General features: G+C 34.3%; 52 protein-coding genes (1 of these 52 running past the window's edge). 21 read left to right on the top strand and 31 right to left on the bottom strand.

What is annotated here, in order from left to right:
• The 5 genes from PKC55_RS13060 to PKC55_RS13040 all read right to left on the bottom strand — a co-directional run.
• Positions 1-532, bottom strand: partial view of a 2-oxoacid:ferredoxin oxidoreductase subunit beta gene (locus tag PKC55_RS13060; protein ID WP_135104343.1) — the 5' portion only. 503 nt of this gene lie to the left of the window's left edge; only the first 532 of its 1,035 coding nucleotides appear in the window; its start codon is at positions 530-532; its stop codon lies beyond the left edge, outside the window.
• Between the two features lie 4 nt (positions 533-536).
• On the bottom strand, positions 537-2,384 hold the full coding sequence (locus PKC55_RS13055; protein ID WP_291129071.1) for a 2-oxoacid:acceptor oxidoreductase subunit alpha: 1,848 nt from the start codon (positions 2,382-2,384) through the stop codon (positions 537-539).
• A 228-nt stretch (positions 2,385-2,612) separates the two neighbouring features.
• Positions 2,613-3,266: a hypothetical protein gene (locus tag PKC55_RS13050; RefSeq protein WP_283687579.1), complete on the bottom strand. Its 654-nt coding sequence runs from the start codon at positions 3,264-3,266 to the stop codon at positions 2,613-2,615.
• Between the two features lie 95 nt (positions 3,267-3,361).
• Entirely contained in the window at positions 3,362-3,667 is a 306-nt protein-coding gene (gene glpE / locus PKC55_RS13045) for a thiosulfate sulfurtransferase GlpE (protein ID WP_291129073.1), read from the bottom strand.
• 44 nt (positions 3,668-3,711) lie between these two features.
• Positions 3,712-5,166, bottom strand: coding sequence for a sodium:solute symporter (locus PKC55_RS13040; protein ID WP_291129075.1), 1,455 nt, complete (start codon positions 5,164-5,166; stop codon positions 3,712-3,714).
• A gap of 564 nt (positions 5,167-5,730) precedes the next feature.
• Between PKC55_RS13040 and PKC55_RS13035 the strand changes: the two genes are divergently transcribed.
• Entirely contained in the window at positions 5,731-7,242 is a 1,512-nt protein-coding gene (locus tag PKC55_RS13035) for a Do family serine endopeptidase (protein ID WP_135104348.1), read from the top strand.
• Positions 7,243-7,469: 227 nt separating this feature from the next.
• Entirely contained in the window at positions 7,470-8,330 is an 861-nt protein-coding gene (locus tag PKC55_RS13030) for a sigma-70 family RNA polymerase sigma factor (protein WP_006843542.1), read from the top strand.
• 88 nt (positions 8,331-8,418) lie between these two features.
• On the opposite strand, the gene rbr is transcribed toward PKC55_RS13030, so the two are convergent.
• Positions 8,419-8,997, bottom strand: a complete 579-nt coding sequence (gene rbr, locus PKC55_RS13025; protein ID WP_006843541.1) for a rubrerythrin — start codon at positions 8,995-8,997, stop codon at positions 8,419-8,421.
• A gap of 240 nt (positions 8,998-9,237) precedes the next feature.
• On the opposite strand from rbr, the gene PKC55_RS13020 reads away from it, so the two are divergent.
• Both PKC55_RS13020 and PKC55_RS13015 read left to right on the top strand, forming a co-directional pair.
• A complete protein-coding gene (locus tag PKC55_RS13020) occupies positions 9,238-10,938 on the top strand; it encodes a SulP family inorganic anion transporter (RefSeq protein ID WP_291125003.1) in 1,701 nt (566 codons plus the stop codon).
• Between the two features lie 115 nt (positions 10,939-11,053).
• Positions 11,054-12,739: a B12-binding domain-containing radical SAM protein gene (locus PKC55_RS13015; RefSeq protein WP_291125001.1), complete on the top strand. Its 1,686-nt coding sequence runs from the start codon at positions 11,054-11,056 to the stop codon at positions 12,737-12,739.
• A 152-nt stretch (positions 12,740-12,891) separates the two neighbouring features.
• Here PKC55_RS13015 and PKC55_RS13010 read toward each other — a convergent pair whose 3' ends face one another.
• Together PKC55_RS13010 and PKC55_RS13005 are read right to left on the bottom strand one after the other, a co-directional pair.
• Positions 12,892-13,596, bottom strand: coding sequence for an SAM-dependent methyltransferase (locus PKC55_RS13010; protein ID WP_291124998.1), 705 nt, complete (start codon positions 13,594-13,596; stop codon positions 12,892-12,894).
• Between the two features lie 6 nt (positions 13,597-13,602).
• On the bottom strand, positions 13,603-15,111 hold the full coding sequence (locus PKC55_RS13005) for a hypothetical protein (protein ID WP_524536946.1): 1,509 nt from the start codon (positions 15,109-15,111) through the stop codon (positions 13,603-13,605).
• A gap of 118 nt (positions 15,112-15,229) precedes the next feature.
• Between PKC55_RS13005 and PKC55_RS13000 the strand changes: the two genes are divergently transcribed.
• Positions 15,230-16,597: a methyltransferase RsmF C-terminal domain-like protein gene (locus tag PKC55_RS13000; RefSeq protein WP_324373378.1), complete on the top strand. Its 1,368-nt coding sequence runs from the start codon at positions 15,230-15,232 to the stop codon at positions 16,595-16,597.
• On the opposite strand, the gene PKC55_RS12995 is transcribed toward PKC55_RS13000, so the two are convergent.
• The 19 genes from PKC55_RS12995 to PKC55_RS12905 all read right to left on the bottom strand — a co-directional run bounded on the left by PKC55_RS12995 (position 16,594) and on the right by PKC55_RS12905 (position 34,391).
• Positions 16,594-17,415 carry a glycosyltransferase family 2 protein gene (locus PKC55_RS12995; RefSeq protein WP_324373321.1) on the bottom strand — a complete coding sequence of 274 codons (822 nt, stop codon included), beginning with the start codon at positions 17,413-17,415 and terminating at the stop codon, positions 16,594-16,596. The two genes, PKC55_RS13000 and PKC55_RS12995, sit on opposite strands and share 4 nt — an antisense overlap.
• A gap of 3 nt (positions 17,416-17,418) precedes the next feature.
• Positions 17,419-18,300, bottom strand: a complete 882-nt coding sequence (locus tag PKC55_RS12990) for a glycosyltransferase (protein ID WP_324373319.1) — start codon at positions 18,298-18,300, stop codon at positions 17,419-17,421.
• An 87-nt stretch (positions 18,301-18,387) separates the two neighbouring features.
• Positions 18,388-19,341 (bottom strand): aspartate aminotransferase family protein, encoded by a 954-nt coding sequence (locus PKC55_RS12985; protein ID WP_324373317.1) that lies wholly within the window; start codon positions 19,339-19,341, stop codon positions 18,388-18,390.
• 62 nt (positions 19,342-19,403) lie between these two features.
• The gene (locus PKC55_RS12980) at positions 19,404-20,099 is read right to left on the bottom strand and encodes a WbqC family protein (RefSeq protein WP_291127355.1); all 696 of its coding nucleotides are present in this window, start codon (positions 20,097-20,099) and stop codon (positions 19,404-19,406) included.
• A 5-nt stretch (positions 20,100-20,104) separates the two neighbouring features.
• Positions 20,105-21,217, bottom strand: coding sequence for a DegT/DnrJ/EryC1/StrS family aminotransferase (locus PKC55_RS12975; protein WP_291127353.1), 1,113 nt, complete (start codon positions 21,215-21,217; stop codon positions 20,105-20,107).
• A 6-nt stretch (positions 21,218-21,223) separates the two neighbouring features.
• Positions 21,224-22,078, bottom strand: coding sequence for a glycosyltransferase (locus PKC55_RS12970; protein WP_291127350.1), 855 nt, complete (start codon positions 22,076-22,078; stop codon positions 21,224-21,226).
• Positions 22,079-22,143: 65 nt separating this feature from the next.
• Positions 22,144-22,989: a glycosyltransferase family 2 protein gene (locus tag PKC55_RS12965; RefSeq protein ID WP_291127346.1), complete on the bottom strand. Its 846-nt coding sequence runs from the start codon at positions 22,987-22,989 to the stop codon at positions 22,144-22,146.
• A gap of 10 nt (positions 22,990-22,999) precedes the next feature.
• Positions 23,000-23,788 carry a glycosyltransferase family 2 protein gene (locus PKC55_RS12960; protein WP_283687599.1) on the bottom strand — a complete coding sequence of 263 codons (789 nt, stop codon included), beginning with the start codon at positions 23,786-23,788 and terminating at the stop codon, positions 23,000-23,002.
• A complete protein-coding gene (locus PKC55_RS12955) occupies positions 23,785-24,690 on the bottom strand; it encodes a glycosyltransferase family 2 protein (RefSeq protein ID WP_324373312.1) in 906 nt (301 codons plus the stop codon). Before PKC55_RS12955 ends, PKC55_RS12960 begins: the two co-directional genes overlap by 4 nt.
• Before the next feature lie 2 nt (positions 24,691-24,692).
• Entirely contained in the window at positions 24,693-25,490 is a 798-nt protein-coding gene (locus PKC55_RS12950) for a glycosyltransferase (RefSeq protein ID WP_324373311.1), read from the bottom strand.
• Between the two features lie 22 nt (positions 25,491-25,512).
• Positions 25,513-26,364: a glycosyltransferase gene (locus PKC55_RS12945; protein WP_291127335.1), complete on the bottom strand. Its 852-nt coding sequence runs from the start codon at positions 26,362-26,364 to the stop codon at positions 25,513-25,515.
• A gap of 76 nt (positions 26,365-26,440) precedes the next feature.
• The gene (locus tag PKC55_RS12940; RefSeq protein ID WP_291127333.1) at positions 26,441-27,553 is read right to left on the bottom strand and encodes a glycosyltransferase family 4 protein; all 1,113 of its coding nucleotides are present in this window, start codon (positions 27,551-27,553) and stop codon (positions 26,441-26,443) included.
• 6 nt (positions 27,554-27,559) lie between these two features.
• A complete protein-coding gene (locus tag PKC55_RS12935; RefSeq protein ID WP_324373308.1) occupies positions 27,560-28,276 on the bottom strand; it encodes a class I SAM-dependent methyltransferase in 717 nt (238 codons plus the stop codon).
• A complete protein-coding gene (locus PKC55_RS12930) occupies positions 28,266-29,543 on the bottom strand; it encodes an ABC transporter ATP-binding protein (RefSeq protein ID WP_291127327.1) in 1,278 nt (425 codons plus the stop codon). The genes PKC55_RS12935 and PKC55_RS12930 overlap by 11 nt, the downstream gene beginning before the upstream one ends.
• A gap of 12 nt (positions 29,544-29,555) precedes the next feature.
• A complete protein-coding gene (locus tag PKC55_RS12925; protein WP_291127324.1) occupies positions 29,556-30,362 on the bottom strand; it encodes a glycosyltransferase in 807 nt (268 codons plus the stop codon).
• The gene (locus PKC55_RS12920) at positions 30,356-31,303 is read right to left on the bottom strand and encodes an O-fucosyltransferase family protein (RefSeq protein WP_291127321.1); all 948 of its coding nucleotides are present in this window, start codon (positions 31,301-31,303) and stop codon (positions 30,356-30,358) included. Before PKC55_RS12920 ends, PKC55_RS12925 begins: the two co-directional genes overlap by 7 nt.
• Positions 31,303-32,163, bottom strand: a complete 861-nt coding sequence (locus tag PKC55_RS12915; RefSeq protein ID WP_291127318.1) for an ABC transporter permease — start codon at positions 32,161-32,163, stop codon at positions 31,303-31,305. The genes PKC55_RS12920 and PKC55_RS12915 overlap by 1 nt, the downstream gene beginning before the upstream one ends.
• 161 nt (positions 32,164-32,324) lie before the next feature.
• Positions 32,325-32,546, bottom strand: coding sequence for a hypothetical protein (locus tag PKC55_RS12910; RefSeq protein WP_006843518.1), 222 nt, complete (start codon positions 32,544-32,546; stop codon positions 32,325-32,327).
• A gap of 177 nt (positions 32,547-32,723) precedes the next feature.
• Positions 32,724-34,391, bottom strand: coding sequence for an AMP-binding protein (locus PKC55_RS12905; RefSeq protein WP_291127317.1), 1,668 nt, complete (start codon positions 34,389-34,391; stop codon positions 32,724-32,726).
• Between the two features lie 190 nt (positions 34,392-34,581).
• Here PKC55_RS12905 and mtaB point away from each other — a divergent pair, with 190 nt between their 5' ends.
• The 4 genes from mtaB to PKC55_RS12885 all read left to right on the top strand — a co-directional run bounded on the left by mtaB (position 34,582) and on the right by PKC55_RS12885 (position 38,546).
• The gene (mtaB, locus tag PKC55_RS12900; RefSeq protein WP_324373303.1) at positions 34,582-35,892 is read left to right on the top strand and encodes a tRNA (N(6)-L-threonylcarbamoyladenosine(37)-C(2))-methylthiotransferase MtaB; all 1,311 of its coding nucleotides are present in this window, start codon (positions 34,582-34,584) and stop codon (positions 35,890-35,892) included.
• Positions 35,893-35,894: 2 nt separating this feature from the next.
• On the top strand, positions 35,895-36,809 hold the full coding sequence (locus PKC55_RS12895) for a lysophospholipid acyltransferase family protein (protein WP_291127315.1): 915 nt from the start codon (positions 35,895-35,897) through the stop codon (positions 36,807-36,809).
• Positions 36,806-37,834 carry a glycosyltransferase family 2 protein gene (locus PKC55_RS12890; RefSeq protein WP_291127312.1) on the top strand — a complete coding sequence of 343 codons (1,029 nt, stop codon included), beginning with the start codon at positions 36,806-36,808 and terminating at the stop codon, positions 37,832-37,834. The genes PKC55_RS12895 and PKC55_RS12890 overlap by 4 nt, the downstream gene beginning before the upstream one ends.
• Before the next feature lie 88 nt (positions 37,835-37,922).
• On the top strand, positions 37,923-38,546 hold the full coding sequence (locus PKC55_RS12885; protein ID WP_291127309.1) for a DUF4294 domain-containing protein: 624 nt from the start codon (positions 37,923-37,925) through the stop codon (positions 38,544-38,546).
• A gap of 85 nt (positions 38,547-38,631) precedes the next feature.
• Here the strand turns inward: PKC55_RS12885 and PKC55_RS12880 are convergent, their stop codons facing one another.
• Positions 38,632-40,281 (bottom strand): alkaline phosphatase, encoded by a 1,650-nt coding sequence (locus tag PKC55_RS12880; RefSeq protein WP_135104375.1) that lies wholly within the window; start codon positions 40,279-40,281, stop codon positions 38,632-38,634.
• A 519-nt stretch (positions 40,282-40,800) separates the two neighbouring features.
• Between PKC55_RS12880 and surE the strand changes: the two genes are divergently transcribed.
• Both surE and lpxB read left to right on the top strand, forming a co-directional pair.
• On the top strand, positions 40,801-41,574 hold the full coding sequence (gene surE, locus PKC55_RS12875; RefSeq protein WP_291127306.1) for a 5'/3'-nucleotidase SurE: 774 nt from the start codon (positions 40,801-40,803) through the stop codon (positions 41,572-41,574).
• Positions 41,575-41,600: 26 nt separating this feature from the next.
• Positions 41,601-42,743: a lipid-A-disaccharide synthase gene (lpxB, locus tag PKC55_RS12870; protein ID WP_324373298.1), complete on the top strand. Its 1,143-nt coding sequence runs from the start codon at positions 41,601-41,603 to the stop codon at positions 42,741-42,743.
• A 17-nt stretch (positions 42,744-42,760) separates the two neighbouring features.
• Here the strand turns inward: lpxB and PKC55_RS12865 are convergent, their stop codons facing one another.
• The 3 genes from PKC55_RS12865 to PKC55_RS12855 are packed head-to-tail and all read right to left on the bottom strand — an operon-like array spanning position 42,761 to position 44,611.
• On the bottom strand, positions 42,761-43,723 hold the full coding sequence (locus PKC55_RS12865; protein WP_324373296.1) for an alpha/beta hydrolase: 963 nt from the start codon (positions 43,721-43,723) through the stop codon (positions 42,761-42,763).
• Between the two features lie 14 nt (positions 43,724-43,737).
• Positions 43,738-44,358, bottom strand: a complete 621-nt coding sequence (locus PKC55_RS12860; protein WP_291128103.1) for a hypothetical protein — start codon at positions 44,356-44,358, stop codon at positions 43,738-43,740.
• Entirely contained in the window at positions 44,348-44,611 is a 264-nt protein-coding gene (locus tag PKC55_RS12855) for a DUF2089 family protein (RefSeq protein ID WP_135104380.1), read from the bottom strand. Before PKC55_RS12855 ends, PKC55_RS12860 begins: the two co-directional genes overlap by 11 nt.
• 182 nt (positions 44,612-44,793) lie before the next feature.
• Here PKC55_RS12855 and PKC55_RS12850 point away from each other — a divergent pair, with 182 nt between their 5' ends.
• The 10 genes from PKC55_RS12850 (at position 44,794) to PKC55_RS12805 (ending at position 57,484) form a co-directional block, all read left to right on the top strand.
• Complete coding sequence (locus tag PKC55_RS12850) at positions 44,794-45,867, top strand: glycosyltransferase family 4 protein (RefSeq protein ID WP_291128100.1); 1,074 nt, start codon at positions 44,794-44,796, stop codon at positions 45,865-45,867.
• Positions 45,868-46,261: 394 nt separating this feature from the next.
• Positions 46,262-47,092 carry a polysaccharide biosynthesis/export family protein gene (locus tag PKC55_RS12845; RefSeq protein ID WP_291128098.1) on the top strand — a complete coding sequence of 277 codons (831 nt, stop codon included), beginning with the start codon at positions 46,262-46,264 and terminating at the stop codon, positions 47,090-47,092.
• Positions 47,093-47,097: 5 nt separating this feature from the next.
• Complete coding sequence (locus PKC55_RS12840; RefSeq protein ID WP_324373289.1) at positions 47,098-49,440, top strand: GumC family protein; 2,343 nt, start codon at positions 47,098-47,100, stop codon at positions 49,438-49,440.
• A complete protein-coding gene (locus PKC55_RS12835) occupies positions 49,415-50,407 on the top strand; it encodes an SDR family oxidoreductase (RefSeq protein ID WP_324373287.1) in 993 nt (330 codons plus the stop codon). Before PKC55_RS12840 ends, PKC55_RS12835 begins: the two co-directional genes overlap by 26 nt.
• Before the next feature lie 5 nt (positions 50,408-50,412).
• Positions 50,413-51,648, top strand: a complete 1,236-nt coding sequence (locus tag PKC55_RS12830; protein WP_291129290.1) for a nucleotide sugar dehydrogenase — start codon at positions 50,413-50,415, stop codon at positions 51,646-51,648.
• A complete protein-coding gene (locus PKC55_RS12825) occupies positions 51,645-53,069 on the top strand; it encodes a lipopolysaccharide biosynthesis protein (protein WP_291129292.1) in 1,425 nt (474 codons plus the stop codon). Before PKC55_RS12830 ends, PKC55_RS12825 begins: the two co-directional genes overlap by 4 nt.
• A 4-nt stretch (positions 53,070-53,073) precedes the next feature.
• Positions 53,074-53,871 carry a glycosyltransferase family 2 protein gene (locus PKC55_RS12820; RefSeq protein ID WP_291129293.1) on the top strand — a complete coding sequence of 266 codons (798 nt, stop codon included), beginning with the start codon at positions 53,074-53,076 and terminating at the stop codon, positions 53,869-53,871.
• A gap of 136 nt (positions 53,872-54,007) precedes the next feature.
• Positions 54,008-55,267, top strand: coding sequence for a phenylacetate--CoA ligase family protein (locus PKC55_RS12815; RefSeq protein ID WP_291129295.1), 1,260 nt, complete (start codon positions 54,008-54,010; stop codon positions 55,265-55,267).
• Positions 55,245-56,324: a CapA family protein gene (locus tag PKC55_RS12810; protein WP_291129298.1), complete on the top strand. Its 1,080-nt coding sequence runs from the start codon at positions 55,245-55,247 to the stop codon at positions 56,322-56,324. The genes PKC55_RS12815 and PKC55_RS12810 overlap by 23 nt, the downstream gene beginning before the upstream one ends.
• A gap of 2 nt (positions 56,325-56,326) precedes the next feature.
• Complete coding sequence (locus PKC55_RS12805) at positions 56,327-57,484, top strand: O-antigen ligase family protein (protein WP_291129301.1); 1,158 nt, start codon at positions 56,327-56,329, stop codon at positions 57,482-57,484.
• The last annotated feature ends 187 nt before the right edge of the window (positions 57,485-57,671 follow it).

The following is a 57,671-nucleotide window of genomic DNA, read 5'->3' as shown; positions in this document are numbered from 1 at the left end:
GAGCAAAAAAGGTTCCACGTGCTCCCAGTGCTAATTCTACAGGGTGGAATGGATCTTCTACTGTCCCAAAAGGAGAAGACTTAGAAACAAATCCTCTGTCAGATGTTGGTGAAAATTGCCCCTTTGTTAAGCCGTAAATTTTATTGTTTAGTAGCAAAATGTTAATATCCACATTACGACGTACTGCATGTATAAAGTGGTTACCTCCAATAGCAAGACAGTCGCCATCACCGGTAGCAAGCCAAACGGATAACTCCGGTTTTGCTGTTTTTACTCCTGTCGCAATAGCAGCCCCACGTCCGTGAATGGTATGGAACCCATATGTGTTCATATAGTAAGGCAGGCGAGAAGAGCATCCAATACCTGATATAACAGCTGTTTTATGAGGCTCTATACCCAACTCAGCCATTGCTTTGTGCAAGCAATTGAGAAGAGCATGGTCTCCGCATCCCGGACACCAACGTACATACTGATCGCTTTTATAATCTTTAGCCTGATGAGAAGAGGCCATTTTTAAATTTACATCTATCATAATTTTACTCTCCTAACTTCTTTGTGAATGCTTCAATCAATTCAGAAACAGCGAATGGCTGTCCTTCCACTTTGTTGTAACGTGATACTTGCAATCCGGGGATTTTGTCCACCAAATAGCCTGCGAATTGACCGTTGTTTAACTCTGCAACAATAATATTTTTAAATTTACGGAGTATCGACTCTGTATTCTTAGGTAATGGACTAATAAATCGGAAATGAGCTAAAGCCACTTTATGTCCGAAGATATTCATTTTTTCAACTGCTTCTCGCAAATGTCCGTATGTTCCACCCCATCCGATAACCAATAACTCTGCATCTTCTCCGCCAATTAGCTCCAGTTGAGGAATTATATCCGCCACTTTATCTACTTTTTGTTGTCTGATATCAGTCATTTTTTGATGGTTAGCTGCGTCGGTAGAGATGGCTCCGGTTTTAATGTCTTTTTCAAGTCCACCAATACGGTGTGTATAACCTTCTAAGCCCGCTTCAGCCCAGTAGCGAACCATTGTTTCATCATTACGTAACGCACTATTCCATTCGTTGCCTGTGTATTGCGATATATCATGCGGAGTTATTGTCGGATATTGGTCTAAGTCTGGAATACGCCATGCCGAAGAACCGTTTGCTATATAACCATCTGTTAACAAGATCACAGGCATAACACGCTCTAATGCGATCTTAGATGCCCAATAGGCCATATCAAAGCAATCTGTAGGACTAGCTGCTGCCAGTACTACAATAGGACTTTCGCCATTGCGACCATATAGAGCTTGTCTGAGGTCGGTTTGTTCTGTTTTAGTTGGCAGGCCTGTAGATGGGCCTCCTCGTTGAACATCGATAACAATAAGTGGCAATTCAGCCATTACAGCCAATCCTATAGCTTCACCTTTGAGGGCTAAACCCGGTCCTGATGTAGATGTAACTGCTAAGTTACCTGCAAAACTGGCGCCTATAGCTGTACATACACCGGCTATTTCATCTTCTACCTGAATTGCTTTAACTCCTAGCTGTTTAAATTTAACGAGCTCTTGCAGAATATCTGTTGCCGGAGTAATTGGGTATGAGCCCAAGAACAGCGGTTTACCAGAATTTTCGGAAGCAGCAATCAATCCATATGCTGTTGCTGTATTTCCATTAATATCTATATAGTATCCTTTGTCAATATTTACAGTCTCTACCCTATATGAAGAGATAGACATATTGGTATTATGTCCGTAATTAAATCCATCGGCTAGTACTTTAAGGTTTGCTTCGACCAAAACCGGTTTCTTTGCAAATTTGTTAGAAAGTATATGGTTAGCTACATCCAATGGACGATTAAATAACCAGCATACAAGTCCTAATGCAAACATATTTTTACTTCTGACACGAGATTTCATATCCATTTCCATACCTTCGAGGCTACTCTTAGTTAGAGTTGTTATCGGTACGGAGATTATCTGCTGTGTTGTCAGTCCTAATTCTGTAAATGGATCTTCGGTAGCAAATAGAGCTTTTTCCAAATCACGTTTTCCGAAAGAGTCTGTATCGATAATTATAACAGAATCTTTTTTCAATGATTTGGCGTTTACTTTCAAAGCAGCAGGGTTCATTGCAACTAAAACATCAGACATATCGCCTGAGTTGTAAATTTGATTACCTAAATGTACTTGAAAGCCTGAAACTCCATACAGAGTACCTTGAGGTGCTCTGATTTCTGCAGGAAAATCAGGGAATGTAGCTATCTGATTTCCAAAGATAGCAGAGAGGTTTGAGAAAATGGTTCCGGTTAACTGCATACCATCTCCCGAATCGCCAGAAAAACGTACGACTATGTCTTTTACGTCCTTAATTTTTACTGTGTTTTGCATTACTTACTTTAATAACAGATAGTATTTATTTAATCTTAAACAAAGGAAAAAAGTATTCATGAATAAACAAACTTATTTATATGAAAAATATCAAAATAATACTACTTTATTGATAAAACTTTTCTATGTTCGGATAGGCTAAACTAATAGAGTTCTTATATTTAAAAATAAATTACGTTTTTCTATATTTTTTAGAGAAAAAGCATAGTTGGAATTCCTTTTTTTATGTCATTCAACAAATTGAGAACAATATTCAACAGCCTTTTTTACATCTTCAATGTTTTTGAAGTCAAGATTTAGTTCCTTTAGCTGTTCTTTTATTGTACTTTCTTGGTCTTTAAAAAGCTTGGCTAGGGAGTTGATAGAATTGAAACGCTTAAACTTTGATTCTAATTTTAGGTAATAAGAGTCATTAGGATATACAGAGTATCCACTAGAGTTTAAATTGTATTTCTTATCTTCCGCAAGTATACTGCCAATGCTCATTATTGCTGTTGTATTTGACTTTGTGCCAAATGCACCAGAAGTCCCTTCTTGTATAATGTTAGAGGATCTTCTGATATAAAAAAAGAGATCTTTAACTTTTATTTTTTCATAAAAAACATTGCCTTTTATATGCTCGAATATGCGCTTATTAAATTCAACATATTCAATATCTGAAACATCAGATAATTCCATAATTTTTTTTTCGGATAGAAAAAGTAGCTTCTCACTGACCGTGTCATAATTAAAGAACCCTTTTGATATTTTTTTGTTATCTTTATATATAATTTTTCCATCCATAAATTGATCACATAAATACCTTTTTGTCTGACCTTCTTGAGAACTCATCTCTAAAACAGAGAATAATAAAAATAAAATTACTACACCTTTAGTTTTCATAATTTATAAATGTTTTAAGTGAAAATTATAGACTACAAGAAAGAAGTTTTTATAATTAAATTAGTGATATGTTGATATTTCAGAATCAACTATTTTTATACTTGAAATGATTCCTTCCACTCTTCATATCCTCCATCAATGCTATATACATCAGAGAATCCTTGTTGCGATAAAAAATCTGCCGCTAGTTGGCTACTATTGCCATGGTAACAAATAACTAATACCGGAGTATCTTTCTCGGTCTCGGATAAAAATTTTGGTAGCGATGATTGGGTAAGGTTTATTGCTCGATTATCATGAGAAAGGCTAAAGCTTAGCTCATCTCTGATATCTACAAGTACTGCGTGATTCTCAACCAATAATGCTTTAGCTTGAGAGGGATTGATATGTTTAAATGCCATAATAGTCTACTTCTTTTAATTTTATATATACTATTATAACAAAACTATAAGGATGTTGTTTGTTTATCGTGCTTCAGGCACAATAATCCAATAGCAGTTAGCAGCCCGTTAAGTAATAATATTTCATATCCTACTGTGTAAGAAAACAACCTTAGGGAAAGAAATTCAATGAGATAGCTTAATACCGGTGCAAGTATGCATATGTATGGCACATACTTGTCTCGTATGCTAACTTTTGAGAAAAGACCGAAGAAAAATAATCCTAACAATGGTCCATAGGTATATGATGCTACTTTGTAAATAGTATCCAATACGTTTTCTTGATGAATAGAATTTATGATAAGGATTACCAGTAAAAATGCCAAACTCACAAGTTGATGTACTCTTTTTCTTATTTTCTTTGCTTGCTCTTCATTATCTCGTTTGATATTAAGGATATCTATACATACAGATGTTGTTAATGCAGTTAATGCCGAGTCTGCACTGGAGAAGGCGGCGGCAATTATACCGATCGTGAAAAATATAAGTACGGGAAAACCTAAATATTCGGTTGCCATAACAGGCAATATCTGATCGGAATGTTGTGGGAGGGTGATATTAAATTGGCTTGCAAACAATATAAGTAAGACACCCAAAGATAAAAATAACAGATTGATGGGGATAAAAGCAAATCCGTATGTTACCATGTTCTTTTGTGCATCTTTTAGACTCTTGCATGTTAAGTTCTTCTGCATCATATCCTGATCAAGCCCTGTCATTACAATTGTAATGAATACTCCGCTAAGGAATTGTTTGAAAAAGTTTTGACGGGAAGCCCAATCGTCAAAAACAAATATGCGGGAATGTTCGTTGTTGCTAATCACATTTATTGCTTGTGATATATCTAAGTCCATCTTTGATGCAACCTGCCATATTATGAGTATAACACCTAGTATCAGAGATGAAGTTTGTAGTGTGTCTGTCCATATGATGGTCTTGATGCCACTGCGGAATGTATACGCCCAGATGAGTAGGATGATACCGATAACCGTAACAAAGAATGGTATATTCCATTGATCGAAAACAAGTGTTTGCAATATTATAGCTACTAGGTATAGGCGTGCGGCAGCCCCGATGATTTTAGATAAGATAAAAAAAGAAGCTCCCGTTTTATATGAATAAAAACCAAAGCGCTTCTCTAAATAACCATATATGGTCGTGAGATTTAGCTTGTAATAGAGGGGGAGTAATACGAAGGCTACGATGAAATATCCAATGGTGAAACCAAACACCATTTGCATGTATGTCATATCAAATTTACCAACCATTCCCGGAACGGATACAAAAGTTACTCCGGAGATAGATGTGCCAACCATCGCTATGGCAACTACAAACCAAGGAGATTGCCTATTCCCTAAAAAGAATGCTTCATTATCACTGCTTTTTTTACTTACAAAATGAGAAATAACCAATAGCGTCGTAAAATAGACTGCAATAATAACAAGTATGTATATCCCCATAAGATGATTAGCTATATATTCTTTATATATTCCTGTAAAACGATTCTATGCAGACAGTATTGTTTACAAAGCCAATCTCAGTCATCTTTATATTTGCCAATGTGGAAAAATACAATTAGATGTGACAATTTGGCATAGGTTTATGTCTGGATCAATTTTTAAGTCTTACTTAAAATAATTAAGCAGGGCTAAAGGTAAGAAATAAAGAAGTTGAAAATAATTCGTTGAATATATTTTTTTTTGAAAATGACTATTTATAAACAAGTAAGTATGATAAAAGCTTATGTTATTATGTGCTGAGTATTTCCTGATTTAACCTCTTTCTCTAGACTTTCTTCAAAGTTAATGATACCGTTATATTATTTGGAATAAAAAGGCACTGTTTGATTATAAATCAGACAAAAAGTCGGCCCCAATTGTTAAAATAATAATAAAGGATTTTTACTCGGTTAAAAGTGTTAAAAAATAATCTTATCTTGTATCAAGTGTACAGTTTTTGTATTTAAATTTGAAAATAAATTGAACGACAATAATCAGTTATTAAACAATTAAAGATACTTGCATATGAAAAAGATTTGGAAAAATATTTCAACCTATGCTTTGGTTGCATTAGTGAGTATAGGTGCTACTTATGGTATGTATACCTTTATGGATCATCGTAGAGGATATAGTTCAGCCGACTTTTATAATTATGGGGGAGAGTTTAATCAGAAAGGAGTTCATTTGGCCAGTTTGACCGCCGAAGGATACCCTGATTTTACGAAGGCGGCTGAGAATTCGGTACATGCTGTAGTGCATATAAAATCAACCGTAAAATCACAGGCTCCTGCGCAGGGGCGTCAAAGGGCAATTGATCCATTCGAATACTTTTTCGGATTTGGTGATAGAGGTCAGGATTTTGGTACTCCCCAACCGAGTGTAGGCTTTGGTTCTGGTGTTATTATCTCAAAGGATGGTTACATTGTTACTAACAATCATGTTATAGACAAGGCAAATGAGATAGAGGTTACATTGAATGACAATAGAAAGTTTACGGCTAAACTAATCGGTACAGATCCGCAGACAGATATCGCCTTGCTCAAAATAGAAGGGAATGAATTTGCATATATACCATTTGGTAATTCAGATAACCTGAAAGTAGGAGAATGGGTGTTGGCAGTAGGAAATCCTTTCAATCTGACATCTACAGTAACCGCCGGGATTGTAAGTGCTAAAGGTCGTGGTGGCATTGGTGCAAATAGTGGAGACATTCAGTCGTTTATACAGACCGATGCAGCTATTAACAGAGGAAACAGTGGAGGTGCGCTTGTGAATACAAACGGAGAACTAGTCGGTATCAACACTGCCATCTATTCACAAACTGGTGACTTTGCCGGATATGGTTTTGCTGTTCCTATCTCTATCGCAGGAAAAGTTGTAGCAGACATAAAAGAATACGGAACAGTGCAACGTGCTGTGTTGGGTGTTATGATTCAAGATATCTCTGTAGCGAAAGAGGCTAATCCGGACAAGACAAAAGGTCTTAAAGCAAATGAAGGTGCTTATGTTGGTGGTTTTGCAGAAATGAGTCCGGCCAAACAAGCAGGATTAGAGGAAGGTGATGTGATTACAGCTATCAATGGCGTGAAGGTTAAGGGCGTGAGTGAACTTCAAGATCAGGTAAACAGGTTCCGTCCCGGAGATAAGGTAAAAGTAGATATAATCCGTGGAAGCTCTACTAAGACCTACGATGTTACACTCAAAAACAGTTCGGGCAATACATCTGTAGTCAAAAAAGGTGACGGTATAGCTGCTGTAGGTGCTGCGTTTAAAGAACTGTCGGCAGACAAGAAGAAAGACCTGGGCGTAAGCTATGGTGTTGAAGTTGCAGGTGTTGATAATGGAGGCAAATTCTACAAAGAAGGAATAAGCAAAGGTTTTATTATTCAGAAGATAAATAATCAACCTGTATCATCTCCAAGTCAGGTAGAAAACATTATTACATCAACAGCAGGAAGTCAGGATAAAGTATTGTTCATATCCGGGATAACCCCATCCGGTGCAAGGAAATATTATGCGGTAGATCTTAGCGAATAAGTATCATATTCGTATTAAAATATAAATAACGCTTAAGTTCAAAACAATAATGTTACTTAAGCGTTATTTATATGTATAAACTTTATAAAGTACAAAATAATTATTCTGTTTAATAAGTATTATTTAAGCCATTCAACAATAAAACCAGACTGTTGATGGTGGCTATCTAGTATTTTTTTACTATATTTGCAAACATTTTTGGGGTATTTTATTATACATATCTGTATATGAGGCAGTTAAAGATTACAAAGTCAATTACTAATCGCGAGAGCGCGTCATTAGACAAGTATTTACAAGAAATTGGTCGTGAAGATCTAATTACGGTTGAGGAGGAAGTAGAGTTAGCACAGGCTATTAAAAAAGGTGACCGTGCAGCACTCGAAAAACTTACTAGAGCCAATCTTCGATTCGTGGTATCTGTTGCAAAACAATACCAAAATCAAGGATTAAGTTTGCCCGACCTAATTAATGAGGGAAATTTGGGACTAATCAAAGCTGCGGAAAAATTCGACGAAACCAGAGGGTTTAAATTTATCAGTTATGCGGTATGGTGGATTCGCCAATCTATATTGCAAGCTTTAGCGGAACAATCGCGTATCGTACGCCTTCCGCTCAATCAGGTAGGCTCGCTGAATAAGATCAGCAAGGCATTCTCTAAGTTTGAGCAGGAAAACGAACGCAAGCCATCGGCAGAAGAGCTAGCAGAGCAATTAGATATACCGGTTGATAAAATCGCCGATTCGCTGAAAGTCTCAGGGCGACACATTTCGATGGATGCTCCTTTTGTTGAAGGAGAGGACAACAGCCTGTTAGATGTACTTGTAAATGATGACGCCCCAATTGCAGACCGTAAGTTGATAAACGAATCGCTCCAGCAGGAGATCGAACGTGCATTATCAACATTGACAGAAAGAGAAAGTGAGATTATCAAAATGTTCTTCGGTATTGGGTATCAAGAAATGACCCTTGAAGAAATTGGTGATAAGTTTCAATTGACACGTGAGCGTGTACGTCAAATCAAGGAGAAAGCAATTAAGCGTTTAAGACAAAATTCGAGAAGCAAATTATTGAAAAGTTACCTGGGCTAAAAATAAATAGTCGGGTATTAAAAATTATAAAGGGAATTAGTAAAACTAATTCCCTTTTTTTTTGTCAAACTAAATTAGAATTTCTTTTTTAGAAATTCCATTTAAGTGGCTCGAAATAAGCCTGTGGGTGAAGACAAGCAGGACAGGTCTTGGGTGCCACCTTGCTTTTGATTACAAATCCACAGTTGCGGCATTGCCAGTCGATAGCTTCTTCGCGAGAGAAAACGCCATTGCTTTGTACACGAGCCAATAGAGCTTTGTAACGGTCTTCGTGCATGTTTTCTACTTTGGCTATCATTCGGTACATTACTGCAATTTCTTTGAATCCCTCTTTCTCTGCTATTTCAGCAAATGCAGGGTAATCAATAGCCCATTCTTCATGTTCTCCGGCTGCTGCTTCAATTAAATTTTCTTCGGTAGTACCAACTTTTCCGGCAGGATACATGGCTGTTATTTCAACCATACCGCCTTCTAGAAATTTAAACATACGTTTTGCATGTTCTTTTTCCTGATCTGCTGTTTCAAGGAATATTGCTGCTATTTGCTCATATCCTTCTTTTTTAGCAGTGCTTGCAAACATTGTGTAACGCATTCTTGCCTGTGATTCTCCGGCAAAAGATTTGAGTAGGCATTTTTCTGTTTCTGTGCCTTTAATACTTTTTTCCATAACCTTGATGATAGTTTTTAAAAAATGATTTTTACAAATTTAATATTTAAAATCCTTTTCTAAGAAAGAATTCAAATCATTTTATACCTTTGTGCCCTGAAAATTGAACTTCAGGACTTGTTATTACATAATTGAAAGAAGCGAGTATAAGTGCTTCTAAATATTGTAATCTCAGAATATTAGATTTTTTATGCATTTTATAGCAAATAATAAATCACATTAATCCATTCCTAGTTTGTTATGAAAAAAGATTTCCTAAAAGACTTTACCCCTCAGTTATTTATTTCCTTAAAAACATATAGTAAAGAAAAATTTATAAACGACCTGATGTCAGGCCTTATAGTCGGGATTGTTGCCCTGCCTCTTGCTTTAGCTTTTGGTATAGCATCGGGTGTTACTCCCGAAAAGGGTATTATAACGGCCATTATTGCCGGATTTATTATATCGTTCATGGGTGGAAGCCGGGTACAGATTGGAGGTCCTACAGGAGCTTTTATCGTTATTGTATATGGAGTTGTTCAAACCCATGGTATCAAGGGGCTTATTATTGCAACTATTATCTCGGGTGTTATACTCGTACTTTTAGGTGTGTTTAAGCTCGGGAAGATTATAAAATTCATACCATATCCTATTATTGTGGGTTTTACAAGCGGTATAGCCGTTACTATATTTACAACCCAGATAGCAGATGTTTTCGGATTGAACTTTGGCGGTGAAAAACTACCCGGAGATTTTATCGGAAAATGGATAATGTATTTTAAATATTTTGGAACGATCAACTGGTGGAATACACTTATCAGTATAGCCAGTATTTTTATAATTGTGATCACTCCCCGCATTGTGAAAAAGATACCGGGGTCGCTCGTCGCAATTTTGATAATAACAGTAGTTGTATATCTATTAAGAACGTATGCCGGCATAGAAGTGATAGATACTATTGGGGATCGCTTCAGAATCAAGGCTGAGATTCCCGATGCAGAAATTCCGGTTATTAATATGGCTGCAATTATAGATTTGTTGCCCGTTGCCATCACTATAGCAATGCTTGGTGCGATAGAATCTCTTTTGTCGGCAACGGTTGCAGATGGTGTGATCGGAGGGGAGAAGCATAATTCTAATACTGAACTTATAGCACAGGGAATGGCAAATATAGTGACACCTTTATTTGGCGGTATACCTGCAACAGGAGCTATTGCTCGTACTATGACCAATATTAACAACGGAGGACGCACTCCTATTGCCGGGATCGTACATGCAGTGGTGTTGTTACTAATTTTGCTTTTGTTTATGCCGTTGGCTCAATACATTCCTATGGCTTGTCTTGCCGGAATACTTGTTATTGTATCATACAATATGAGTGAGTGGCGTACATTTAAAGCTCTTTTGAAAAATCAGAAATCCGATATTGCCGTATTATTGATTACATTCTTCTTGACGGTAATATTTGACCTTACAGTAGCGATAGAAGTTGGACTACTATTAGCTGTTGTCTTATTCTTGAAGCGAATAAATGAGGTTACGCAAGTATCTGTTATAAAAGATCAACTAGACTTGACGGATGAAAGTGAGTTTACCCAAAATGAAGAGATCTTATCATTGCCCGAGGGTGTTGAAGTATATGAAATAGATGGGCCGTTTTTCTTTGGTATAGCCAATAAGTTTGATGAGAGTATGCGCGAGATTGGCGAAAGCTCCAAAATAAGAATTATTCGGATGCGTTTAGTTCCATTTATAGATTCTACAGGATTACATAACCTGACCAGTTTGTGCAGAAAATCAATGAAAGACGGAATACAAGTTGTATTGTCTGGAGTAAGGCCGGAAGTGCATGCTATGATAGAAAAGTCGGAAATCCCGAATATGATAGGAGAGATTAATATTTGCGATAACATAAACCTGGCTATTGCGAGAGCAAAAGAGATACTCGAAAATGAAGATTAGAGCATCCAAAGCTCAACGTATCATCAGAGGTCAGAGGGTAAGCCATATTGTTTAATTGATTAAGTTACGCACGATGTATAAATGTATTATGAGTTAATCATAGTATCTTTACATAATGAAAGTATTACTGACCACGCTCAATGCTAAATATATACATACTTCGCTAGCTCTACGATGGTTGTATGTAGCCAACAAAGATAAATTCGATATCTCGTTTAAGGAATATGTAATAAAAGAAGAGATAACTACAATTGTAGACGATCTTTTATTACAGAACCCTGATGTCATTGGTCTCAGCGTATATATCTGGAATGTGGAAAAGGTGAAACTTTTGATTGATTTGATCAAAGAAAAAAGTCCACAAACCATTGTAATCGTAGGAGGCCCCGAGGTTACTTATGAGCCTGATTATTTTGTGGAAAATTGGAATGTCGATTATCTGATTAGCGGGGAAGGTGAATTTGTACTAGGTGAATTACTTACGGCTATAAGCACTAAAAGTAAGCCTATTATAGATGGTGTGTCGAAAAGAGGATCGGTAAGTAAGATTGTTGCTAAAGCTGATTTGGAGAAACTGGCATCTTTACCCTCTCCATACCAACTGGAAGAAGATAAGGAAAATATGAAAAACAGATTACTGTATTTCGAAACATCTCGAGGTTGCCCTTATCAATGTCAATACTGCTTGTCTTCACTCGAAAAAGGAGTCCGTTATTTCCCCAAGCATCATATTGTAGATAATCTGTCTTATTTTATCCAAAGTAACACCAAACAAATCAAGTTTCTTGATCGTACCTTTAATCTGAATAAGGAACATACACGATTTGTATTTGATTTTTTGATTGATCATTACCGCCCGGGGTTAAGCTGCCAGTTTGAAATATATGCCGACTTGCTGACTGATGAATCAATAAATTACCTCAATAAAAATTTACCGGAAAACTATTTCAGATTTGAGATTGGTATTCAATCTACTTACGAACCTACCAATATTGCAGTAAGACGTAAGCAGAATTTTGAATTGCTGGCAGGCAATATACAAAAGCTGATGGATGGCTGTAGAATAGATTTGCATTTAGACCTTATCGCCGGATTGCCATACGAGACTTATGAGCGATTTGTAAAGTCGTTTAATGATGTCTTTCGTTTGAAGGCGAAAGAATTGCAGCTTGGCTTTCTAAAGATGCTGAGAGGTACATCTCTTAGACGTAATGCTGATAAATATGGATACAAATACAGCCTTCTAGCTCCATACGAAATAGAGTCGAATAATGATATTACCCACGAAGAGCTGGAACGTATACATGATGCCGAGCATGCTCTCGAGAAATATTGGAATAGCGGGAAGTTTAGCCGTACCATGCAAGTGTTGACCGACATGTATTATAAAGATCGATATTTCGAGCTATTTGATGAAATAGGGCAGTATTATAATTTACATAATCTTCCGCATCATGGTTATCGGTTAGAAGATATATTTTTGTTTTTGCACAACTTCTTATTATCCCGAGGCATTGATTTGTTTACAGAGTTAAGAACAGACTATTACTGTAACTTTAAGATACGTCCGCACGGATTTTGGAACGATAAAATAGAAAAACGAGAAAGAAAGCAGCTGCTGTATCAAATAGGGAATGACAAACCATTTTTACAAAAATACGGATTGAATAGAAAAATCATAGAAAAGCAAGCCGCTATTGATATTGTAGAAAATAGTGACAATGAATATTTATTGACTGTTTTTCTTCAGAAGGATAATAGTGTAGAGCATTTGTTTCTCTCCTATACATTTAAAGAATAATATTATCTTATTGATAGATATTGTTCTTTGACATGATTATCTTTTCAGTAAGAAAAGTGACATTAAAAAAACTATATAAAAGTGTCACTTTTGTCACCTTATGTCTGTAATCTGTTGTTTGTCAGCTTGATGAAAAAGTGACATTAGTTACCTTATTTATATAAAAGGAAGATACATAGTTGTTTTGCCATATCGGGTAATTGCTTTGCCCATTGTTTTACTGAGAGAGTTCTGATATACTCATTTTCACAAGTTATATTCATAGCAATACACAGCTTTGTGGAAGGCGTACAATGCTTGATAATATCTTCAACCAGCTTCTGATTACGGTAAGGGGTTTCTATAAATATCTGTGTCTGGTGCTCGTGATGTATTAGATTTTCAAGTTGTTTGATCTTTCTGATACGTTCAGCTCCATCGATAGGCAAATAACCGTGAAATGCAAATCCTTGTCCGTTAAATCCGGATGCCATAAGCGAAAGAAGAATAGACGACGGTCCTACTAACGGGACTACTTTATAATTCTTCTTCTGGGCAATAGCTACGATGTCGCTTCCCGGGTCGGCTATCGCCGGACAGCCCGCTTCGGATATAATACCCACATGAAATCCATTTACCATAGGGTTGAGGTAATTCTCGATGTCTTCAGGTTTAGTATGCTTATTCAGCTCGTAGAAGGTAAGTTCATCTATATTGATGTTGCTCTCTACCTTTTTCAAGAAACGACGGGCAGAGCGGATATTCTCCACAATAAAGTATTTTATTTGTAAGATGATCTCTTTGTTGTATGTAGGCAATACCTGTTCGATAGAAGTTTCTCCTAGTGTGACGGGTATGAGATATAACGATGCTTGCATAGCACTTTAGTCTTTTAGTTTATATAAATAATAGGTTTTGAATTTATCTTCAATATATGTGTCTACTATCTTATAATTCTCATTCAAAGCCGGTAAGTTGAAGAAATAGTCGAAGTTGAGAGAGAATTGGGATAATATGATGAATTGGACTTTTTTATTTTCTATGTACTTCGTCTGCTCATCCCTCATTTCGGGATAGATAGAATGAGGTAGATTTGGTGAAATAAAGTATTTGACATTCGGTACAATATTCGCTTTTGTAAATACGCCACTACCGAGGTCTAAACCAAGATTGAGCAGTGTGGGGTTGCTTTCTTTCATTACAATGTTACTAAAAAGAAAGACAGGATTGTTCGGTTCTTCTTTTCTTAATAGTTCAGCTTTGGATAATGAAAAAAAGTTCTTTTCTCTTATTCCTATTCCAATAGCTAATACAAAGAAGAGGATATAAAAATACCATTTGGGTTGTAGTTTTAGGAATTTGCGAATAATATCTACTATTGCAATTCCCCCTAATAAGCTGAAAATGTAATAAGGAATAGTATAATAGTACATAAAGAGAAATGTCATAGATATCATAATATGTACAGCAAAGAAAGACAATATGATCGAGGCTTTGTATAGTGTATTACGAATATATTTTGTAGGAAAGTAAAAAGAGCCTGTATAGATAAAGAAATAAGTGAGTGGTTCAAATCTTATACGTTGATAAAATCGTACAACAATTAATTCTACCATCTCATTCGCATTAAATCTGGCATATTTACTATTCAATACAATATATGTATTCCAAGCATCAGAAAGAGCATTATTGTATAAAAAATAAACTATTATGGGCAAGAATAATATTAGTAGTCCTACAATATAGGCAAGAATATTCTGAAATAAGTTTTTATAATTTTTTCCTATGATAAGATTAATAAATACAGCTACCAATGGAAAGAACCAAAAAACAACTAAATTGATTTTTATCAGTATGGTTGCAGCACACATAATACCATGAATAAGCATGATTAGAGGTTTATGTGTTTTGCTATTGTCTTTAAAATGTGATAAAAAGAAGAAGAGACTAATCGTTGCAAATACAAGTATCATTTCTTCTGCCGAACCTCCTTCCAATATATGTGGCAAGGTGAATAAAGGATAGATAAGAGCTACGATGAATGCATATATTTTATCTTCTATATATAGCTTGGCTGTAAAATATCCGGCACATATCATAAAAGCCCACATCAGCGCTTCAATGATATACATTCCAAAGAAGGTTGTGTTAGAAATAAGATACGCTATTCCATAAATGAAAAATATTAGTGGTCCCTTATGATCAAATAATTCAGAGTAAATAATTTTTCCATTAAAAATTCCTTTTCCAATTGTAAAATATAGATTTATATCATCCCATTCATTAAAAGGGTATAACGGTGACATTTTAGAACAAAAAAACAGTAAAAGAAAGGAGTAAACGAAAAGTATAATTAGTGTTTTTTTCTCTGAAATTATTTCTTTTCTTATCATTAATTTAAATTGTTACTTTGAATCGAAAGTAAAAGTAAAGAATATTATTCAAAAGAATAAATAATTGTATTTATAATAGTTTTGCAAATTAATATAACTTTGTAGTAAATATATGATAATGGATTTATCTTCTGACTTTATTACCCGTACAAAAGCTCTTCTAGGGGAAGAATGGGATGCTTTTGTACAAGCACTAAACAGTCAATCTCCTACGAGCATTAGAATAAATAATCATAAGACCGAGAAACCGTTACTCGATAGAGTTCTGTGGTCTCAATCAGGATATTATTTGCCTCAAAGGCCTTCATTTACTTTCGATCCGTTGTTTCATGCTGGATGTTATTATGTACAAGAGGCCTCTTCAATGTTTATAGAACAAGCTTTCAGACAATATATTGCAGAGGATGATGTGCGTATCCTTGATCTTTGCGCTGCTCCCGGAGGTAAATCGACTCTGATAGCTGATATAATGGGAGAGGGTAGTCTTTTAATTTCTAATGAGGTAATCCGCACCAGAGCGAATATATTGGCTGAGAATATAACAAAGTGGGGTAATCCTAATACGGTAGTGACTAACAACGATCCGCAACACATCGGAAAATTGGAAGGCTTCTTTGATTTTATATTAGTGGATGCTCCGTGCTCAGGGGAGGGTATGTTCCGAAAAGATGAGGGTGCAACATCGGAATGGTCGATAGACAATGTCAAGCTCTGCAAAGAGCGGCAGCAACGTATTTTGGCTGATATATGGCCTGCTCTCAAAACTGACGGCTTGTTATTATACAGTACATGTACATACAATGTAGATGAAAACGAAGACAATGTACAATGGATTTGTGAAGAGCTGGGAGCAGAGGTTTTACCAATCGAAGTTAAAGAAGAGTGGGAGGTAAGCCCCTCTTTAAGAGATGGTTTTCCTGCTTACCGATTCTTTCCTCATAAGACTAAAGGAGAAGGATTCTTCTGTGCTTTACTTAGAAAGACTTCTGACGAAGGTTCTTTAAAGAGGAGGAAGGATAAAGAGAAAATATCAAAAAGTATTATTCCATTTGATTGTAAAGACTATGTGAAAGATAATGAGTTGTTTACATTCTATTCTCAAAAGAATAGATGGTTTGCTTTTCCTTCACTTCTGTATAATGACCTTACTCTGATAAAGTCGTATCTGAATGTTATTTCAGAAGGAATCTGCTTGGGAGAGGTTAAAGGCAAGGATTTTATCCCGGATCAGTCTCTAGCATTAACTACATGTTTCAATGTTGCGAATTTCACTACTTATGACGTGGACTGGAAAACCGCTATAGCTTATCTACGCAAAGAGACACTATTATTACAAGATCAGCCAAAAGGCTATATTTTAATTACCTACAAGAACAAACCATTGGGGTTTGTAAAGAATATAGGTAATCGTGCTAATAACCTTTATCCACAAGAATGGCGAATACGTTCAGCAAATATTCCTGAGGCTGAGGTGAATGTTATCTAATCAGTTTTTATAAAACCTAGAATACGACCAATTTTAGCAAATACACGGAATCCGTTGTATATCCATGTTTTAGATTTCATTATGTCGGTTACAAACCCATTCTGATCGAGATAATATAATCTTTTGAGTTTTTCTGTCAGTGAGGGGCTAAGAAGCTCATTGCATACTTGCAGCTTCTCTTTGTATATAACTTCTCCTCCTACTTGGGTACTGAATCCTTCCATATTGTAAACAACAATGAATGTATCTACATATTTTACAGGGAGATGATCTAGTGCAATTCCTTGAAAGAACAACTTCCAGTCGGACATAACTTTAAGTTCTTCACTGTATAGCCCGTATTGTTCGAAGTTCGATCTGTGTATAAAGAAGGCCTGATGACATAAGAAACCGGCAAACAAGTCATAGATAGCAAAACGCCAATCACGACCTTTGTACGATTTATCTGCCTCTAACTTTCCTCCAACTTCCATATAAAAATTTCCGCAGATAAAAGTTTCGTGGGGATCATCATTGAATATATCATGAAGGACATTCTCATTGTATAATACATCGCCAGAATTGAGAAAATATAGATATTCGCCTTTAGCCTGTCGGATACCTTTATTCATAGCATTGTAAATACCAGTATCTTTTTCACTTACCCAGTAGCTAATCTTGCTTTTATATTGATCTATTACATCGATACTGCCATCTGTAGACTGACCGTCAATAATGATAAATTCATAGTCGAAGAAAGACTGTGAAATAACACTCTTTACGGTTTTTTCAAGACCGGTTTTATCATTTAAATTGACAGTTATAATTGATAGTTTCATGATTTACTTTCGCCTCGATTTTATTAAGAAAGGATTTAAGAATACCAGCTTCTGATAAAGTGATAAGACTGTTGCCGCTTTACGCAGGCTATAACCTTTTGCGTAATATATCTGTATTTTATACATTCTCTTTATCCGCTCAATGATTGTTCTCTTATAGCTACCGTTTGTATATGTATTAAACTCATGCAATAAATAAACCATCCAGGCTGTTTGATTTAGAGGTTTTAGAGTAGAAGACATTCCTCCGAGATGTTGCCTATAGACCGCCATATAATCAGGGAGAAATTTTATCTTACCCGATAGTGACACAATCAGTTGAAGAGCGTAATCTCCATTTTTTACAGTATAGTACCAGTCCGGTGTTTTATGTGCATCTTTACGAAAAATGATAGAGGCAGTAAGTAGCCCCCAATCTTTTTGAATAATGTCTGTTGTAGTCAATACATCCCGTTCCATCTCTATATTTTCATCCAAATGTCCGCACATCAGAGTATGTACCTTATGAGAGCACATCGCAAAGTCGGGATTAGCCTCCATAAAATCGACTTGCTTTTGGAGTTTGTAAGGGTCAGTCCAAAAATCATCACCATCACACAGCGCTATATATTTTCCACGCCCGCTATTAATATTGTTTATCCAGTTGAGCATCATCCCCTGATTGGTTTCAGGTAATCTTAATCGTATAATGTCGGGATACTTCTTCTGATATTCTATACAAATAGCACGGGTATTGTCTGTACTGCAATCCTCACCGATTACCAATTCGAATGGAAAGTCGGTTTTCTGCATTACAACTCCTTCTATAGCCTCCGCTATAAACTTTTCATGATTATAAGTAATCATGGAGACAGATACGATTATGTTGTGCTCTTTGTTTATCATTGAATAATGGTGTTCAAACTCTTAAAAGGTGACAAAAGTAACAGGTTTATTATTGTTTTCTGTTGCTACTTTTATATGTATAATAGCCTAGCTATTTATCACATTTATTATTCTTTCCATATCCTCTTCATCATATCGATGATCGCAAGGTAGAGGCAGCAGGTAATTGACTATCTTATATTCGGCAGAGCCTTTTTCTACAAGTTCTAGCGTTTCCTTCCAATATGTAGATACATATATTTTGTTATCAATCAGTTTCTTTCTTAAATCACGATCTTCTGAATAGAACATATAACTCAGCGGGCACGTATCTGAGGGAAAGTTATCATATTCAAACTTATTATCTTTTCCCAAGACAGAATGTAAATAGTTAAAGTTTTTTATCTGTCTTTCTTTCAGATTTTCGTAGTCTATGTTAGATAGCAATGCAGAAGCAAGATTCGACATACGCTTTATTGGTTGACCAACGAGGCTTGCGCAGTAGTCAAGATAATCCTGATAGGCTGCACTGGCATTACCGTATTCGATCCGTTTCATCAAATGTGTCATATGCGGAATAGAGAAGTCTAGCTCAAGCTCTTCATTCAGAAAAGTATCTGTATATAGATAAGCTCCGTCCGGGAGTCCAAAAAATTTGCGTGGAGAATATATTGTGTCGATACCTTCGTAAGGTTTCGAAAAGAAAGCATGTGTATTATCAACTATCAATTGTTTTCCAAATTTTTTGACAAGCTGCAAAACGGTGCAACACTTTATGCCGTAAGTGTCGGAATAAAAAAACACTTCATCTTCTTTTAATTCTTTATAGAAAATAGGATTGAGGCGGAAATCTACAGAATAGAATTCAGATTCGATCCCTAGTTTCTTTATAGGTTCCCAGATAACTTCAGAATTCAAGTAAGGAATATATATCTTTTTATATTTCTTAGCTCTTAGTATATATTCAAGACAATTGCGAGCAGTATTTAGCTGTAATGCTCCTTTATGATAATGTTCTCCTTTGCGAAGTTGAAGTTCGAAGTATCCTCCTATCTCTTTCATGTCTTTAATATTTTCTATGAAGTATTACCATTGATTAATAAGATTTTCGCTTTTTTGTAATGTTAAATCAATTTGTACTCATTTAGCATATCTTGTGTTTCTTCCAAACTGTTGAACATCATAACGTCTATAATCGATAGCCAAGGGATGAAATCATTATTGAATTGTTTATAAGCAACAAGATTGGATGATAAGAAGCGGAGGCTTACTCCCTCTTTCTCGAAGTCCTTTGGATGGTACAGTTCTTGTCCGCCAATTGCATTATAATAATCTTTTGCTCCTAGAGTCTTACATATAGCTATTACCCTATCTTGTCCCGCAAGAGTTTGATCTACATCAATTGTTGATGAAATAATAATTTCAGTATGAATATTCAGATATTTACAAACCTCTTTTATTGAATTATAAATATATAAGAAAAGATTTTTCTCTTCGTAGTTGATAATATCCTCCACAATTGGTATCACCTGCTCAAAATAAGGAGCCTTGCGATATGATTCTCTTATCTGATTTATTAATTTTTTCTTATCAAAAGAATCGGCTACAGAACGATCTTTTATATCCAGATAATCGGAATCTTTTTCTACCGATATTGAGATTAGCGTATCCTTGTTGTTTTGTAGGATGCGATTACGGTTGATCCATCCTTTTTTTGTATATTTTGCATTATCGTATATTACATACTTATCTACGGCATTCATTAGCTGAAAATAGCCAATGTATGGCATAAAATAAGGCTGCATTATTCCTAAAATCATTTTTCTTAAGGTTTATTTTTAATTAGCTCGCATATTTTTTTTACTTCTTCAAACTCCAAGTCAGCATACATCGGTAAGCATACAATTTCTTTAGACACTTGTGCTGCAACGGGCAGGTTGCTAACACTGGCAGAAGGCAGTCCTCTATATGTCGGGAAATCACTTATAAGAGGATAGAAATAACGGCGTCCGAATATATCATACTCCTGCAATTTGAAGTACAGATCATCACGATTCATGCCATAATCGGCAGTATTTACTCGTATTGGGTAATAAGGGTAAGTATGCTCTACTCCTTCGCCGACAGTCATATAAGTGATTCCTTTTACATCTTTCAGCAGGTTGTCGTATAATTTAGCTAGCTCCAGACGTTTAGCGATATAATTATCTACATGTTTCAATTGCAGTGAGCCATAAGCTGCTTGCAATTCATTCATCTTCGCATTTATACCCGGCTCAATAACAGTTGTTTCGTTCCTGAATCCGAAGTTTTTTAATAAATCGATACGCTGTTTCGTCTTTTCATCCTGACAAACAATCGCACCTCCTTCTATTGTATTGTAAACCTTTGTTGCATGGAAACTGAGAATAGATAAATCACCCCAATTCATTACCGACTGTCCATCTTTTTTAACAGCAAAAGCATGAGCAGCATCATATATTACACGTAGCCCGTAGGTGTCTGCTATGCGTTGTATTTCTTCTACATTGCACGGATTGCCATAGACATGCACCGGCATGATGGCGGTTGTCTTTGGCGTAATGGCCGCTTCTATCTTTTCGGGATCTATATTATAGTTCTTGCTATCTATGTCTACAAAAACAGGCTTGATGTTGTTCCACCACAATGAGTGTGTTGTTGCAACAAAGCTGAATGGAGTGGTTATAACTTCACCTGTGATACGTAAAGCCTGTAATGCTGTTATTAATGCCAGTGTCCCATTGGCAAATACAGAGATATGCTTAACGCCAAGATAATCTGCCAGTTCTTTTTCAAACTGTTCATGAAACGGACCATTGTTTGTCAACCATTTATTATCCCATATTTTTTGCAGATAGGGAATAAATTCATCCAAAGGTGGAATTGCCGGTTGGGTAACCATTATTTTCTTGTTCATAATCTTTTACCTAATAAGTTTATTGTATAAGTTTCTAATCCATAAAGGAGTAAAGCTCTTTATTCTGCCTCTAAAAGATTTATCTCCGTAAAGCAAAATTTCGAGTCTCCGTTTATGTTTTGTGAAGGTTTCCGTATAGTTATAGTTTAAATACTTATCGTACTCATTAATCAGCTCGATAACCTTTGCGCACTGGTCTTTTTCGTCCATCTGCGACCATTGTCCGTTATCATGTATCCTATATGCCGAAGTTACGTCTTTGAGATATAGTAAAGGGGCAAATTGTCCCATATACATACCTAGCATCCAATCGGCTATTTCCATATCAAACAGTTTTGGGTCTAATTGCTGTATATGTTTTCCTCTGAATACGCAACAAGACAGATTACCTATGCGGTTGCCCAATGCCAACTGATCGGTAGTGATCAGTTCATAGTCTGTATCAAGATTCCAGTCAAATATTTCTTCTCTATGTTGATCTTCAAACAAGCGTATGTGCCTGTTGTAGCTCATAGAGGAGTTTGGTATCTTCTCCAGATGGTTGATATGATTCTCCAGGTGGGATGCCTTTACCCAATAGTCGTCACCTTCCATGATGGCAACATAGTCTCCTGTACATGTTGCAAAAGCCTGTTGGTAATTGCGTATATATCCTACATTTTGTTCTTTATGTAAATAATGAAAAACAAATTTTGTTTTCGATTCATACTCCTTTATAATCTCTACAGTATTGTCGGTAGAGCAATCGTCGGCAACAATAATCTCAACATTGTGAGATGTTTCCTGCATCAAAATACTCTCCAATGCCGGACGTATATAATTGCTGTGATTGTATGTGATGAGTATGATATTTATTTTCATATTTTGTAAAACTCTGTTCTTACATTCGAATATTGTCTAATGGTCTTTTCTCTGTAAAAATACAGTTATGAAAAGAGCTTTCTTAATACTTTTTGTACAAAACGGAATGGTTTGTATATCATTCTACCCAATTTGTATTCTGGGGTATGATAATGCCAGTAAAGTTCTTTATTGTATGTTTCTGCTTTAATCCGATCTCTAACAGGATTCAAATACTCAAGAAACAAAGGTATATGATTCTTAAACATTTGTAAAAGCATTGCATCATTTTTATCTGTTTCACGGAATATACGCATCGATCGTGAAACTTCTTTTATCCTATAATAATAGTGAAAGTCATTAAGTTTTATAACCCTATCATTCGGTGTAATCAACGAAAGGTAAAAATCCCAGTCCTCTATACCGTCAAACATATTCGGATTGTAACCTCCGGCTTCAAGAAAGTCAGATTTTCGGAATATGGCTGAATTGTAGATTTGGTTCTCTGTAAGCATTTTTTCAAATACAAAATCAGGATTTATCCTTTTTTCATTTACATCGCCAAATAATATTGTATCACTATATATTAGTTTTATCTCAGGGTCTTTTGTAAATGCCTTTATTGCCTCGCTAAAATAATGAGGGCCTAACTTATCGTCTCCATCCAAAGGAACTATATATTCTCCAATAGCTTGATCAACTCCATAGTTTCTGGTATTACAAACCCCGCTGTTTTCTTTCCAAAAATATTTGAACCGCTTGTCTTTTTCTATCCATAGTTTTGCAACTTCTTCTGTATTGTCAGGTGAACCATCATTAACCATAATACACTCCCAATGAGGATAATCCTGATCGAGAAGTGATTGTAGCGCCTCAGGCATATATTTAGCCTGATTATAGCACGGCATGATAACGGATATGATAGGGTTCATAATATAAAGTTTATAGTTTAAGCCATTTTAGTAAACCTAGCTTCTTTAAGTACCTTACACTTATTGATGTTTTTAATTTATATAGCTCTTGTCTTTTATCCATCCAGTCTTTATATAAGGTATTATAGATAGGATAAGAGCGAGCTATATGTTCGTTGCGCTCATCTATAAGCAATTGCTTGTTTGAAGCATTCGAACTGATTCCATCAATATAGAAAGTAGAGAAACAACCATCAATATGTCTGTATGTACATCTTAGCAGGCATATAGCATCCATAAAGAAAGCCCAGTCTGAAGTTATCTTTTTTTCTTCCGAATAATAGCCATATTTTACCAAAAGTTCTTTTTTTATAAAAGAAGCTGTGTGTGGTAGCGTGTCTTCTGCAAAATATTTAAAATCAGGATTGCTAGGATATTGTTTTATATAGCTTGTATTTGATAAACTATCGGCAATTTCCATATCAAAATATACGATATCTTCCCCTGTAATTTGGGATATAATCGATTGTAAATCACAATCCTCTTTTATTACATCTCCACTGTTTACGAACAATATATATTGCCCTGTTGCTTGCCTGATCCCTTTATTCATAGCATTATATATGCCAGAGTCAGGTTCGCTGATCCAAAAGTTTATTTTGCTTTCGTATTTTTTTATAACATCAACACTTCCATCGGTAGAGTTCCCATCAATAAGAATATATTCAATGTCATACAGATCATTAGAGATAACGCTGTTAATCGTTTTCTCTAACCCTGCGGCATTGTTATAGTTAATTGTTACAATAGATACTTTCATCTTATTATAAGTCTCGATATTAATCTTTTGAGTTCATAATAGGCAACCATCGGGCGTTTTTTTATAAACATTGATAAAATAGCTTTGTTTACAAAATCCGGGTATGAAAATTTTAATTTATATGATTGCCATTTGTAATACCAATTCTTGCTATATTCTTTATCTAACTTCAAATGTAGCCTTTTTGCTATAATTTCGGAAACTTTATAACCTTCTAATATTCCCAGTCCTCTATCTTCGGATTTGTTTGATACATTTACCGAATGTGTTCTAAAATAATTTAGATACTCTTTTACTTCAGACACCGTAACTTCTCCCTCACCGCAAAAGCTGCCCCATAATAACCAGTCACCACAGTATTTGAAATTTATAATATTGTTCCACAGATTTGCGGCGATAGCATCTTTCTTGAAAATCACCATACTGGCATTGCAAATAGGATTGCTATATAATAAGTAGTTCTCAGTGAACAGATTGATATCCATTGATAAATCGGGTAGGATAGTGGGTTGCTCCATTACTGTATTGTCCCCTTTGTCAACTATTGTCGTAAGAGCAAAGCAAAGTACTGAATTATATTTAGAAATAGAATCCATCGTTTTTTCAAGAAACGTAAGCTCTGCATAATCGTCACTTTCAGCAATCCAGATATATTCTCCTTGGGCTAACTCAATCCCTTTCTTCCACTGTTTGAATGTAGAACCGGAATTAGTCTCATTATATACAATGTGCGATATATGAGAATTACTTCTATATTCTTCAATTACATCTTTACTATTGTCTGGTGAACAATCATCCAAGATTATCAGCTCAAAGTCCTGGTATGTCTGATTTAGTATTGATTCAATACGTTGTCTCAGATATGGAGCATGATTATAATTGGGAAGAATAACTGATACCATTTTTAGCTGTTTTTAATATCTATTTTCCAGGAGTTGGAATCGCTTGCCGTTTTGAAATAATATATCTCTTCATCTGTTAGATTCTGGTCGTCAATATACCACCCCTTATGTTGTGCTGTATAATCTCCGGCTATTCTTATTGCCGAATAAAAATTCAACAAATTATATTGATATTGTGGTGGATATAAAGCAAACGTTGTATCCAGTTCATTCAAATACAAATTTTCTCCAACGAGATTCTCCCAATGCTTTTTTTCCCACTCTAAAACTTTTGCCTTATGTTGGTAATAGTCAGGAATATCATCAATCTTGAGAGCAAAGCCAACTTTGGTAATATGTTTATTATTATCCAGTATCCTTATCATTTTATGCAAATATTCTACCGGTAGATTTGCGTTTGGGATAATATCCGAATCTGTTACAATATGATATCCTTTAGAGTATTTCTTATATAAATCTTGATTTTCCCAAAAAACCATGTGACCATAGTTTTTGTGCATATATTCTATCTTAATATCCTTTTCGATCTCTTTATAGTATTCTAAAAGAGGTGGATATGTTGAATTGTTATCAACTATAACAATGTTTTTATGTCTTCTTCCCTTTAAAAACTTTACAAGGATTTTTAAATCGGCGAGACGGTTATAATTAATTATAATTATAGGAATAATCAGAGGATCATTTTTTTGTTGACGAACTGTCTTATTGAAAAGATAGATCAAAGAATTCTTTCGACGATTGTAGATATACTCTTTCCAAAAAGAATATGAAAACAAACTCAAAAAAGTAACCCTTTTCATAAATAAAAATAAATTAATTCTATTATTTTATCAATCCAAACTTATGTTTGATATTTCGTAAAAAATCATTTAGTTTACTGTATTTCTTTACTTTTTCATATTTATTTTTGAGCATTTCATATTCATATCTAGTAACAAAATTTTCTAAGAAGAAATCTTCGATATTTATACCTCTTCTTTTTGCTGCACTAAGTATTGTAAACCATTTCCAGTAGTATGCTTTATCTGAATTAGATAAAGTTGATATTCCAGAGTTATGAACTCTATAATAATAAAGAAACTTGTCTAGGAAGAATGTTTTCCCTGTTTCGTACAATTTATAATATAAATCTTGATCTACAGCTCTAATTAAATATGAATCTATTCCATCTGTCTTGTCATAAAAGCTCTTTTTGAAAGAAGCAAATGCAGTAAACTCTCCATACATGTTGAAAAACATTTTTTCTCCAAAAGGTACATTTTTTGCTGCCGAATATTCCCCTAGTATTTCTAGTTTTTCATCACAAAAATAAAGTTTGGAATGTACTAGAGAACAATCTGGATTTTGTTCATGAGCTGCAATCATTTCAGCCAAAGCGTCTTTCGATAGAATGTCATCCGGATCTAAAAAACCACAGATTACTCCAGAAGCTTCATCAACACATCTTCTTTTGGTATATCCACATCCTTTGTTTTCTGTATTACGAAAAACTTTTATTTTCTCATTCTTTTGATAGTTATCATAAGCATCGGATGACGAATCTGTCGAAAAATCGTCTACAATAATTATTTCCCAATTATTATATGTCTGATCGAATATACTCTGGATAGCATCCTCGATATATATTCCATTATTATAATTGGCTATAAGAACAGAGAATAATGGATTATTCATTTTATCAAAATATATTCAATTCTACATCTATATTATTTTCTATAAAAATATCATCAACATTAAATTGATAGTCTTTTTATTTTGCATATTCAGAGATAATAGAGTTTAAATTATCTATATGAATTTTCATACTGAAATTTTCATAAATATTCATTCTTCCCTTTTCTCCCATCTCTTTTGCTTTAAGTTCATTTTCTAATATATATATCATGTTTTGAGCCATGCCGTCAACATCATGCTCATCTACAAGTAAGCCTGTTTCCCCATCTATTATCACGTCAGGGATTCCTGCATGTTTTGTTGATATTACCGGAAGAGACGCAGCAGAGGCTTCAATAATAGCAACTGGGGTTCCTTCCATATCGCCATCGATTGCTGTTAAGGAGTGTTGCACAAAAGCTCGAACTTTCTCATAATAGCTCATCAATTCTTGATGTTTGGCTTGCCCTATAAATATAATGTTTTCTTCGATCTTTAGATATTTTGAAAGATTGATACATGTATTTAGTAGTACTCCATCTCCAGCCATATATAGCTTAGCCCTCGGAAACTTCTCTAGCACCTTTTTAAAGGCCAGTATTGTAAGATATGGTGCTTTTTTGTCAACAAAGCGTCCAATAGATAGAAATGCTTCTGACTTATATGAGGGGGTAACGGAGAAGAAATTATCTTCAGGACCATAGGTGATATACTTTAGCTTCTCAGGAGGGCATCCTATTTTAATTAAATTCTGTTCCATTATTTTAGAGACAGCTATGATAACTGAGGCATATTTAAACATTTCTTTATAAGCATCCCTGTATTCCTCCAAAACTCTTGTCATCGAAGCATCATATCCATGGAAATGAACGATAAGTGGCAATCCCATTTTTTTGCATATGTCCATCATTGCATATCCTGTAGGACCATATTCTGCATAAACAATATTAATTTTTTCCCTTTTGAAGCTTTTTTCTAATGCTTTATATTCTGGTGATGGAATATTCTTTATCTGAAATACATTTGCCTTAATATAATCAGCTAATCTTTCTTTGGATGATATCCACAAATGACCACTCCCTTCTAGATGTGTCGGGAAGTGCCCACCATAATAAAACTTCACATTTCCTTCGAAATTTTTTTTATGGTTTTGAATGAATGTTTCTGAATATGCATTCAAGTTAGGAGAAATTAGAGCTATATTTTTCATAAAAGTCTATTTTGTAGCTGTGGCAAATAAATTAGGGATCATCAGTCCTTCGTAGAAGTTCGTAGGTACAGTATCTTTTTTAATTAAAAATTTTATGATTGGTTTTAGAATCTTCGACAGGATTTTTTGTTTTTGACTAGAAATACCACTTCTTTTGACCCATAATCCTAACATTTGTGCCATACTTGCATGCCATCCTCCACTAGATTTAACTTCAATATTTCTGAATCCGACATCTTCTAAGAGCCGACGTAAAGCAAACGGAGTGTATCTATATTCATCATGTGGTGTTTCATGTAATGGCCATAAGAAGGGAACAGTCAGCAGAATATATCCATCTTTTTTCAATACCCTGTACATTTCTTTCAATACTAGCTCGGGCGTAGGGCAGTGTTCTAACACTTCTGTAGCTAAGAGTGTATCATAACTCTCGTCCTTAAATGGCATTTCTTTGCCATCCCATGTATAGTCAGGTTTTATTATCGTGTCGTATTCCATAGCAGTCTCTATATCAAGACCTATATATGTATTCACTTCACTATTTTCTAATATATACTTCTTATATGGCATTTTACCACATCCTACATCCAATAAGGTCCCCTTTAATGATGGTAAAGTATTTTTAACTACATTAAAAATAAAGCTACGCATTAAATATCTATCCAAATTATCTGAGGTAAAAGGAATATTAATAAAATTATCGTATGGTTTCTTATTTGCCATCATCTATTTTTTTTACATCCCATATTGAGTCCTCTACATAAGTCGCATTTCTTGGTCCCCAATAATAATCACGAATTTCTCCAAAAACTTTAACCTCAAAAGGAGTAATATTTTCTATGGTTTCATATTTTTCTCGAGATATCCTATCTGAAAAATGAACGATCAAACTATATGTCCCCGGGTATAGATGTACGAATGGAATAGAAGATTTTAACCTATATATTCCTTCTTCATCACAAAAAGGGTTTTCTTCATATAAGTTCAATATATGGGTTATCGGTACCCCTTCGCTATTAAGTACTTGGTAAGAGACAGCTGCTGACGGTATTCTGTAGGGAGTATGAACATCGATAATAATATCCATCGGTTTCCCAAATTGTTGAATATTATTATTGTGAGATGTTTTACATTCAACTTTAATCACATTCGGTTTGTTATTATTTATCTTGCGTTGATATATATTCTCTTGAGTTCCACTCATAGATAAATATTTCTGAATAACAATATCCGTTCTGTCATAAGCACAAACCTGTCCATTTTCTAATAAAACACTGTTCTGTGTTAATGTGGAAACAGATTGCATATTATGACTTACAAACAATACTGTACGACCATCTCCTTTCGACACATCTTGCATCTTGCCAATCGCTTTTTTCTGAAATTCGGCATCTCCTACAGCCAATACTTCATCCACAACGAGTATTTCGGGTTCCAAATGTGCTGCAATCGCAAAGCCAAGACGAACTGTCATACCCGAAGAGTAGCGTTTAACAGGGGTATCTATATATTTCTCTACGCCTGCAAAATCTACAATCTCGTCTAGTTTCCTCTTTATTTCAGCTTTAGTCATTCCCATGATTGAGCCATTCATGAAGATATTTTCACGACCGGTCATTTCGGGGTGAAATCCTGTTCCTACCTCCAATAGTGATGCTATTCGACCTTTGGCTCTAATTGTTCCGGTAGAAGGAGATGTTACTCTCGATAATATCTTAAGCAAGGTTGATTTTCCTGCACCGTTTTTACCGATTATGCCTAACACTTCTCCTTGTTTTACATCAAAAGTTATATCTTTAAGTGCCCAGATATATTTGCTGCTAGCCTTTGATGAACGGTCATTTACTTCACCTATTTTCAAATAGGGGTCATCCTTGCCTCTTACAACATGCCACCAGCGGTTTAGATCGTGTGCTATAGTTCCTGTGCCAACTAATCCTAAACGATATTGCTTAGATATATTTTCAAATTTTATTGCGATGTCTGACATATTCAGATTTGTTTATTTCTGTTGTTTTTGATATTTATATAATCTTATCTCGGCACATGTATCGTACCATGCCCAGAAAAAAGATAATAAGAGTCCATACAATCCGTCTTTATACCCTTTCATCTTGAGAAAACAGGAGTGAAAAGCTTTGAATGGACGTTTTATGATACCTTTTTTTGAAGCAATAAATCCCATGAAATTTCTTGATTCAGCTTCCATTTTTAAGTATCTTAAATGTTTTTCCCGCAATTGAGAAAAGCTGATCATCCAATAATGATGATCTATATTTTTCCCATTGTATGCAATCCAAAACGGTTCATAAGGAGGAAGTACCGTTCTGCCCGCATGTACTACGCCTGTCATTTTACATCTGTCTTTGTGAAACAATAGCATACGGGAGTGAATACCTCCCCAGCGTGTTCCTTTCAATGGATGCTTTTTGTAATAATATATACAAGGAACGAGTATTGCTCCAATATTATCAGGGATTCCTTTTTCAAAAAGTGCTATTATATCTTTATATAGCTCAAAGCTAATTCGTTCATCGGGATCTATTATAAGTATCCAATCATTTTTTTCCGATTTGTAATACTCTGCAACAATAGCTTCGCCTAGCGGTACCCTTTCATGCTCTATGATTTCATTACTATATTGCTTAGCTATTTCTATCGAATTATCATTAGAGCCTTGATCTACATATTTAATATTCTCGCAAAAAGAAATTGACTTCAGACAATCCTCCAAAATATATCCTTCATTGTACCCTGTAACAATGGCGCTGAAAGGAAGCTTTTTGTATGTATTAACATTGTCTACCATATTTGCCAATCTATGTCGATACTTATACATTTAGCAGAGTCCATCCTCATTCCTAGATACATACCCGGATTTGAACCAAAAGTCCCTACGAAAAATGTACTGTTGTTTAGCACATCTAATGATGCAAATAGATTTAAATGTGCCTCTTTTATTATAGATTTATTTTCTTTTTTGAATTTAGCATGGTCGTACCCTTGCTCAGACTCTTTACAGAATGTGAATATCGTCCACTCTTTATATTTATTTCTTATTTCAGATATTACTCTAAAATCATCAGTTAATATAAAAGTATTCTTTATATTACTTATATTTTCTGCTCTATTCAGATAGCTTGATGTTTCGACTAAATCTTGTTCAATATGCTTATCTCCGCGCCGTATGTGAAAACCGATATAATCTCCTGGTAAATTTAGTAATCTTATTTTATTCTTTATCTCCGGAGCAGTTATTTCATTGTATTGCCATGTTAGGGAGATTAATTTTTGGCATGCATCCTTTAATGAACAGTTTACAATTCCGATCTCGGGAATATTATATATGTTTTTTTCGTTTTTTCTATCCCTGATTAGGAGCCATAAGTCTTGAGTTAGAAAATTTATTCCATTAAATACCTTATATGCTTTAATTTTCAGTTTGTCTTTTATTCCTAATTTTTCTTGGATGAAATTGTAGTTTCTAAAGTTATGTTTTTTGTGGAAGTCATCGTTGGTTTCGTCACAAAAAGGTAGAAAATAATCAGTCCACCCGTATTGATACCCGAAATTAGCATCTTCAGAATATAGTATAAATTGGATCTTGTGTGTTAGGCAGTATAACATTGCTAATATCATGTTGTTATACTCTGAGAAGAATCCTGCATCATATCCCAGATGAAAAACGAATTTTCTCTTGAAGGATTTATTTAGAGCATAATATTTTTCTCTCATTTCTGTAGCTTCCATCACACTACATCGATAAAGCTGCGTTCTACTTTGTTAAATACCCATGAACCGAGAATGATGACTATTATTGTAACAACAAAACTATAGCTGAGCCAAAACCAATCAACTGTACCAGCTCCCATAAATCCATATCTTAATGTTTCTACGATAGATGTTAATGGATTCAGCTGTATGAGCCACATATATTCTTCATATTTTTCTTTCATTACAGAGAGTGGATATATTATTGGTGTTGCATACATCCACAATCCCGTTACAAAACCAAATAGGATAGCCATGTCTCTATACTTTGTTGTAACAGACGATATTATGATGCCAAACCCCAGTCCTAATCCGGCTAGCATTAAAACCAATAACGGAAAAAAGAGAATATATATATTAGGCTTGATATCTGTACCATTATATACGAAATAAAAGTATACGGCAAGGAATAGCCCTAGCTGGATTATTAATCGTACTAAATTGGAAATAACACTTGATATAGGAACTACTAATCGAGGAAAGTATACTTTACTGAAAACTCCGGCGTTACCGAGGAAAGTTCCTGAGGCTTTTCCCATACAGTCAGAAAAGTATCCCCAACATAATATTCCAGATAGGTAGAACAATGGCTGAGGTAGTCCATCCGTTGGTATTTGGGCTATATTTCCAAATACAAACATATACATTATTGTAGTAAATAGTGGTTGAATGATGAACCATAGAGGGCCGAGTACAGTTTGTTTGTATATAGTTACAACATCGCGGCGAACGTACATTTGTAATAAGTCACGATATTGCCAGACTTCTTTTATATTAAGGGAAAAATTGCTTCCGCGCGGTTTGATCTCTATATCCCAATGTTCTTTTTCAGTTTCCATTTAGATATTATATTGTTTCTATATTTGTTTGTGTGATTTTGAGTGTGCAAAGATAGTTATTTTTAATGTTAAAGATCTTTAAATAAAAAATAACTATAATAAAAAAACCCGTATGAGTGTATTACCTCATACAGGTTTCATAAATCTTAACTGTCGCTGGATTATTTTTTTACAGCAGTAGCTACAGAGTCAGCAGCAGCTTGAGCAGCAGCAGCGATTGAGTCAGCTTGAGCTTTAGCAGCAGCTTCAGCAGCTACTTGAGCTTCAACAGCAGCTAAAGAGTCAGCTTTAGCCTTAGCAGCAGCTTCTTCAGCAGCTTTGTTATTACATGATGCGAAAGAGATTGCGATAGCAGCAACAGCAAATAAAACTAATTTTTTCATTTTCTTTTCTATTAAAACTTAAACGGTAAATGTATTTGAGTTATAATTTCTGATAACACGATGCAAATATATACATATTTCTTTACATGTTGTACAGCACAATTATATTTTTTTTAGTGTTTTTTTTATTTTTTTCTGAGGGGGGTACTTTTTTACTGTTGTATTGGTTGTAATTGTCTAATTATCATATAAATATCTTTTTATGCTTTTTTTAGGAGTTTTTTCAAATTCACTCGGGTAAATTTGTACTGCCGATATATTTTCGTATGCTGCAAGCATCTTATTCAGGTTTTGCCTGTTTTGTTCCATTATTGCCGGCAACATTTCGTGATCTACATGGGCGGCATCCATAGTTTCATAATCAGGATGAGCTAATGCAACCAATTTACCATTTCGCTCTACGACGAGGCTTTCCAATACGAATGGCATATTGTTAAGCTTAGATTCTATTTCTTCCGGGAATATATTCTGTCCATTGGGGCCTAGCAACATCGTTTTGCTGCGTCCTCTTATGAAAATGGTGTTATTTCTATCTATAGTTCCCAAATCTCCTGTTTTCAACCAGCCATCTTCAGTAAAGGCTGCTTTTGTCGCTTCTTCATTTTTGTAATAACCCTTCATTACATTTTCTCCCCTTACCTGTATTTCTCCTACAATATTATATGGGTCTTGCGAGTCTATACGGACTTCCATAATATTGTCCAATATCCTACCGCAAGATGTGGGTATAAAATCGTAATGATGTTCGTATGAAATTAAAGGAGCACATTCGGTCATACCATAACCAACCGTAAACGGAAATTTGATTTTGTGAAGAAAGGCTTCCACTTCTCCATTTAGAGCTGCACCACCAATGATCACTTCATGAAAATTGCCACCTAAAGCATCTATTAAGCCTTTTCTTATTTTTGCATAAATCTGATCCTTTACAATCGGAATTTTCAAGGCCATTTTTATTGCAGGCTTCTCTATCTTAGGTAAAATTGCTTTTTTGTATATTTTTTCAATAACAAGAGGTACTGTTATAATAAGGTGTGGTTTTATTTCGGCAAAAGCCTCTGTCAATATTTTGGGCGAAGGAGCTCTTCCTAGTAGTGTCGTGTGCGAGCCTTCGGTCAAGGAGTACAAAAATTCAAACGCACAGCCGTAAGCATGCGCCAGTGGAAGAAAAGAAACGATATCTTGTCCTCTGAATAGTAATTTCAGATATTGAGCATGAGTTATATTTCCTGCAAGGTTATTGGCTGTAAGCATAACCCCTTTGCTAAAGCCTGTTGTTCCCGAAGTATAATTAATGAGTACTACTTCTGAGTTATCTACTTTAGCGTAATTAATATCATTAGGAGAGTAACCATTGGGGTACTTCTCCTTCATTTTCTTGTCTAACTCTTCTACCGCCAGGGAAAGTTTTTCTCCTTTTCCTTCGTGCAAGCAAGTAAGCTTGAAATCATTAATAGAGAATACTCCTCTTACTCCCGGTATATGATCTTCATCCAGAGAGTCCCATATATTATTGGCTGTGAATAATAATTTTGATTCAGAGTGATTGATTATATGCTGTATATTGTCTGCATGGAAATCCTGTAGGATAGGTACAATGGTAGCACCATAAGTGATAACGGCAAGATAAGTAACACACCAAGGAATATTATTTTTGCCAATAAGAGCAACTTTATCTCCTTTTGCTATTTGAGCATCATCCAGTAATATATGTATTCTAGCTATTTCACGAGCCAGATCTTTATAATACAATGTTTTTTTTTCGGAATAGTCAGACAAGCCCTTCAAGTCCCAATTGTTTCTAAAACTGTCTTCATATAAGGTTATTAGATTCTTGTCAATCATGATTTGTTGCTCATTTTTATAAATTTTGTGCAAAAATAGAGACTATCATCATAATCTACAACTATTTTATATGTAAAGTTTCACGTAATTGTGTAATTTTGTACTCTTTTTGTATGACAATAATTAATAAATTACTTGTAGAACAAAGTTATTTATTTCAATATTATTAAATTAGGTTCTGTAATATACAATGATAGATAATTCAATTTTTGAGAATAAAAAAGCAGCCTATCTCACATTGGGCTGTAAATTAAACTTTGCAGAGACATCAGCTATCGGGCGACAATTGTCCCAAGTTGGTGTTCGTAGATCCAGAGATGGGGAAGTTGCAGATATATGTGTTATAAATACTTGCTCCGTAACCGAATTTGCAGATAAGAAGTGCCGTCAGGCTGTACGTAAAATGATTAAAGAAAACCCCGGTGCTTATGTAATAGTAACAGGATGCTACGCTCAGCTTAAACCCGAAGATATTGCGGGTATAAAAGGTGTGGATATTGTACTGGGATCGGAGCAGAAGCTTGATGTAATAGCTTATCTTGACGAACTAAAGAAAAAAGATAAAGGGGTCGTACATACTTCTAAAACGAATAAGATAAAGTCATTTGTTCCATCGTGTTCGCAGGACGATCGTACCCGTTATTTTCTGAAAGTGCAGGATGGGTGTGATTACTTTTGTTCTTTTTGTACCATTCCTTTTGCCAGAGGACGCAGCCGTAATGGTTCGATAGAAAGTATGGTACAGCAGGCAAAAGAGGTTGCTGAAAAAGGAGGGAAGGAGATTGTTCTAACAGGTGTAAATATAGGAGACTTTGGTAGAACCACCGGCGAAACTTTTTTTGACTTAGTCAAAGCTTTAGATGAAGTGGAGGGTATTGAGCGTTATCGGATTTCATCAATAGAGCCGAACTTGCTTACCGATGAGATTATACAATTTGTAGCTCAATCAAAACGTTTTGCGCCTCATTTTCATATCCCTTTACAGTCGGGTTCGGATGCTGTGCTTAAATTGATGCGTCGCCGCTACGATACTGCATTATTCAGACATAAAGTAGAAAAGATTAAATCCGTAATGCCTGATGCATTTATCGGAGTTGATGTTATTGTTGGTACAAGAGGCGAGACCGATGAATATTTTGAAGAAGCAAAAGCTTTCTTAGAAAGTCTTGATTTTTCACAATTGCATGTTTTTACATATTCTGAACGTCCGAATACGCAGGCTTTGAAAATAGATCACGAAGTAGATCCTAAAACTAAGCATGCACGTTGTAAGGCTCTACTTGACCTATCAGACGAAAAATTACAGGCATTCTATCAGTCGCAGCAAGGTACAAAGCGAAAAGTGTTATTTGAGCATACTCAACATGATAGCGTTATGTATGGTTTTACTGAGAATTATATAAAAGTAGAAACTCAGTATCATGCACATAAAGCGAATGAAATAAAAATGATAACTTTGGGCGATTTTAATTCCATAAAAACAGCTCTTACTGAGATCTGACGATGAATAAGATATTATATTATATATTGTATATCTGGATGTATTTGCATGCGCTGTTACCATTCAGAGCATTATATATTTTATCTGATTTCCTCTATTTTCTAGTATATAAGGTTATTCGTTATAGATTGAAAGTCGTACGCATCAATCTTAAAAATAGCTTTCCCGAGAAAACTGATAAAGAGTTGCACGTTATCGAGAAAGAATTTTATCATCATTTTTGCGATTACTTTGTAGAAACTCTAAAACTATTACATATCTCCGATGAAGAGATGCAAAAGCGAATGGTTTTTGAGAATATGGATATCGTGAAAGATTTGATGAGGGATGGAAATTCTGCCTTAATGTTCTTAGGGCATTATGGTAATTGGGAATGGGTTCCGTCAATCACCATGTCGTTTCGCAATAAAGAGGATCAGAATAAGCTTTTAGGACAGATCTATAGACCTTTGAAGAATAAGGCTGTCGATGATTTGTTTCTTAAGATACGTAGTCGGTTTGGTTCGTTCGGGATAGCTAAGAATGAAACGTTGCGTGTTATTGTAAAGCTAAGAAAGGCAAAACAGCAAATATTAATAGGCTTCATGGCTGATCAGACGCCGTCTTTTCACAACATACATTATTGGTCAACTTTTATGAATCAAGAATCTGCTGTTTTTACAGGAGTTGAGCGTATTGCAAAACAAACCGGATTTGCTGTCGTTTATCTTGATATGGAAAAGGTGAAAAGAGGGCATTATAAAGGAACGGTAAAATTGATTTCGGATAAGCCCCAGGATACCCCCGAATTCTATATAACAGAAACTTATATACGAGAGATGGAAAGAACCATTCTGCGTAATCCTGCTTATTGGCTATGGACTCACAAGCGATGGAAAATGACTCGGAAGGAAGTTGAATTAGCACAACATAAATGAAAAAAATAGCAATTGTTATTCTTAACTGGAACGGGAAAAAGTTACTAGAAGAGTTTCTACCTACAGTTGTACGGTATTCATCTTTTCCTGATGTCGAAATTGTTGTGGCTGATAATGGTTCCACAGATGATTCTTTATCTTTCTTAGAGGCATCATATCCTCAAATATCATTGATAAGACTGCCTGAAAACTATGGTTTTGCAGGAGGATATAATGTTGCATTGAAAGAAGTCGCTGCCGAATATTTTGTTATTCTCAATTCTGATGTTGAAGTAACCGAAAACTGGTTAAAGACGACTATATCCTATCTGGATGAAAATACAGATGTTGCTGCCGTCCAGCCTAAGATATTGGCTCAACGAAACAAAGCTAGTTTTGAATATGCAGGAGCTGCGGGTGGATTCTTAGACAAGTATGGTTATCCATTTTGCAGGGGGCGTATTTTTCAGAAAATAGAAGAAGATCATCATCAGTATGATACGCCGATAGATATCTTATGGGCTACGGGAGCTTGTCTTATTATACGTTCTGCAGACTTCTTTGAAGCAGGAGGGTTCGACTCATCCTTTTTTGCACACATGGAAGAGATTGATCTCTGTTGGAGGTTAAACTCAAGAGGCAGGCGTATTGTTTGCTTACCTTCTTCCGTTGTGTATCATGTGGGAGCCGCTACATTGAAAAAGGAAAATCCCAGAAAAACATTTCTCAATTTCAGGAATAACCTTATAATGCTTTATAAAAATCTGCCTCAGGATAACTTAAAGAAAGTGATGACTATACGGCTGATATTGGATTATATAGCAGCGTTCCAATTTGCTGTAACAGGAAAGTACGCTAACGCAAAAGAGGTTGTTAGAGCCCATAAAGACTTTTATAATAACAGGAAGATGTATCGGTCTGCAAGAAACGAAAACCTTGAAAAAATGATTGTTGAATATCCTGCAACTATCTACCCAAGAAGTATTCTTGCTACTTATTATCTGAGAGGAATAACGTTATTCTCAAATTTGAAGTTTGGACGTTAAGCTCTTCAACTGCAATTAAGTTTGATATTCCTTATCTGAATTTTCTTTTTTCTTGTATATTTGGACTGTATTTATACTGCGTAACCCAATGAGAAAGATTGTATTTTCTTTTTTCTTGTTATTGTTGGTTTCTGTGGCTCTCAAGTCACAGGAAAAGCAAGATACGTATATAGATATGGCAGTTATCTATCATGGGGATACGATTGCTATTATGAATCTCAAGCCGGTTTATATATATGCTCCAATAAAGTTTAAAAATAACAAGCAAAGACAGGAATACTCAAAACTCGTAAGGGATGTCCGCATAGCATACCCTTATGCAAAGATGATTACAGCTGCTATTGTTGAAACTTATGAATATATGCAATCCTTGCCCAATGATAAAGCAAGAGATAAGTATATGAACGATGTGCAGAAATATATGATGGAGGAATATAAACCCAAGATGAAGAAAATGACCAAGAATCAGGGTAAGGTGTTAGTGAAGCTTATCGATCGTCAATGTAATACCTCGTCATATAATATTGTAAAAGCCTTGGTTGGTAGCTTCAAAGCCGGGGTATATAATGCTTTTGCCGGATTGTTTGGCAATAGCCTGAAAACAGAGTATGATCCTGAAGGTAGAGATGCCGAAATAGAAGCCATCGTTACTCAGTTGGAACAAGGTACATTAGATTATTATTATTCCATCAATTATCATGGATATAAATGATTGATAGCAATTAGATTATATAAATAAAACAGCGACAAGCCCTTTTGAGTTTGTCGCTGTTTTGTATATGGGGATAACTATCTTCTTATAGCTTGTTGATTAGGCTTTTAGGAACATAGAATGTGTCGTTCTTGTCTATGTATACAGTCACTGTACTCAACGAGATTGGCTGATTGTTGAGATAAACTACCGACTTGAACGCAGGTATAGTTAACGTCATATTTCCCTTCTTCACTTTTAATACAGGGAAATCAGTAGACTTATCGATGCTATACTCTAATCCTTTGAAGACTTCTGTGTGTTTAGCAAACACTTCTTCTGTCATATCTTTCAAAGATGTTTTGAGCCCTATAGCGTCAGATAGATATTGGTTTATTTCTACATTCGTATTCATACCTATAGGCAGATCACCATCAGGATGATAAGCTGCGAGAAAGACTTCTTCGCCTGTATGACCTCCCGTTGTGAAACCGAAATATGTATGTTGATTCATTATATTGATAATACTCGAACCCATATTCACGCTGTTGCTTACTTTCATATAGTCAGCTTCTTGGTAGTTCTTAGAGCTGAGAAGTAAGTTTAATTCATCGTCGTTCAGGTCTATATTCGTATATTCTTTAAATATGCTTTTGAAGTCTTCCGGTTTCGATTTTAATAAGATACGCTCCAAACCTTCTCCTGTTTTTTTGTATTGCGATACATTTTTGAATAATTGATCGATGGTTGCCTTGTCATAGCTTTTCAGGTCTCTACGACCAATTGTGAATCCGCTATTTCCATGATCGGGAAGAACTATTACAGTTGTTTCTCCATTCTTGCGGGCAAAATCCATAACAGTAGCAACAGCTTTGTCGAATGCTAAATATTCTGTAATACACCCTACTGCATCGTTTCCGTGAGCAGACCAGTCTACTTTACTGCCTTCTACCATGAGGAAAAAGCCGTTTTCGTTCTGAGAAAGCCTGTCTAGCGCTTTTTTAGTCATTTCATTCAGTGACGGAACTAAAGTAGAGTCTCTGTCGATGTCGTAAGGTAGCTCTCTTTCTCCGAACAATGCCCAAACTTTATCTTTTCCATTAAAGTTACGGAAAGCTTTTAAATCATCCTGAATAAGTCTGGTTCCCGTGTTTTTGAAATGTTGTTTAATGTCGTCAGTAAGTATAGAATTACCACCACCAAACATGACATCTAAGTTTTGATATGCCATTTGTGATGCGATATATTCATATTTGCCTCTGGCATAATAGTGTGCAGAGCAGTCTGCGGGTGTTGCATGCGGGAATTCCACCGTAACAACCAATCCCGTAGCTTTGTTTTGTTGATGTTTAGCAGCTTCCAGTATTGTAGCTAATGGTTGGTAAGCTTTTGCCGGATCTACAGGTACTAAGTCATTTTGAGGATCGGCAACAGGATAGATGGATACATTGCCTGTCTGTTGGGGCATACCGGTCATATAACAAGACGTTGTAGGAGCCGAGTCTCCAATGGGAGCATTTGATGAAAATGTTTTTACAGTGCCGCATAGATAAGGGTCAATAGCTAAATTGTTGCTTCCAAGCTTGTTGTAAATCTGATACCAACGTGCGGCAGAAACTACACCGATAGATGTTCCGTCAGGTATCATCACAATCACATTTTTGGTAGGTCTGACATGCTTGCGGTACTGCTGTTGGGCATATATCGCGGTCGAAAAAATCAGCAGAAGCAATAAGACCGTACTTGTTTTTCTCATGTTGGGAATATTTTGAATGATTAATAAATTGAAAAAGTATACCAAAGTTACAAAATATGTTTGCATCGCAAAGACGCTGGATAATAATTTAAAGCCATTTCAAACCTTTTGTAAATAACACAAAAAAGAGTTTGTTTTTTAATGGCTATAATTCATTTAAGTCACGCTTTTTATCGTACATGGGTGTTACTTTTTTATGGTTTTGTATATTGTTGAACATCATATATTTATATGTCTAATGTTGTTGAAAAGTAACAAAAGTAACAGTCGCTATGCTCTTTTTTAATGTCACTTTTACTTCTTTCAGATCACTATAATGTCTTATATAAGATAAATCTGCAATATAAGATTACAAACAGTTATTTGTTGATAAATATGACTGCTCGGAGTCGTTCCTTTCGTCGATTTCTTTTTACAAAGGAAATAAATACGCTCTAAAAATATTGATGTATCTTTGTTTCTTAACTGAAATTTAATTTTTAGTTCTTAGTTTTGTTTTTTAATGATAAATAAAGATAGATGGAGAATAAGAAGCCTCTGATACTGATTACGAATGACGATGGTTATCAGGCTAAAGGTATAGAAGCATTGATAGATAGCGTAAAAGATTTAGGAGATATTATAGTTGTAGCACCCGATGGACCTCGTTCGGGAATGTCGAGTGCAATAACATCATTACAGCCATTACGGGTATATTTGATAAGTGAAAGCCAGAATGTCAAAGTCTATGCGACAACAGGAACTCCTGTGGACTGTGTAAAGTTAGGCATAAGTGAACTGGCTGAACGCAGACCTGATATTGTTCTTTCGGGTGTAAATCATGGTTCGAATGCAGCAGTAGCTGTCCTTTATTCGGGAACAATGGGAGCAGCAATAGAAGGAGCGGTATTTAAAATACCATCTATTGGATTTTCGTTGCTTGATCATAGCCACAATGCTGATTTTACTTACTCAAAAAAATATATTCACTCTATTACCAAGCAAGTATTGGAAGATGGGCTACCTAGTGGAACATGTTTGAATGTAAATATTCCGAAAGGAGACGATATAAAAGGAATCCGTGTTTGTCGTCAGACATCCGGACAGTGGGTGAATGAATTTATGCAGTCGAAAGATGGCGCTGATAAAGATATATATTGGTTGACAGGAAACTTTGAGAATGATGAGCCTAGTGATGAAATGACGGATGAATGGGCTTTGGCTAACAGGTATGTTTCAGTTGTGCCGGTGAAGGTGGATATGACAAATCATGATCTTATTGCCTCAATAAAGTCTTGGGAAGCCATTCTTTAATTCTCTATTGATAAAATTACAACACAATGAAATATTTTTTGGTGGCAGGAGAGGCTTCGGGAGATTTGCATGGGTCTAACTTGATGGCAGCACTCAAGGCTCAGGATGCAGAAGCTGAGTTTTGCTTTCTGGGAGGGGACCTTATGTTGGCTCAGGGAGGACGACTAGTAAAACATTATCGCGAAATGGCTTTTATGGGATTTATTCCTGTACTTCTCAATCTGAGGACTATTCTTCGTAATATGAAGATGTGTCAAAAGGAGATTATGGCGTTTAATCCCGATGTGTTGATATTGATCGATTACCCCGGATTTAATCTGAAAGTTGCCAAATATATTAAAACGCATACCAATATTCCTGTATATTATTATATCTCCCCAAAAGTATGGGCTTGGAAAGAATATAGGGTGAAATCGTTTAAAAAATATGTTGACAAAATGCTTTCTATTCTTCCTTTTGAAGTCGATTTCTATAAGAAGCATAACTATCGTATCGATTATGTGGGGAATCCTGTGGTAGATGCTGTAGCCAATTTTAGAGAAGAGAATCAGAATGACGTTAAAGATAAGTTTATAGCGGAAAACAACTTAGATAATAAACCTATTGTAGCATTACTTGCAGGTAGCCGCCAACAAGAAATAAAAGATAATCTGCCCGCTATGCTCGAGGCAATTGAAGGCTTTAAAGATTATCAGGCTGTGATAGCCGGAGCACCCGGTATAGATCCTGATTATTACAAAGAATATATAGGTGGTAATTCTTGTAAAATTGTATTTAGCCAAACTTACAGACTTTTGCAGTATGCTGATGTGGCATTGGTGACATCCGGCACAGCTACATTAGAAACAGCTTTATTTAAAGTTCCGCAAGTTGTCTGTTACAAAACGCCTATTCCTCATGTGGTTTATTGGGCATTCAAGAATATACTTCATACAAAATATATTTCGTTGGTAAATCTGATAGCCGATAGGGTAGTGTTACAAGAGCTTTTTGCCAAATTTTTCTCAGTAGATACAATTAGGGAGGAAGTTAATAAGCTTTTGAATGACAAAACTTATCGTGAAACGATGTTAGCCGACTATGATGAAGTTATAAAAATATTGGGTGAGTCTGGAGCGTCGCAAAGAGCTGCAGATATTATTATACAAAAACTAAAGAGAGGAAAGTAATTCCTCTCTTTCGCTTTCTAATTTTTTATAAAGTTTATTATAACTTTTCCTATTTCTTTGTTTAGCGGAATACTTTTGTTGCTGTATGTTGGCGTTTGTTCTGCCATGTCGCTACTTCTACAGTCTTTCAATACATGGTTCATATTCTCTATAACAACCTTTTTGGCTTTAGGATTTGCTACAGATAGTAGGTTTGCCTGTTCTGTAGGTACTTGTATGTCTGTTGTTCCTTGTATAATTAAAGTTGGAATGGTGAGTTTTGCTATCTCTTCCTGAGGATTATATTTCATTACTGATATCATATATGGTTGTACGCTTGGGCGAAACAGAGCATTGAGTGTTGGAGGAACATTTGAGATGGTTTCACCTTGTTTCAATTTATCTAAATAAGAAAATATCAGATCTTTTGTAGCTTGGGGCTGTCCCGCCAATTGCTTTTCTAATTGTTCTTTGAGTATCACATCAAAAGGTACACCCATCCCTGCTATAGAAATGTATTTTGTAACTTTTGGATTGTTTTCTGCCGCAATCATCCCAATCAACGAACCTTCGCTATGCCCTATAATTATTATGTTACAAAACCGCTTGTCTTTCGATAATAAATCTATCCACCCTTTTACATCTTCAATATAATTCTCAAATCGGATATCCGATTCCTCTTTCATTGCAGACTTGCTCGCTGCTATACCTCTTTTGTCGAAGCAGAGTGTAGCAATTCCACTATAGAATAATTCATCAGACAACATTTTATATGCATCGTTTTGAGTAAGTTGACTATTTCCATTGCGGTCTGTTGGTCCCGAACCTGCTATAATAATTGCTATTGGTAAAGGAGTTTTACTATTCGGAACTTTTAATGAGCCAAATATATCGCCTGTTTCCGTTTTTAATATAATAGGTTCTTCACTAACGATTAATTGTGCTGATATATTTAGGGATAAGAGTAATAGTAAAAAGAGTGATAGTTTTTTACAATTCATAGTGGTCTGTTTTTTTAATGTAAATAAGGTATGGTTATAAAAATAAGTACTTTAATTAATATTTCGGATACAATAAGAGCTGCTGTAAAAGAGATTCCTCCAATAACTCCTTTTATATTACCCGAAACGGAATAGGCATTGTATTTAAGAACAATGGACCAAGCTAATATTATAATAGACAGTAGAGAGGCTATTACTAATATTCCAATATTATCTTTCAGTATAGAAAATATTTCATTTGTATTTACTGCATTCATATTTCCAAAATCTAAATGAACCGCAGGTATTAAGCCTACTAGCCCAAACAAGATATGGGGTGCTTGTGATAAAGACATTGTGCCTGCAATATCAATAATACGGACAGAAGATTTGGATACAATACGGGCCGCAATATAGAAAATCACGGTCATAGAAATGAGGGTGATGATCTGATAAACTATGTGGACTGCATAGTGTTGAGGTTGATTTGGTGGCGCATATTGCATCCCGATCACTCCATTGAAATGAGTATTTCCCAAATACCCCAAAACCGATAGTAATAACATAACGATTAGCCCTAGTATAAGAGCTTTTGTACCGGCAATGTATTGAAATGGTTTGAATAACCAGCTTGTCACAGAAGATTTACTTTTCATATTCTTTTAGTTTATCAATTATATCGTCTAATAAATTTCTCACGGTAGGGTAACTCAATTTTAAATCTTTAGCCATCTCTTTTAAACTTCCACTATTTTTCACAAATTTTAGAATAAAGTCTTGATCTTCTACAGACAGACGGGCTAGTATGGGGAGTGCATAGAGACCGTGCACCTCTGTTGCACAGTTTTCACAAACAAGGCTTTTTACTTTTAATTGTGTTTTACAACTTGGACAATTACATGGTAACATATTTACTGCATTTTTTTTACAAACATAATATTTTATTTAATAATATTAAATATATGTTTAATAAAATTTATTTTATTTTAATTTTATGTTCGCTGTATTGTTTTTAGAGTTTCTAAATAAGAGTTTTAATAATGATAAAAGAATTGCTAAACTCATTATATTTGTGAAGAAAAGATGAAGAAATGAAGAACAATATAAAAATCAATTTTATACTACCATTCAAGCCTCGTCGTCCGGCAGGTGGATTTCGTGTTATGTACGAATATGCTAATCGATTGGCTTACATGGGGTATCAAGTTCATCTAACATTTCCTATCAAAACAAAGTATATGAAGTACCGTTTTCCATACTTCGTACGCTGTATTTTATCTAAAATTGAACGATTTGATAGAAATAAATGGTTCGAGTTTGATCCGGATATTACGATGTCTTATGTAAAAGAAGTAAAGGATAAGTATGTGGTTGATGCTGATATTGTTATTGCTACTTGGTGGTCTACCGTATTGGATATGGGAACACTATCTCCAGAAAAAGGTAAAAAAATCAACCTTATACAAGGCTATGAAAATTGGGAAGGACATGAAGATTTACTCTACTCTTCGTATAACTTGAAAGATACGGTTAATATCGTTGTTGCTTCTTATTTAAAAAAAATAGTAGCTAAGCATACCAATAATAGAGTAGAATTGATTGAAAATGGAGTTGACAACAATGTATATTACATTAAGGAAAGAGTAGAGAATAGAGAAATTGCAACCGTTGCTATGATGTATTCTGTTCAAGAAATAAAAGGTTCTAAATATGGGTTAGAAGCACTACATCTTGTAAAAGAGCAGATTCCGGAGCTTAATGTTGATTTATTCGGCATTTATCCCTCACCTGAAGATTTGCCCGACTGGATTCATTATCATAGAGATCCGGATGATTTGTGTGCAATCTATAATCGTAACTCTATATTTATATCCAATAGCTTTACTGAAGGGTTTGGCCTGGTATCTGTAGAATCTATGTTTTGTGGATGTGCTCTTATTTGCACCAATATAGAAGGGCATAAAGAATATGCGGTTGAAGGAGAAACGGCATTGTTGGTAGAACCGGGTGATGCGAAAAATATGGCTGATAAAATTTGCTGTTTAATTAAGGATAACGAATATCGCATAGACTTGGCTAAAAGAGGACATGAATATGTGCTTCGTTTTAGTTGGGATAATGCTATAGAAAAAATGGAAACTATTATTAGAGGTATGTTAGACTAAAATTTTAATAGTGAGTGATTAAAGTGAATAAATGTTGTTTTTCTCATAGTTTGAGTCTTAAATCCTTTATTATGATCGTGGATATTGATATTGTTAAAGTTGTGTAAATAAAGGTTAATTTGATGAGGGTTTTAAACGATTTGTTTTCTTTTTTTGTAAAATTTTACAGCATTTTTTTGATTAATACCCGAATTCTTAAATCTTAGATACAATAACACTTTCAAGATTTTTTTCACCTGATTTCTTATTTTTTTTCAGGCTTTTTCCTTTTTATTTATTTAATGTTGATTCCATTTCTTAAAAAGTTATTATTTTTTCTTTAGTCAAAAAAGATAAAAAATAAATTATCTTTGGCAGGAAATCTCTTTTATAAAACATTATTTATTTTAACACAATGAAACCAAAAAGGAGTTTGCTCAGAATTCTTCACTCATTAATAGTTTTTTTCTTAGTCGTTTTTTTAGCTTCATGTTCGGGTTATAAACAGTTGCCTTATTTAAAGAACGCAGAAACAGTTTCCCCTGAAATTTTATCAAGCGTGGCTGCTATTCATGAAGCGAAAATAATGCCTAATGATATAATTACCATTACTGTCAATTCTAATATACCTGGTGCTGCAACAGATTTCAACCTACCGATGGTACCTACTAATTTGAGCTCTGTAATACAAACAACGGCAACATATTCGAGTACAGCAGGGAGTTTGCAAAATTATTTGGTAGATAAAGACGGGAAAATAAATTTTCCAATATTAGGGCAATTAAGTATTGGTGGAATGACGTCTAAAGAGGCCCAAGATTACATTGTATCGTTAATTTATCCACGATATATAGCTGAAAAACCGATCGTAAATGTTCGGTTCATAAATTTTGGAGTATCTGTTCTTGGCGAAGTAGCCAGACCCGGAGTATATACGACACCCAATGGTCAAATGACGATCTTAGATGCTTTGGCGGCAGCCGGAGATATGACAATATACGGACGTAGAGATAATGTGTTGTTGCTTAGAATACAAGAGAATGGAGAAATTGCGATGCATCGGATTGATATGCAAGATAAGAACTTAGTGCTTAATAAAGATCTCTTTTATTTACAACAAAATGACAAGTTATATGTTGAAACTAATAAAGCAAAAGGAAATAATTCTCGATTTGGAACCTTTGAATCGATTAGTTTATCCGCATTATCAATCGTAATCTCAGTAATTGCTATCATAACCCGCTAAATTAAATGGAAACCAATAAAAACTGGAAAGATACAAGTGCTTCAACTTCTGTAACTGATATCATATTTGATTATTTACGCTACTGGAAATGGTTTATTCTATCAGTAGCTGTGTTTTTGATTATTGGGGTCACAATCATTCTTGTTACTCAAAAGCAGTATAAATCTTCACTTTCTATATTGCTGAACGAGGATAAAGGAACAAGTAAAGGAAATGCAGCTGCAGAGTTTGATTTAGAGGCTCTCGGTTTGCTTTCTACAACAAACAATATAGAAAACGAAGTTGCAATTTTATCTTCTCCCGATTTGATGCGTTCTGTTGTAGATACACTGAATTTGCAAACTGTATATTATATTACGCAGAGACTTAGAAAGGTTGAATTATACAATCAAACGCCTTTTCATGTCACTTTAGAACCTGTAGATAAAAAAGGAATAGGAAATATTCAATTCTATATACAGAAAAATGGAACGGGATATGAAATTAGCGGGACATATGAAGATCTATTTGCTTCAGAGGAGAAAAAAATAAATGAAAAATATGAGTCTCTTCCGAACGAAATAAAGTTAGACGATGCCGCTATCAAAATTGAATTGACAGGTAAAAACGTAATTGAACATGAAAAATACTATGTTCAGATAAATGATATATACTCTACTGTTTCTGCTCTAAATGGCGCATTATCAGTTTCGCCAACAAGTAAAACGTCTTCTGTTCTTAATATAGGATTGATTGGTAATAATACTGCCAAGGGTGCTGCTATTCTTAGAGAACTTGTGAAGCAGTATAATGAAATGAACGTAAACATAAAGAATGAGATAGCATACAATACTGCAATCTTTATTAATGATAGATTGAAAGAAATATCGGTAGAACTAGGAGATGCAGAAGAGAATGTTGTTGATTTTAAACAAAAGAATCAAATAACAGATCTGAGCACAGAAGCACAGCTGTTTGTACAACAAACAGGTGAAAATGAACAAAAGTTATTGGAGGTAGAAACCCAACTCAATGTGATATCTTTAATAGAGCGTTTTGTGCAAAATCCTGCAAATAAATTTTCAGTGATACCTAACATTGGAATTGCTGATCTCGGTTTGGCTCAAATAATAAATGATTACAACAATAAGCTACTTGTTTCAGAAGTTCAGTTAAAAGGGCTGGGTGAAGAAAACCCTACACGTATAAGACTAACTGATGATATAAATAATATGCGTAGTAGCATATCCAACTCTCTAAAAAATGTCAAGCAGACATATAATATATCGAAACAAGATTTATTGAAGCAATCATCATCTACCAAATCTAGAGTATTGTCGGTCCCTCAACAAGAAAGAGGACTCATCGAAAAAGTAAGGGAGCAGCGGATTAAAGAGAACTTATTTTTATTCCTAATGCAAAAACGAGAAGAGACTAATTTGTCTATTGCTTCAACCGCGAATAAGGCACGTATAATCGTTTCACCACTCGAAGATATTCATCCGATAGCCCCTAAGTCCAATATCATTGTTCTTTCGGTATTAATACTCGGTTTTTTATGTCCGATTGTAATTATATATTTAATCAACCTATTCAAAGTTCAGATCAGAAGTAGAAGTGAACTTGAAAGATTATCGGAAGTACCTATTATCGGACAGGTAGGGAAAAATGAGGTTAAGGATCAGGTCGTAATCAGATCAAATCAAAGTTCCGGTATCGCAGAGATGTTCCGGTCATTAAGAAATAACTTAAATTTTATCCTTAAGCATAAAGTAAATCAAACAATATTAGTGACCTCTACTGCTTCCGGTGAAGGAAAAACTTTTATAAGTGTCAACTTGTCGATGAGCTTTGCTCTATCGGGTAAAAAAGTTTTAATAGTAGGTGGGGACATAAGAAATCCAAAACTCAGAAATTATGTTCAAGTATCAAGAAACAAAGGTTTGAGTGATTATCTAGTTAGTGATGATTCTTGGCGAAACTATGTTAATGATTCGGGGCTAAATGATAACTTGAAAGTGATGGTGGCCGGAACTATTCCACCTAATCCGAATGAGTTATTAATGGAACCACGCTTAAAAGAATTTATGCTCGAAGCAAGAGAAGAGTTTGATTTTGTAATATTTGATACTGCTCCGGTAGGATTAGTCTCGGATACATATCTAATTGATGAGTATGTGGATGTTACATTGTATATTGTTAGAGAAAATGTAACACCTAGAGCTGCTGTAGACTTCATGAATATGCAAAAAGGTGAAGGTAAATTAATAAATATGTATCTGGTGCTCAATGATTCATATTTAGATAGTAGTTACAGATATGGATATGGAAAAGAATATGGATATGATTCAAAATCAAAAACTCGATAATTCAAGAATTCTTATTACCGGAGGAGCCGGCTTTATAGGTTCTAACCTTTGCGAAGAGTTATTAAAGTACAATTGTGAGGTTATCTGTTTTGATAATTTTTCTACAGGTAAAATGGAAAATATACTTCCATTCTTTGATAAAAAAAACTTTCGGTTAATAGTAGGGGACATTCGCAATTATGATGATTGTTTAAATGCTATAAAAGGCGTTGATTACGTTCTTCATGAAGCGGCTTTAGGCTCTGTTCCCCGTTCTATAAAAGATCCGATAACCAGTAACGAAGTCAATGTTTCGGGCTTCTTAAATATACTATTCGCAGTAAAAGAAGCTGGCGTTAAGCGGTTTATTTATGCTGCAAGTTCTTCTACTTACGGAGATTCTGTCTCGTTACCCAAAGTAGAAGACGTTATTGGCAAACCATTATCTCCATACGCAATAACTAAATATGTTAATGAACTTTATGCTGATGTGTTTTCACGTACATACGGAATTGAATGTATTGGGCTAAGATATTTTAATGTGTTTGGAAAGCGTCAAGATCCCAATGGAGCATATGCTGCTGTTATACCGTTATTCGTTAAGAGGTTAATTAATCACGAATCACCCGTAATCAACGGAGATGGTGAGTATTCAAGGGATTTCACTTATGTAAAGAATGTGATACAGATGAACTTGCTGGCTCTGACTACATCTAATCTCGCAGCATTAAATACAATATATAATACAGCTTTTGGAGAACGAACAACTCTAAATCAATTGGTAGAATATCTAAAAGAATATCTGAGTGAGTATGATCCTCAGATTGCAAAGGTGGATATTATACATGGCTCAAATAGAGTTGGAGATATCCCGCATTCATTAGCAAGCATAGATAAAGCAAAAGCTTTGTTAGATTACAATCCGAAATATAGTATGAAAGAAGGATTGAAAGAGGCTGTAGAATGGTATTGGAGTAATTTAAAATAACACAAATGAACAAAATTAAGATCGCAATTATTGGCCTAGGGTATGTAGGCTTACCTCTAGCTAGGCTTTTTGCCACCAAATATCCGGTAGTCGGTTTTGATATTAATAAGGCTCGTATTAAGGAATTAATGTCTGGTGTTGATCATACCTTAGAGGTAGATGCTGATATTTTACAGTCTGTTTTGAAAAACGAAAACAGTGGCAATATTGGGTTGTTTTGTTCTTGTAACTTAGAGGATATTAGTGACTGTAATTATTATATAGTAACTGTTCCAACTCCTGTAGATAAAAACAATAGGCCCGATTTGACCCCTTTATATAAAGCAAGTGAAACAGTTGGGAAGGTTATCAATGAAGGAGATATCGTTATATATGAGTCAACAGTTTACCCCGGAGCTACAGAGGAAGACTGTATTCCTGTAGTAGAAAAAATTTCAGGTCTGAAATATAATGTTGATTTTTTTGCGGGTTACTCTCCTGAAAGAATAAATCCGGGAGATAAAGAACATACTGTCGAAAAAATTAAGAAAGTAACATCGGGTTCTACACCTGACGTCGGAGAAAAAGTGAATGCCCTTTATTCCTCAGTTATTAAAGCAGGAACGCATTTGGCTCCAACTATAAAAGTGGCAGAAGCGGCAAAAGTTATTGAAAACTCTCAACGGGATATAAATATTGCATTTGTAAATGAATTAAAGAAAATATTCGATAGAATGAATATTGACACCAATGCAGTACTACAAGCTGCCGGAACGAAATGGAATTTCCTTCCATTTAAACCCGGGCTGGTTGGAGGTCACTGCATCGGTGTAGACCCATATTATTTGGCTCAAAAAGCGCAGGAATATGGCTATCATCCCGAAATCATACTTGCTGGTCGTCGCCTGAATGACAGTATGGGCGAGTACGTTGCTAGTGAGGTTGTCAAGAAGATGATTAAACAAGGTATACAAATAAAGGGGGCTAATATATTGGTTCTAGGAATTACATTTAAAGAAAACTGTCCCGACGTTCGTAATACTAAGGTTGTCGATGTAATTCGCGAACTCAAAGAATACGGTACAAATATAACAATTTATGATCCTTGGGCTAATCCGGAAGAAGTGAAGCATGAATATGGGCTAAGTATTGAAAAAGAATTTCCGAAGAGAAAGTTTGATGCTATTGTTAAAGCTGTTGCGCATAGAGAATTTAAAGATATGGAATTAGGCGATACTATATATGATTTAAACAATAAATGAAAAGTAAAACTATAAATGGTTTGTTTTGGAGCTTTTCGGATAATTTATTACAACAGCTGATAAATTTTATTGTTGGAATTATTCTTGCTCGATTATTATTACCGGAAGAGTTTGGATTATTAGGTATCGTTACTATTTTCATTTCTCTTTCTAATGTATTCGTTGATGGAGGACTTAGTGATGCTCTTATAAATAAACAAAATGTGACTCAAGAAGATTATAGTACTATTTTCTGGATAAATATGGCAATAGGTATATTTTGCTTTGGTTTATTATCTTTATTGGCACCATTTATAGCTGTTTTCTTTCATCAAGAAAAGCTTGTTGAATTAATACGTATTACAGCCCTAAGTCTTATCTTTTTTTCATTATCCTCTATCCAACGTACAATGCATGTAAAAAAAATAGATTTTAAAACTATCACACTTGTATCTTTAATTTCTGTATTGATAAGTGGAGCGATTTCTATATATATGGCTTTTAATGGATTTGGTATATTAAGTCTAGTTTATAGAATTGTGATTGGGCAGATTTTGACTGTATTGTTATTCTATATAATCTCTCCATGGAGGCCATTGTTTGTATTTAATACAAAGTCATTCCAAGAAATGTTTGGCTATGGAATAAATCTATTTTTCTCAAAATTATTAAATACATTATATAATAATTTTTACTATTTCATAATAGGAAAATGGTTTTCTCCCATTGTATTAGGATATTATACTAGGGCCGATAGTTTTAAGAATATCACATCTATAAATATATCGAATACAATAACGCGAGTAAGCTTCGCTTCTTTATCTGCCATGGAAAAAGAAAAACAACTTATAGGCTTTAAAGAGTTTCTTTTAGGTACCATATTTATTACCACATTTTTAATGGCAATTCTATTTTGTTGTGCAGATTCAATTATTATTATATTGTTGGGCGATAAGTGGTTTCCTACTATAGAATATCTGAAAATTATTTCTTTGTCAGGCTTGTTTCTACCTGCTTATTTTATGAATCTGAACTTTTTAGCAGTCATAAGAAAAACAAAATATTATTTGACTTCAGAACTAATTACTAAAATAGCAATTATTCCAATAACTATTTTGGGAATAATATATGGAATAAAGATTCTTTTATGGCTTATTGTGCTTCATTCTGTTTTTAGTTATCTATTTATATCCTATCAGGTACAACGAGCTTCAAATTATAGAATGTTATCTCAGCTAATGATGTTTTGTCGACTTCTTATCATATTTATATCGACAGCTATTATCGTTAATTTAGTTCAAACGGTTTATGAACTAAATGTTTATATAAATATGTTGCTTGGAACTGGAATTGTATTCTTGGTCTTTTTTCTGGGGTATATTGTTTTCAAAAAAGATTTCGCTTATTTAATGATAATCTTAAAAGATAATTTTAAAAAATAATAATATGTTCTCAGTTGTTATTCCTTTATATAATAAAGAATTAAGTATAGAATCTACAGTACAATCAATATTAGATCAAAGCTTTCGGGATTTTGAGTTAATAATTGTAAATGATGGGTCGAAAGATAAAAGCTTGACAGTAGTAGAGAAGTTTAAGGATGAGAGAATAAGAATATTTACTAAAGAAAACGGAGGAGAATGTAGTGCTAGAAATTATGGAATTAAGATGGCAAAAAGAGAATGGATTGCATTCATTGATGCCGATGATTTGTGGGAAAAAGATCACTTATTTATTATTTCTCAACTTATTTTAAAATATCCTGATAAGAGCGTTTTTGCGACATCTATAAGAAATACGGATGAAGAATATACGAATCAATTTGTTTCATATGTAATTGAAGATTATTTTGTAGATGCATTAAAAAAAGAAAGAATTATTACATCAAGCTCTTCTGTTATTAACAAGAATTGTTTCTTGGAGGTTGGATATTTCAATGAAAATTATAAACTAGGAGGAGATTTGGATATGTGGTGCAGATTAGCTAAGAAATATAGCTTTGTCAAGTCTTTAGTATATACATCTTTATATAGGTTAGAAGCTGAAAATCGAGTTTCACTAAAAAGATGCCCTGTTGAAAATATTCGACTTTTTAATATAGATTTAAAAGTAGCCAAAGGTTCTGAACGTAATTATTATAAATATCAAATTATCAAAAGGATATTTGCATATATAATAAAAGATAAGAATTGGAGATATTCTTTGCTACTAATAAAGAAGTACAATTATCAACTTTTTATTTAAGCTTATGAATAATATATTTAAGAAAGTATATAAGAGGGTACCAATTTCTATACAAAATTTGATAGTATCGTTATATGGGTATAAAATATATAGACAACGATATGGAAAGGTATACTATGATTCGTTTAAAGAATTTATGGCAAAAGATTACTCTAATCTTAAAAATGAAGAGGAAAATCAAAATAATTTATTACGTCTTTTCTTGAAATTTGCTGTTGAAAATAGTCCTTTTTACAGAGACTTATATTCTAATATTGATACAAATAAAATTGAATCAGTAAAAGATTTATCTATACTTCCAATTATAGATAAAGAGACCATTAGAAAAAATATCGACAAATTATACACAATAAATGAAAAAGATGCTGTTGTTGGTTTTACAGGAGGTACAACCGGAAAATCACTAAAAGTATTATATACGAAAGATGATTTCCAAAGACGAATGGCTTATCTAGATGCTTTTAAATCTCGTTTGGGTATAAATACATTCAAAGTAAAAAAAGCGACATTCAGTGGTAGAGAGATTATTACAAATCCGAAGAAAAAAGTGTTTTGGAGATATAATTATATTTATAAACAAAGGCTTTATTCTACTTTTAATATGACAGAAGATAATCTTCCTTATTATATAGATGATTTAAACAAATTTAAACCAGAGGTAATTAACGGCTTCGTTTCCGCTATATTTGAACTATCAAAGTTTATAAAGAATAATCAAATTAGATTGTCTTTTCAAGCTCAAGCTATATTTACGACCTCTGAGACTTTGTTGCCTATACATAGAGAACTTATTGAGGATGTTTTTAATACTAAGATTTATAATCAATATGCGTCAGCTGAAGGTGCTCCTTTTATTACAGAGTGTAAGTGTGGTGAATTACATTATAATCTAGATACCGGTGTAATAGAGACATTACCAACAGACATTGGAAATCAAATGATAATTACTTCTTTTACTACACATGGCACCCCTTTGATAAGATATAATATAGGTGATATTATATCTTTTAAAGATAGTACTTGTAAATGTGGATCTTCTCATCCTTTAGTAGAATATATTAGTGGAAGAAAAGTTGATTTTCTTTTTTCTAAAGAAAAAGGTTTGGTTAGTTTAAGCCATTTAGCTGATGTTATAAAAGGCATGCCAAATAATATAAAAAAAATGCAGTTTATCCAAAACAGCATCGATTCTATCGAGATTTTAATTATGGTTGATGACAACTCATTTGAAGAGTCCCATATTAAGTCTATAATGGAAGAGATGAGATATAGATTTGGTTATAATATGGATATAGAGATTAAGATTACAGAAAATATTCCAAATGAAACTAGTGGTAAATTTGCTCTCATTAAAAATAAAATAATAGATCAATATGAAAATTGCATTATTAGGTGATATCGCTTTTTTTGGTAAATTCTCATTGAAAAATAATTCAAAATTATACGAATATTTTTCAGAAATTGCAGAAAAGTTAAATAAGTATGACTTAGTAATAGGTAACCTTGAAACTCCTTTTTTGATACCAAATGCAAAGCCTCATGGATATAAATCTGCTTATATTGGATCAGAAATAGAGAATGTCGAATTATTAAAGTATCTGAATGTGAATGTTGTTAATATTGCGAACAATCATATTTTTGATTATGGAAAAGAATCTTATTACAATACAAAAAAAATATTAGAAGAGAATAATATTAAATATTTTGGCACTAAAGAATCTTTATTTCTACAGTTTGATACTAATAATATTGCATTAAATGGATTCTGTTGTTATTCAACAAATCCATCTCGAATTAATACGGATGATTGTGATATAAATGAACTTGACTTTTTGTATGCTAGAAACATATTAAATGAAAATCATAAGAATGGATATCTATCAATCTTTAGTGTCCATTGTGGGCAAGAGCATATAAATTATCCCAATGCGGATCATGTCAAAATTGCACGAAAATTATCAGAAGAGGCCCCTTTAATCTTTTATGGACATCATCCTCATGTTCTGCAAGGAATAGAAACCCTGAAGGAGAGTTTATTGGCATATAGTCTTGGTAATTTTTGCTTTGACGATGTGTATACATCAAAATCAGAAAAGCCCTTAATCAAACAATCTTTGAATAATAAAGAATCAGTAATATTAGAATTGACTATAGAAAATAATAAACTTATTAATTATTCTTTGTTACCGATTTTTATAGGGGATAATAAACTAGATACAGGGGATACTTCCATTATAGATAAAATGAGACTTTATTCCAATGCTTTAGAAAATGTTGATAGTGAATATACTATATCTAGAAATGAACAAATAAATAGTTACATTAATGATAGAAAAAAGAAGCGTGATTTTCAATGGTATATTAAAAGATTAAATAAAAACTCGATATTTCAAATTTTATCAGCAAGGAAGAACTTAAATAAGTATAAAGAAAAAGTTGAAAAATATATTTGATTATGAATCAATATGAAAAGTGTTTGATCTTTGCTACTATTATTTGTCCTTTTACAGTATTACGGATAGGATTTATTGGAGTTGGAGAAATACTAATTTTGTTTTTGTTTTTATTTAACTTAAAGAAATTAGATATTACATCTAAATATGTATTCTCTAGATTCTGGTTTATTTTTTTATTGTGTTTATTTTTAGGGCATTTATATCATCTGTTTATCTTAGATTATACCTATGGAACGCTAGATACAGCTTCATTTGATATTGCTGCCTATTTCATGATTCTTATAAGTTGTTTAACGATTGAAGGACTTGTAAATACGAATAAAGTAGATATATACAAGATACTGCGGTATGTGTTTCTTTACCTTTCCTCAATCTTGGTTTGTTTGTATATTTTAAGTCTTTTCTGGGATACTATAGCAGGTATGCCTTTGAGGTATTATGGTCATTTTGCTCCTTTAGTAAACAATCTGCATCAAATATCAATGATTATTTCTCCTCTTATTTTTTTAGGTATTCTTATTTATTTTAGAGAAAAAGACTGGTTAATAAAGATATTGTGCATATTCTTTTGTTTGTTATTGATAAAAATGGCATTTGAAACGGGATCATTTAAAGCTTATTTAGGGGTTTTGGGAGGTCTCTGTTTTTTCATAGCATTTCGTATCTTAAGATTATTAAATAAAAAAATCTGTTTTATTCTATTTTTCGCTATTGCCATAATAGGAATTATTTATTTTCTGAATGAATATGAGTTTATAATAAAATATTTCCTTAACATATTTCAAGAGGAAGATGTCGCGGATGGTAGAAGTAATTTATATAGTATAGCTATTAATACTTTAAAAGCGTCTCCTGTTTTGGGCTTTGGACCAGGGCCCCATTTATATTATGATGCCGATTTTTGGGATGCTCATCAAACAATATTATCTCTTTTACTCCAATCCGGAATAGTAGGTGGGTGTTTATTTTTATTTAGTTCTGCTTATTATATAAAGACGATACGACAAAATTACCTAATTCTTTCAGCAACGATACCCATCTTGGTATATATGCTAGGGGGAGATATCCTTCGGAGATTGCCTATATGGTTATTACTAATCTTCTTTTACTATTTAGTCAAACAAGATTTATTCAAGAAAGAAAATCCTGAATTGTAATAATAATATTGAATGTATCTTCTCTATTAAAAAATCATGAATAAGCTCATTCGCATAACCACAGTTCCAATATCTTTGGATAAGCTATTAGACAAGCAGATGGCTTTTATGAAAGATTATTATAAAGTCATCGCTGTTTCTTCAAATGAATCTTTACTGAAGAAAATTGGAGAAAAAGATGGTGTTG

It is taken from the genome of Dysgonomonas sp., assembly GCF_035323175.1.
Lineage (GTDB): Bacteria > Bacteroidota > Bacteroidia > Bacteroidales > Dysgonomonadaceae > Dysgonomonas.
The sequence above is the reverse complement of the archived record's forward strand: the minus strand, read 5'-3'. Positions and strand labels throughout refer to the sequence as shown.

What these genes read in the sequence shown, in the direction of transcription:
- PKC55_RS13055 (WP_291129071.1), bottom strand. Translation starts at nt 2,384, where the DNA reads ATGCAAAACACAGTAAAAATTAAGGACGTAAAAGACATAGTCGTACGT.
- PKC55_RS13050 (WP_283687579.1), bottom strand. Translation starts at nt 3,266, where the DNA reads ATGAAAACTAAAGGTGTAGTAATTTTATTTTTATTATTCTCTGTTTTA.
- glpE (WP_291129073.1), bottom strand. Translation starts at nt 3,667, where the DNA reads ATGGCATTTAAACATATCAATCCCTCTCAAGCTAAAGCATTATTGGTT.
- PKC55_RS13040 (WP_291129075.1), bottom strand. Translation starts at nt 5,166, where the DNA reads ATGGGGATATACATACTTGTTATTATTGCAGTCTATTTTACGACGCTA.
- PKC55_RS13035 (WP_135104348.1), top strand. Translation starts at nt 5,731, where the DNA reads ATGAAAAAGATTTGGAAAAATATTTCAACCTATGCTTTGGTTGCATTA.
- PKC55_RS13030 (WP_006843542.1), top strand. Translation starts at nt 7,470, where the DNA reads ATGAGGCAGTTAAAGATTACAAAGTCAATTACTAATCGCGAGAGCGCG.
- rbr (WP_006843541.1), bottom strand. Translation starts at nt 8,997, where the DNA reads ATGGAAAAAAGTATTAAAGGCACAGAAACAGAAAAATGCCTACTCAAA.
- PKC55_RS13020 (WP_291125003.1), top strand. Translation starts at nt 9,238, where the DNA reads ATGAAAAAAGATTTCCTAAAAGACTTTACCCCTCAGTTATTTATTTCC.
- PKC55_RS13015 (WP_291125001.1), top strand. Translation starts at nt 11,054, where the DNA reads ATGAAAGTATTACTGACCACGCTCAATGCTAAATATATACATACTTCG.
- PKC55_RS13010 (WP_291124998.1), bottom strand. Translation starts at nt 13,596, where the DNA reads ATGCAAGCATCGTTATATCTCATACCCGTCACACTAGGAGAAACTTCT.
- PKC55_RS13005 (WP_524536946.1), bottom strand. Translation starts at nt 15,111, where the DNA reads ATGATAAGAAAAGAAATAATTTCAGAGAAAAAAACACTAATTATACTT.
- PKC55_RS13000 (WP_324373378.1), top strand. Translation starts at nt 15,230, where the DNA reads ATGGATTTATCTTCTGACTTTATTACCCGTACAAAAGCTCTTCTAGGG.
- PKC55_RS12995 (WP_324373321.1), bottom strand. Translation starts at nt 17,415, where the DNA reads ATGAAACTATCAATTATAACTGTCAATTTAAATGATAAAACCGGTCTT.
- PKC55_RS12990 (WP_324373319.1), bottom strand. Translation starts at nt 18,300, where the DNA reads ATGATAAACAAAGAGCACAACATAATCGTATCTGTCTCCATGATTACT.
- PKC55_RS12985 (WP_324373317.1), bottom strand. Translation starts at nt 19,341, where the DNA reads ATGAAAGAGATAGGAGGATACTTCGAACTTCAACTTCGCAAAGGAGAA.
- PKC55_RS12980 (WP_291127355.1), bottom strand. Translation starts at nt 20,099, where the DNA reads ATGATTTTAGGAATAATGCAGCCTTATTTTATGCCATACATTGGCTAT.
- PKC55_RS12975 (WP_291127353.1), bottom strand. Translation starts at nt 21,217, where the DNA reads ATGAACAAGAAAATAATGGTTACCCAACCGGCAATTCCACCTTTGGAT.
- PKC55_RS12970 (WP_291127350.1), bottom strand. Translation starts at nt 22,078, where the DNA reads ATGAAAATAAATATCATACTCATCACATACAATCACAGCAATTATATA.
- PKC55_RS12965 (WP_291127346.1), bottom strand. Translation starts at nt 22,989, where the DNA reads ATGAACCCTATCATATCCGTTATCATGCCGTGCTATAATCAGGCTAAA.
- PKC55_RS12960 (WP_283687599.1), bottom strand. Translation starts at nt 23,788, where the DNA reads ATGAAAGTATCTATTGTAACAATTAACTATAACAATGCCGCAGGGTTA.
- PKC55_RS12955 (WP_324373312.1), bottom strand. Translation starts at nt 24,690, where the DNA reads ATGGTATCAGTTATTCTTCCCAATTATAATCATGCTCCATATCTGAGA.
- PKC55_RS12950 (WP_324373311.1), bottom strand. Translation starts at nt 25,490, where the DNA reads ATGAAAAGGGTTACTTTTTTGAGTTTGTTTTCATATTCTTTTTGGAAA.
- PKC55_RS12945 (WP_291127335.1), bottom strand. Translation starts at nt 26,364, where the DNA reads ATGAATAATCCATTATTCTCTGTTCTTATAGCCAATTATAATAATGGA.
- PKC55_RS12940 (WP_291127333.1), bottom strand. Translation starts at nt 27,553, where the DNA reads ATGAAAAATATAGCTCTAATTTCTCCTAACTTGAATGCATATTCAGAA.
- PKC55_RS12935 (WP_324373308.1), bottom strand. Translation starts at nt 28,276, where the DNA reads ATGGCAAATAAGAAACCATACGATAATTTTATTAATATTCCTTTTACC.
- PKC55_RS12930 (WP_291127327.1), bottom strand. Translation starts at nt 29,543, where the DNA reads ATGTCAGACATCGCAATAAAATTTGAAAATATATCTAAGCAATATCGT.
- PKC55_RS12925 (WP_291127324.1), bottom strand. Translation starts at nt 30,362, where the DNA reads ATGGTAGACAATGTTAATACATACAAAAAGCTTCCTTTCAGCGCCATT.
- PKC55_RS12920 (WP_291127321.1), bottom strand. Translation starts at nt 31,303, where the DNA reads ATGGAAGCTACAGAAATGAGAGAAAAATATTATGCTCTAAATAAATCC.
- PKC55_RS12915 (WP_291127318.1), bottom strand. Translation starts at nt 32,163, where the DNA reads ATGGAAACTGAAAAAGAACATTGGGATATAGAGATCAAACCGCGCGGA.
- PKC55_RS12910 (WP_006843518.1), bottom strand. Translation starts at nt 32,546, where the DNA reads ATGAAAAAATTAGTTTTATTTGCTGTTGCTGCTATCGCAATCTCTTTC.
- PKC55_RS12905 (WP_291127317.1), bottom strand. Translation starts at nt 34,391, where the DNA reads ATGATTGACAAGAATCTAATAACCTTATATGAAGACAGTTTTAGAAAC.
- mtaB (WP_324373303.1), top strand. Translation starts at nt 34,582, where the DNA reads ATGATAGATAATTCAATTTTTGAGAATAAAAAAGCAGCCTATCTCACA.
- PKC55_RS12895 (WP_291127315.1), top strand. Translation starts at nt 35,895, where the DNA reads ATGAATAAGATATTATATTATATATTGTATATCTGGATGTATTTGCAT.
- PKC55_RS12890 (WP_291127312.1), top strand. Translation starts at nt 36,806, where the DNA reads ATGAAAAAAATAGCAATTGTTATTCTTAACTGGAACGGGAAAAAGTTA.
- PKC55_RS12885 (WP_291127309.1), top strand. Translation starts at nt 37,923, where the DNA reads ATGAGAAAGATTGTATTTTCTTTTTTCTTGTTATTGTTGGTTTCTGTG.
- PKC55_RS12880 (WP_135104375.1), bottom strand. Translation starts at nt 40,281, where the DNA reads ATGAGAAAAACAAGTACGGTCTTATTGCTTCTGCTGATTTTTTCGACC.
- surE (WP_291127306.1), top strand. Translation starts at nt 40,801, where the DNA reads ATGGAGAATAAGAAGCCTCTGATACTGATTACGAATGACGATGGTTAT.
- lpxB (WP_324373298.1), top strand. Translation starts at nt 41,601, where the DNA reads ATGAAATATTTTTTGGTGGCAGGAGAGGCTTCGGGAGATTTGCATGGG.
- PKC55_RS12865 (WP_324373296.1), bottom strand. Translation starts at nt 43,723, where the DNA reads ATGAATTGTAAAAAACTATCACTCTTTTTACTATTACTCTTATCCCTA.
- PKC55_RS12860 (WP_291128103.1), bottom strand. Translation starts at nt 44,358, where the DNA reads ATGAAAAGTAAATCTTCTGTGACAAGCTGGTTATTCAAACCATTTCAA.
- PKC55_RS12855 (WP_135104380.1), bottom strand. Translation starts at nt 44,611, where the DNA reads ATGTTACCATGTAATTGTCCAAGTTGTAAAACACAATTAAAAGTAAAA.
- PKC55_RS12850 (WP_291128100.1), top strand. Translation starts at nt 44,794, where the DNA reads ATGAAGAACAATATAAAAATCAATTTTATACTACCATTCAAGCCTCGT.
- PKC55_RS12845 (WP_291128098.1), top strand. Translation starts at nt 46,262, where the DNA reads ATGAAACCAAAAAGGAGTTTGCTCAGAATTCTTCACTCATTAATAGTT.
- PKC55_RS12840 (WP_324373289.1), top strand. Translation starts at nt 47,098, where the DNA reads ATGGAAACCAATAAAAACTGGAAAGATACAAGTGCTTCAACTTCTGTA.
- PKC55_RS12835 (WP_324373287.1), top strand. Translation starts at nt 49,415, where the DNA reads ATGATTCAAAATCAAAAACTCGATAATTCAAGAATTCTTATTACCGGA.
- PKC55_RS12830 (WP_291129290.1), top strand. Translation starts at nt 50,413, where the DNA reads ATGAACAAAATTAAGATCGCAATTATTGGCCTAGGGTATGTAGGCTTA.
- PKC55_RS12825 (WP_291129292.1), top strand. Translation starts at nt 51,645, where the DNA reads ATGAAAAGTAAAACTATAAATGGTTTGTTTTGGAGCTTTTCGGATAAT.
- PKC55_RS12820 (WP_291129293.1), top strand. Translation starts at nt 53,074, where the DNA reads ATGTTCTCAGTTGTTATTCCTTTATATAATAAAGAATTAAGTATAGAA.
- PKC55_RS12815 (WP_291129295.1), top strand. Translation starts at nt 54,008, where the DNA reads ATGGCAAAAGATTACTCTAATCTTAAAAATGAAGAGGAAAATCAAAAT.
- PKC55_RS12810 (WP_291129298.1), top strand. Translation starts at nt 55,245, where the DNA reads ATGAAAATTGCATTATTAGGTGATATCGCTTTTTTTGGTAAATTCTCA.
- PKC55_RS12805 (WP_291129301.1), top strand. Translation starts at nt 56,327, where the DNA reads ATGAATCAATATGAAAAGTGTTTGATCTTTGCTACTATTATTTGTCCT.